Here is a 57,155-nt window from a genome sequence, read left to right as displayed (position 1 = left end):
CGGGGCGGTGGTTGCGCTGGCCTTTCCGGCCGCACTCGCCCAGTCACCAGCCCCCGCACAACAGACGGCTCCGCCGCCAGCGCAGGGTGAGGCAGCTCCGGCCCAGCCTCAGCAGCGCGCGATCCATCCAATGCTGGCGGCGCTGCAGGGCATGCAGGTCGCCGTGCTTCAGAACAGTGAAGGCGGCGTCGCCTCGGTGCAATCCCAGTCTGGAACGCAGGCCATCGTTGTCTTCATGACGCCGGCTGCCGCCGAAGCCGAGCTGCAGAGCGTCGAGGATGAGGACATGCAGGTCGGGATTGTCGATCTTGCCAGTATCCTTGCCGGCTGGGACGGCGCGGTCATCTTCCGCAGCTCGCCGCAGGAAATCCAGAAGGCCGAGATGCTCGACCCGGAAACAGAAGACTTCATGGCGCCGGTCTTTCTTGTCATGAGCGGCGAGATGGAAGCCCAGCTTCAGACGGAAAACGGCCGCATCACGCCGATCCTTACCGGTTATGCCAATGCGGAGCAGCTGGCCGCCAATCTCGGCAACAGCGATGCGGCGAGCGACGAGATCAAGATCGTCCCGATTGAGCTTGCAACCCTGCTTCAGGCGATCAAGGAGTACGGACAGGATGCGGGCTACCGCTTCTTCAGCCATCCAGAGACGGTCGCCGCCATCCAGGCCAGCCGCCAGGCCGCGCCGCAGGACGGTACGCCGGCGCCTCAGCAGTAAACCGAAACTCCAGTGACCAGGTTTAAGGCCGGCGTTCCCCACAGCGCCGGCCTCTCTTGTGTCATGGACCCGCAATTGCCCCGACGCCATGATTGCAGCGTTCCGTCAGCGGTGAGACAGTCTGCCTGCTGCGGGTTTTCGGCGTTTGGCGCTGCTCGGGCCCGCCCCTCGAACTGAAAGGACCGGACATGGCCAGATTCAAGATGGTTGAAACCAATGGCATCAAGCTTCGCGTAGCGCTTGAAGGCCCTGAGGATGGACCCCTCGTCCTCTTCGTCCACGGCTTTCCTGAAAGCTGGTATTCTTGGCGTCATCAGCTGAGAGCGCTGGCCGGGGCAGGCTACCGGGCCGCTGCGGTAGACGTGCGCGGCTATGGCGGATCGGACAAGCCGCACGCCGTCGAGGCCTATGACATGGAGACGATCACCGCAGACATAGCCGGTGTCGCCGCAGCGCTTCAGCCCGGCGCGCCATGTGTCGTTGTGGGTCATGACTGGGGCGCACCCATCGCCTGGAACTCAGCGCTTGTTCACCCGGATCAGTTCAGGGCCGTGGCGGGGCTTTCGGTGCCGTATATGCCGCCGGGCGACAAGCCGGCCATCCAGAGTTTTCGCGACTTTTTCACCGCGCGCGGCATGTTCTTCTATCAGGTCTATTTCCAGGATCAGGGACCGCCGGAAGAGGAACTTGAAGCGGACCCCGCCGCGAGCATCCGTCGCTTCTACTATGCTATTTCAGGGGATGCGCCGGAAGGAACGTGGCCGAAGCACAAGAAGCATGGCGACACGCTGCTTCACCGCCTGCCTGAACCGGATATGCCGCTGCCCTGGCTGAGCGAGGAAGACGTTGCCTATTACGCCTCCGAGTTCCGGGCATCCGGTTTTCGTGGGCCGCTCAACCGCTACCGTAATCATGAGCGCGATCACGCCTTCCTGACGTCGCTTGAGGATCACAGGATCCATCAGCCGAGCCTGTTTATCGGCGGCACGCGAGACCTTGTCCTCGCCATGTTCCGCGGCGATCCGGTAGAGGCCATGAAGCCATGGCTGCCCGGCCTCAAATCAGCGCATTTGCTGGAGGGCTGCGGTCACTGGACCCAGCAGGAGCGTCCAGATGAAGTGAACACGATCCTGCTGGGCTGGCTGAACTCACTCTGAGTCGGTTTCAGACGTGGTGTCCGCGGCCTCTTCAGCCTCGGTCTCCATTTCAGTTTCAGTGGCGGCGTTCGTTGCGCTGGCCTGGTTGAACAGGGACATCGCCGCTGCCGTCATGGCGCTGACGCCTGTCTCGATGGTCGGCGGCGCATCCGGCGCAAAGAACGGTGAGTGCAGGGAGGGCAGGGCATCTCCGCCCTCCTGTGCGGCCTGATAGGTCTCCGGCGCCACGGCGCCGAGCCAGAAGATGAGGCCTGGCACATCCTCTTCAGTACGACCGAACTGGGAGAAGTCTTCGCCGCCCATGACGGCTTTCACTTCGGTGACATTATCCTGGCCGATTGCGGAGCTGACCGCGGCCATCGCCATCTCTGTCAGTTCCGGATCGTTATAGGTCGAGGGCGTATAATCGGAATCGATGGAGATTTCCGGTTCCGGTGCGCCAAACGCCTCAGCCTGCGCCTTGGCGATGCGCTGGATGCCGTCGAGCAGAAGCTGGCGGGTCGCATCGTCATAGGACCGGACCGTCAGCAGGAGTTCGGCGGCGTCTGAAATGATGTTGTGCTTGGCGCCGGCCGTGAAGGAGCCAACCGTCACGACGGCAGGGGTTTGCGGGTCGACATTGCGTGAGACAAGCGTCTGCAACGCCATCACGATGGCGGAACCGACGACGATCGGGTCCTTGGTCGTATGCGGATAGGCGCCGTGGCCGCCCACGCCCTTCACCAGAATATCCACGCTGTCGACATTGGCGAGCGCATAGCCTGAAGAATAGGCAATCGTTCCGGCGGGCGCGCTGGCGTTCACATGAAGGGCGAGATTGTAGTCCGGCAGCGGAAACTGCGAATAAAGGCCACCCTCGATCATGGCCTTGGCGCCAAGACCGATCTCCTCGGCAGGCTGGGCCAGCATGATGAGCGTGCCGGACCAGTCATCCTTGTTCGCCATGAGCTCCCGCGCGGTGCCAACCCAGCTGGTCATGTGGATGTCGTGGCCGCAGGCATGCATGACCGGGCTCTCAACCCCCGTCCAGGTGGTGCTTGTGACCTGCGAAGCATAGTCTAGACCGGTCTGCTCCGGTACGGGCAGGGCGTCCATGTCGGCGCGGATCAGCACGGTCGGACCCTCGCCATTCTCGTAGACGCCGACGACGCCATAGCCGCCGACGCCGTCGCGCACTGTGCCTTCGTCGCGTTTCGACTTCTCGCGGATCCAATCGTCGCCAAGGCCGGTCGTGACCTTGAAGCCAAGCTCCTCAAGCTCTTCAGCAAGAATGGAAGAGGAGGTGGATTCCTTGAAGGAGAGTTCCGGATGCGCGTGAAGCCAGGTGTAGAGGTCGACCAGCTCTGTGCCCGGCGCAGGCACCGACGATTGTTGCGAGAGGGCCGGGGTTACCGGCATCAGGGCGATTGCGGCGGCGCAGGCTGCAAGGCGGCTGGAAAACTTCATGGGGCAAATCTCTCCGGTTGAACGTGCGAGGTATGTCTTACCCTAACACGTTAAGTCGGCCCCGCCAGAGAGACTTCGCCCGGATTCTTTATCAGGATGCGTCCGGATCGCCGCCAAACCGCTTCGTCCATTCAGCGACCTGTTCGTCCTCGATCTTGCGGAAGAGGACATCCGGCGGGCTGATTTCATGGCCTTGCGGCAGCGCGTTGAGCAGGGCGGGAATGTCGCCAAGTGCATCAGCGGCGAGGGTACGCCTGTCTTCCGGTACGCCGAGCGCATCGAGGATCATCGCGGCCGCTTCGGGGATGATGGGCTGGGCAATGATGCCGAAAAGGGCGGCGAGATTGAGGCCCGCGCGCACGCCAATCGCTGCGGCGTCCACATCGCTCTTATACTTCACCCAGGGTTCTGCCTTGGTCAGGTATTCGTTGCCGGCCGCCCAGATGGCGCGCGTTTCGGCCGCCGCTTTGCGGAAATCCATATTCTCATAATGCTCGACCAGCGCCGGAAGGCGTGTCTCAAGCTCGGCGATCATCCAGCTTTCGGCGTCGCCCGGCGTGCCGCCTTCCGGGACCCTGCCGTCGAATTTGGACGCGCAGTATTTGGTGATCCGGTTGACGAAATTGCCCAGCACATTGGCAAGATCGGAATTGATGGCGGACTGGAAGCCTTCCCATGTGAATGCCGCGTCTGAGCCTTCCGGCGCATTCGCCGTCAGATACCAGCGCCAATAGTCGGCCGGCAGCAGGTCCAGCGCCTGGTCCATGAAGACGCCGCGCTTGTTGGAAGTGGAGAACTTGCCGCCATACCAGGTGACCCAGTTGAAGGCCTTCAGCCGGTCGACCAGCTTCCACGGCTCCTGCGACCCGAGAATCGTGACCGGGAAACCAACCGTGTGGAAGGCGACATTGTCCTTGCCCATGAACTGGACATAGTCGACGCCATCGGCGCCTTCGTCCGTGCGCCACCATGACCGCCAGGCATTCGGCTCGCCATTGGCTTCGGCCCATTCCTGCGTCGCCCCGATATACTCAATCGGCGCGTCGAACCAGACATAGAAGACCTTGGTCTCAAATCCTTCCCGGATGGAGCCATTCGGATTGGTCACCGGCACGCCCCAGGAAAGGTCGCGCGTGATCGCGCGGTCGCGAAGGCCTTCGTCCAGCCATTTCAGGGCAATGGACCGGGCAAGCGGCGGCCAGTCGGTAGCCTGCTCGATCCAGTCGCGAATCCGGTCCTGCATCTGCGACTGGAGCAGGAAGAGGTGGCGCGTCTCACGGATCTCGACATTCTTCGAGCCGGAGACGGCCGAATAGGGATCGATCAGGTCGACGGGGTCCAGCAGACGCCCGCAATTGTCGCACTGATCGCCGCGTGCCTTTTCGAACTCGCAATGCGGACAGGTGCCTTCGACATAGCGGTCGGGCAGGAAACGCCCGTCATCGATGGAATAGACCTGACGCATCGACCTTTCCTCGATCAGCCCATTGGCTTCGAGGACGTGGGCAAAATGCTGGGTGAGGGCGGCGTTCTGGGGGCTGCAGGAGCGGCCGAAATGATCATAGGAGAGCAGGAAGTCCTCGCCCGCCTTTTTCTGGATTGCGTGCTGCTCATCGACATATTGGCGCACGGGCACGTCTGCGGCCTGCGCGGCAAGTTCGGCAGGTGTGCCATGCTCGTCGGTGGCGCAGATATAGAGGACATCATGGCCGCGCAGGCGCTGGAACCGGGCATAGACATCGGCCGGCAGCATGGAGCCTGCGAGATTGCCGAGATGCTTGACGCCGTTGATATAGGGCAGGGCCGAGGTGACCAGAATGCGGCGCGGGGCTGACTTCGTCATGATACCTTCCGTCGAAGTGATTTGGGCGCGTCGTGCACGCGCCGGGTCTTGCGGCAACTCATAGGCGCGGCAGCATTAAATTGAAACGGCAGAGCAGCCAAACACTGCCGTTTCTTGGCGAGCGGGCTGGTTCGCCGCGCCAGGGCCAGGCGGGGCGCTGCGATGAGATTGCAAAGGAATCTTGCCCCTCGCCGCGGCACCGCGTAAAGGGCGGAGCAGGCGCCGGTATAGCTCAGCTGGTAGAGCACCTGATTTGTAATCAGGGGGTCGGGGGTTCAAGTCCCTCTGCCGGCACCACCGTCACCATTGGGAATTGTGGCGGAGGGTGCTTTTTCATTCTCACACGCCATTCTCACATCTGTTCTTTCGTTTCACCGGCCTTGCGGAGGCGCGGCGCTGGGCTGGGCACAAAACGCGGCCTGATGCATTCCTTCATCTGCAGTGCGTGTTGCGAAACCGTCATATGGGGCAACTAGAGAGCGCACACATTGCGGGTCTGGAAGAGGGAGCCCTTAAAATGAAGCGCACCGGAATTTTTGTCAGCCTCCTCGTGCTTGCAGCCTGCGGCGCGAAAGTGCCCGAGATCGACACGCCGACCCCGGTCCTGCCGGATGCCGAGGCGCCCACAGTTTTCACGCGCGCTTTTGGTCTTACCGAATCCCCCGATGGCAATATCCGCGTCTTTGCGAAGGAAGCGCGCGACAAGACGCACCTCTATGAAATGCGCAAACACGCCGACGGCACCTGGTCAGAGCCTGCCCAGCTGGAGTTTCCCGCCCGCATCAAGCTGACCACACCCTCCTTCAGCTTTGCAGATGGCATGCTCTATTATTCCTCTGATCAGGACATACTGGAGCGCGGCCAGCGCGACGCCAATATCTGGCGCGTTGCGCCGACGGAAGACGGCTGGGGTGAGCCCGAACCTCTGCCGGCCTCGATCAATACGGGGGCAGACCAGCTTAATCCGGCCATGGATGAACAGGGCCGTCTCTATTTCACCGATAATGGCTATGACAGCGAGGGCGGTCACGATATCTTTGAGGCTGCGCGCGAGGGTGAGGACGGGGCCTGGGAAATCTCCCCCATGCCGGAGGGCTTCAACAGCTTCCGCGCCGAGGCACATCTTGCTGTCACGCCGGACGGCAATCGTCTCTTTTTCTACAGCCACCGTCAGCCCAAGCTCGGCAGTGTCGATATCTGGACGGCTGAGCGCGGCGCCGATGGCACCTGGCAGGCGCCGCAAAATCTTGGCGAGCCGGTGAACACATCAGGTATCGATTTTGGCGCTGGACTGTCCGGGGACGGATCGATCCTCTTCTTCTCGCGCGACGGCGAACTGATGATGATCTCGCTCGATGCGGCTCTGGCGGGTGTCGGAACCTTGGGCGGCGAGGACGCCGGCCAGAGCGCATCCGATTGATTCCTGTCAGCGCAATTGCCGCGTAATGGGGATCCAAAGGTGTGAAAAAAGGACGAGGGCCGTGATGGCGGCTTCGTTTTCCACGTGTTCCAGAATGGATTGCGCGCAGCTGATCAGATTGTGCTGCTGATTTCCAGTCCGCATGAGGACGGTTTATCTTTATTAAAATCTGTTAACTGCTGAATACTTCATTCAATAAAGTGTATAATTAACAGATCACGATTATTTTCTTTGATTTAAACAATGACACAAATGTGACAGTAAATGTGAAGCTTTTATGATGTCGCAATACTGTCGTTGAGCTATGTCATAGCGCCCCCTGAGTGAGGGAATCGGCGCGGCCGCTCCCGCTCCATGTGATGGATCTCAGTAACCCTGAAGGGGGCTTCTTATGAATAAGGCGACCACATTGCGTCTTGCGTTTACGACAAGTGTGCTGGCACTTGCCGTGGCAGCGTGTTCCGACACCGATATTTCTTCACCGGGCGCACCCGTTCCGCCGCCTCCGCCGCCGCCAACCGCTCCGCCGCCGCCTCCGCCCCCAGCCGCGTCGACGATCCAGCTCGTCCCGACCGCCGGTTGTCCGGCAAGCACCACGCAGATCACACTGGAAGCGATCGCGTCTGAAGGCTTCTCGAGCGTAGATGTCTGCGCCATCGGCGACGCCGCCGGCACAGAGACCACGATTACATCTGACGTTACCATCCCTGCGGGTGTGACTGTCGCCATTCGCGGCGCGGTCTTCATCGGTGAAGATGGTGGCACCCCTGCAACGCTGACCCTGAATGAGGGCGCACGCCTCTTCGGTGCCGCTGCGACGGGTACGGGCGATGGCTCGGACGACTATGTCGTCATCACGCGTGGCTCCGACATCGTCGTTAATGGCACCGAGACGGCGCCGGTCCGTATGACCGCCCGCGCGGCCCTCAATGACGAGGAAGTTGGCTCCAGCCTGATCGAGGAAGGCACCAACGCCCAGTGGGGCGGCCTGATCATCAACGGTTTCGCTCCGATCAACGCCTGTATTGAAGCAACGGCCGCCGGCGGCTCTGCTGACTGTGAAAAGTCTGGCGAGGGCAGCTCCGGTCTCTTCGGCGGCGCTGACGCAGCCGACGACTCCGGGTCCATCGATTACCTGACCGTTGAATATGCCGGCGCACGCCTCACCAATGAAGACGAGCTGAACGGCATCGCCTTCCAGGGTGTCGGCAGCGGGACCAGCGTTTCCCACGTTCAGGTCCATAACAATCTCGATGACGGCATCGAATGGTTCGGCGGTACGGTTAGCGCTCGCTATGTGGTCATCACCGGCGCGGGCGACGACTCGCTCGACTGGACTGATGGCTGGCAGGGCAACCTGCAATACGCCGTCGTCTATTCCGACGTTCCGTCCTCTGGCGACCCGCGCGGCATCGAAGCCGACAACCGCGATGGCGACAATGACAAGACGCCGTTCTCCGCGCCGAATGTTGCAAACTTCACCCTTATCGGATCGCAAGGCAATCAGGGAGGTATCGTGCTTCGCCGCGGCACCCGTGGCACGGTCGTCAACGGCATCGTTTCCGGCGGTTACACGCCGGGTCTCGATATCGACAGCGACCAGACCTACACCAACCTCGCCGACGGCACGCTGAAAGTGGCATCGCTCTTCATCGACGCAGCAAAGACGCTGGCCGACGATGCGGACGACACAGCCAACAACCTTTCCACCTATGCGGCCAACAACAATATCGTTGGCGGTGAGAACTCGCTACGCGAGCGTTTCTTCCCGGGCACGCAGGAGCTGGCTGTGCCTGTCTCCAACGACCTGGATGCAAACCCGTTCTTCGACGACGTCTCCTATATCGGCGCATTCTCGGGCACCGAAACGCGGGCCAGCAACTGGGCGAGCTTCGCGCAGACCGGTACGCTCTTCGCTCCGATTGGCTGCCCGACCGGTACGACGGAGAATGGCACGCTGGACGGCAAGCGTCTCTGCCAGATCCCGGGCGGTAACCTCACCTCGAACCTCACCCTGTCGAACGGCGATGAGCTTATTTATGAGCTGAACGGCGTCGTCGGTGTCGGTGTCGACCTCGGTCCTGATCCGGCCGCGCCTGTGCCGGGCGGTATCTCCGCGACCCTTACCATCGAGCCGGGCGTCACTGTCGTCGGTGCGGATGAGGACGCCTATCTCATCGTTCGCCGCGGCTCGCGCCTTGTAACCAACGGCACGGCGACGGCGCCGGTCGTCTTCACGGCAAAGAGCGCTATTTCGGACCCAAGCTCGATCACCAACGCCACCAAGGGTATCTGGGGCGGTCTCGTGATCAATGGCCGCGCGCCGATCAATGCCTGTATCGAGGCGAGCGCAACGGGCGGCACCGTTGATTGTGAAAAGTCTGGCGAAGGTGCGTCCGGCCTCTTCGGCGGCGCAACCGCTGACGATGACAGCGGCCGCCTGCGCTACACCCGCGTCCAGTATGCCGGTGTGCGCCTGACCAATGATGACGAGCTGAACGGCATCGCCTTCCAGGGTGTCGGCAGCGGCACCGAGGTCAGCTATGTCCAGGTTGCGAACAACCTCGACGACGGCATCGAATGGTTCGGTGGCACGGTTTCGGCCGACCACGTCGTGATCACCGGTGTCGGCGACGACTCGATTGACTGGACCGATGGCTGGACCGGCTCGCTGCAATACGCAATCGTCTATCCGGGCGTCTCGCCGAACATGTCAGGCGATCCGCGCGGCATCGAAGCCGACAACCGCGACGGCGACAATGACAAGACGCCATTCTCGGCGCCGAACCTCTCCAACTTCACCCTGATCAATTCGGGTGACAGCGCGACCCAGCAGGGCATCCTGCTTCGCCGCGGCACGAGAGGCCTCATTGCCAATGGTATCGTCGTTGACTGGTCCACCGGTCTCGACGTGGACAGCACGCAGACCTTCACCAACTATAATGATGGCACCCTGCAGATTAAGTCGCTGTTCCTCGACAACACGACCAACTTCGACACGGACACCGATGGCGTGCCGTCCTTCACGGCATCTGACAACATCGTCACCGGCACCAACTCGATGGGCGGCTTCACCTTTGTTCCGAACGCGACAGGTGTCGTGCCGGGCGGTACCGAGCTTGCCGTGACGCCGTTCTCGGTCGCCGGGAACGGGGAGCTTGAAGCGACCTCGCACATCGGTGCGGTGGCTGACGGATCCGATAACTGGTTCCGCGGCTGGACCGTCGACATCACCGGTGCAGAGACCTCCAACTAGGTCTGATCCAACGATCGGGGCAGGGCGGTCTCCTGAAAAGGGCTGCCCTGCCTCATCACATTCTGTCGCTCATTCGAGAGGCCTGAGGGGCCTCTCCGCCCGAGGGGGAAGTCATGAAAAAACCCGCAAATTACCTGCGCTATGTGTTGCTTGCCGGTGCATCCGCAGCGTGTCTCGCCTCCACATCGGTGGCGCAGGACACCACAGGCCAGGATACGACCGCAAACGAGGACTCCGGAGAAGAGCTTCGCCAGGAGAGCGTGGTCGTTCGTGGCCAGTTCATTCCCGATGAAAAACGCTCGACCTCAGAGGTCTCGAGCCTCATCGATGCCGGCGATTTCCAGGTCACCGGCGACAGCGATGCGGCTGCCGCTCTGGCCCGTGTGGCCGGTATCTCGACCGCGCAGGACCGCTTTGTCTATGTCCGCGGCCTCAATGAGCGCTATTCGAGCGCCACGCTGAACGGCTCGCCGCTGCCGAGCCCCGAGCCGCTGCGCCGCGTTGCGCCGCTCGACCTTTTCCCAACCTCGGTGCTGGAAAGCATCCTTGTCCAGAAGACCTTTTCGCCGCAGCTGCCGGGTGAGTTTGGCGGCGGTCTTGTCGATATCCGCACCAAGGCCCTGCCGGACGAGGCTTTCTTCGAAATCTCGGCTTCGGTCTCGGGTGATACGGAAACAACTTTCCAGGACGGGCTTCTCTATGATGGCGGTGATCTGGATTTCCTCGGCATCTCCGACAGCCAGCGTGACATCCCGGACATTCCGGAAGACGGGGTCGATGCCAATTTCGCCCGCGCGCTGACGAACAATTCAAGCCTTCTCATCATCCAGGAAGGCACCGTGCCGGTTGATGTCGGCTTCAGCATGTCGGGCGGCAACCGCTATGATCTGAACCAGGACATCTCCATGGGTCTGATCGCGGCGGCCTCCTATTCCAATGACTGGCGCACCCGCAAGGGGACGCGGGGGTTTGCCGACAGCGCCGGCGACGGCCTCAGCGAGCGGTTCAGCTATGACCTCTACTCGACCGAGAACTCGGTCGATGTGAACGGCTTCGTGTCGCTTGGCTTCGATCTCTATGACAATCACGAGATCAAGGGCACAGCCCTCATCGTCCGCTCTACCGACAAGGAAGCCCGCACCGTTCAGGGGATCGACTTCGACGACAATTTCGAGCGCAATGACAGCATTGAGTGGTTTGAGCGCCAGCTCTGGACCACGCAGCTGACGGGGTCGCACTATTTCCCGAACCTGATGGACCTCAATATTGACTGGCGCGCCTCCTATTCCGAAGCGCTTCGCGATGCGCCTTACCAGTTCAATATCCTCTATCAGGACTCCGGCAGCGGCCTGCAGACCCTGTCCAATGCGGCCGACACCACGTTCGGCTTCAGCCGGATCGATGACGACTCGACCGATCTCGGTATCGATGCGGAGCTTCCGCTGACCTTTGGCGGCAGCGACTGTACCTTCTTCTGCGAAACCGACCTTCGCGCCGGTTATGCCTATACCGAGAATGACCGCAGCGCGACCTCACGTCTCTTCGCGATTGAGGGTCTGCCGACCTCCAGCACGCGGATCGACTATCTGTTCAACGATCTCGCCGGACAGGGCGTGCTGGATGCAAGCTCCATTGGCGGCACAACTTTCCCGGAACGCTATCTGGCGACGCTGGAAATCGATGCCGGCTATGTTGGCCTCGATACCCAGATCACGCCCTATATCCGCGGTGCCATCGGCGCCCGTTATGAGCGCGCCATAGAGGTTGTCGATACCCGCGTGCTCGGCGCCGATCTGGCTGACAATTATGTCGAGGCCTGTATCGACCGCCAGGCTGACCAGAGCTGCGAGCCGACCGAGGATATCCTGCCGGCCGCGACGATCACCTGGAACCCGTTCGAGGACCTGCAGGTCCGCGCTGGCTACTCCGAGACCGTCACGCGGCCCCAGTTCCGCGAACTCGCGCCGACGGAATTCCTCAACACCGAAACCGATGTGAACTTCATCGGTAACCCGTTCCTGATCAATGCCGAGATCAAGAACTATGACATTCGCGGCGAATACTATTTCGGCCGCGACCAGTTCATCACCTTCGGTGTCTTCTACAAGGATATGGACCGTCCGATCGAGGAGATTAACCAACGTCAGGGCGACACGCCGAAGACGACCTTCGTCAACGTGCCGAGCGCCGAGCTTTACGGTGCAGAGATCGAGTATGAGCAGGTCCTGCCGCTCTATGACAAGTTCGGCTGGGGCTTCTTCCGTGACCGCGACCTCACGGTAAAGGCCAACTACACCTGGTCCGACTCCGAGGTGTCTGCAGGCCGTAACCCCAATGCGGTCGGTCTCAGCAGCAGCGAGTTCTGTATCCAGTTCCGCGATGAATGCGTCATCACCAATGAGCAGCCGCTGGACCCCGAGCCCTTCTTCCTGCCGGGCGCCGGCCTGATCGAGGATGGCCGCCAGCTTCAGGGTCAGTCCGAGCATCTGGCGAACTTCCAGCTCATCTATGAAGACGTCGACGCCATGCGCGAGATCAGCCTTCTGGTGAACTATGCCAGTGAGCGTATCCGTTCGGGTGAGGCGCTCGCGCTGAACATCCCGGCGATCATGGAAGAGCCGCCGACCACGCTGGACTTCGTCTGGAACCAGGGCTTCATGGCCTATGGCGGCGAGTATGAATTCTCCTTCAAGGTTGAGAACCTGCTTGGGGATGAATACGAAGCCTATCAGACGGCTGGCGGTGACCGCGTGGATGTCGATGTCTACGAGATCGGCACCTCCATCGGCTTCGGTCTGAAGCGCCGTTTCTAGGGCAGGGGGCGCGAGGGGCGTCCCGGGCTGTTCCGGCCTGCAAGTTGAGTTATACCGGATCGGGGGCAGGGTCATCCTGCCCCCGGACCTCTTGAGGGATCATATGAGTTTCGAGGGACGATTTTCACTTCCCGCAGGCGCCGGACGCCTCATCGAAGGCGTGCGTCTGGCTTTGCAGTTCGTGCTCATTGTCCTGCTGGCCGTAATCGCCGCACGAATTGGCTGGCTGATCATCGCGCCGAATGACGCGGTGTCCACGCTGACGCCTCGCCCGCTGCCAAGTCCGATCCAGCAGACGACACGGGCAGATGTGCGGGGCGATCTCAGCCTTCTCATGACAACCAACCCGTTCGAAGCCTCCGGCCGCCCGGCGGACGCCGTACCCGATGCGCCAGAAACCACGCTGAATTTGCGTCTGGTGGCAATCTTCATGTCTACAGACCCAAGCGCGGATTCCGCCAGCATCGTTACGCCGGACAATCAGACCGTGCGTGTGCAGCCGGGGGAGGAGTTCCTGCCCGGTGTAAGTCTCGTCCGCGTGCTGAGCGACCGGGTCATCATTTCGCGCGACGGGAATGAAGAGACCCTGATGCGCGGCGGACGGGAGGCGGGGCTTTCGGTAATTTCTGACGCCGGGGAGGTGGCCGACGCGCCTTCAACGGTCGAGGCGCCTGGCTCGGCCATGTTTTCGCCGGGCGTCAGCGCCCGCACGCTTCTGGCGAGCATGACGCCCTCCGCCGAAATGCGCGACGGTGTTGTTGAGGCTTTCGTCCTCAGTCCGCGCAGCAATCCGCAGCTCATGCGCGATGCGGGGCTGGAGCCGGGCGACAGGCTGGTGCGCGTCAATAATCAGCGGGTGGCAGACTTTGATGCCGCCGCGCTTGCTGCAGAATTGGGTTCGTCTGAAACCGTCAGCGTGACAGTGTTGCGCGGCGGGCAGGTGCGGACCTTCGATATCCGTTTCGAGGAGGGATGAGGCGATGAGGAAACTCCTCACGACACTGGGCCTGATGGCCCTTGCCGCAACAGCGGGCACAGCCAATGCGCAGGCTGACCGCCATGTGCTGAGCCTCGATGATGTCGAGATCACGGCGCTGATCGACGATGTATCGACGATCACCGGTTATACCTTCATCCTGCATCCCGACGTTGGCCGGACCCGGGTCACGGTCCTGTCGCGCACGCCCATGACCACAAATGAAGTGTTCGAGGTTTTTCTCTCGACGCTGCGGGTCAATGGGTTCGCCGCCATCCCGGCGGGGCGGGGTGTCTACCGGATCGTGCCGGAAGCCCTTGCTGTGGGCGAAGCCGGCGGCGCGGCGAGCGGGCCGAATGCCTTTGTTACCCAGGTCTTCACGCTGGACAGTTTCGGCGCGGTGGAAGCAGCGCAGATGCTGAAGCCGATCATCGACGCGCAGGGACAGGTTGTCGCCAATGCCCGCTCCAATTCGGTGGTGGTCGTGGATTACGCGTCCAACATGCCGCGCGTACGCGAAGTCATCCAGTCGCTCGATACCGCTGACCGCAGCGAGGTTCAGACCGTCTCCCTCTCCAGCGTACCGGCCCGTGAAATGGAAGGAATCCTCACAGACCTTCTCGGCACGCAGGACGGCAACCCGCGCCAGAATTTCGAGGTGACGGCCGCCCAGACCAGCAATTCGGTCATCATTCGTGGCGACGCGCCAACCGTTGCGCGCGCCGTTCAGGTCGCCAGCGAACTCGATGCGGCCGAACCGACGCGCGACAATATCCGGGTGCTGGAACTCAACAATGCGAGCGCCGAAGAAATCGTGCCGGTGCTGGAAAAGATCGCCGCCACCATGGCCGATCAGCGAAGCCCCGCCGAGAATGCCGCGCCACCTGCGACCATCGCCGCCCATGTCGAATCCAACTCGCTGATCATAAGCGCGACGCCGGACACACTTCTGGCCATGGAACGTGTGGTCGACGCCCTCGACCAGCGCCGCGCGCAGGTCCTCGTAGAGGCGATCATCGTGGAAATGTCGGACGATACGGCGCGCGAGCTGGGCGTGCAATTCCTGCTCTCCGGGACCGGCGACTCAACGACACCTTTTGCCTCGACCAATTTTTCGCGCTCGGCGCCAAACCTTCTCGCGCTCGCCGGCGCCATCATCGACCCTGACCTTGGCGGTGACGGGGACGGCGAAGGGGGAAGCAACCAGTTCACGAATGCCGCGGTCAATTCGCTCCTGGGAACGAACGGCACACTGTTCGGCGTAGGCGGCCAGGATGGCGACACGCTGTTCGGCGCCATCATCAACGCCGTCGAACAGGACACCAATTCTCGCGTGCTTTCGAAGCCCTTCAACATGACGCTCGACAATGGCACCTCAGAGCTTCTGGTCGGCCAGGACGTGCCCCTGACCTCAGGTGAGGTTCTGGGCAGTGACAATACCAACCCGTTCCGAACGGTTCAGCGAGAGCAGGTCGGTGTGAAGCTGGAAGTGACCCCGCGTATCTCGTCGGACGACACGATCCGGCTCGACATCTATCAGGAAGTCTCCAGCGTCGATGACTTTATCGGTGGCGGCGCCTCGCCAGACATCATCCTGAATACGCGCGAGTTCCGCACCAGCCTTCTGGCCGACAATGGCGAGATCATCGTGCTGGGCGGCCTCATCGAGCAGACCGACGCCATCGTGAATTCCAAGGTGCCGTTCCTGGGCGACATCCCCGTGGCCGGAAACCTCTTCAAGTCCGAAGGCCGGTCGAATACGCGCACAAATCTGATGATCTTCATCAAGCCGACCATTGTGCGCGACCGCGGCTCTGCCAATGCGGTGACGGCACGTAACTACAACTATATCCGCGCGCAGGAGCTCCTGCGCGGTGAACAGGCGGGTGTGAGCATCGATACTTTCCTCGATGAGGTGCTCGGACCAGTGGCAGATCCGGAATAAGGCGGCAGGCGAGCTCCGCCCGCCGACTGTAGAAGATGAGCGATACGTCGACAGAAACCCGCACACTCACCTACGCCTTTGCGCGCGACAAGGGCCTCGTTGTCATGGGCGAGGTGGATGGCGCGATCAGCCTTGGCGTGCGTGCAGGCGCCGACCCGATGGCCATTGTCGAGGCACGCCGTGCCCTCGGCCGCACGCTTCGGTTCACGCCGCTTGATGCCAGCCGCTTCGAACGTGAGCTCTCGGAAGCCTATGCCCGCAGCGCCATCGAGAATGAGGAAGCTGACGCCGCCATGGACAGCCATGGCGACCTGCACGCCCTGATCGACGACATTCCGCAAACCGCCGACCTGCTCGATGGCGACGACGACGCGCCGGTCGTGCGCCTGATCAACGGCCTCATCTACGAAGCCGTCAAGCGCCGCGCCTCGGACATCCATATTGAGCCGCATGAGGACAATCTCTCGGTGCGCTACCGGATCGACGGCGTCCTGCAGGAAGTCCTCACCCCTTCGCGCAAGCTCGCCGCGCCGCTGACCAGCCGGGTGAAAGTCATGGCCCGGCTCGACATTGCCGAAAAACGCATTCCCCAGGATGGCCGCATCTCGCTCTCCATTGGCGGTCGCTCCATCGATGTGCGCGTCTCGACGCTGCCCTCGCGCTATGGCGAGCGCGTCACAATGCGCCTGCTCGATACGCGCAATGCACTGCTCGGGCTTGATGAGCTTGGCATGGACCCGGAGACGCTGGCGCGGTTCCGTTCGGTGCTGGCCCAGCCGAATGGCATCACCCTGGTCACAGGTCCCACGGGGTCTGGCAAGACGACCACGCTCTATTCCGCGCTCTCGGTACTCAATAATGGCCAGCGCAATGTCATGACGCTCGAAGACCCGATCGAATATGGCCTTGAAGGCATCAGCCAGACGCAGATGCATCACCGCGTCGGGCTCACCTTTGCTGCCACCTTGCGGGCCATCCTGCGCCATGATCCGGATGTCGTCATGGTCGGGGAGATCCGTGACCTTGAGACCGCCAAGGTCGCCTTCGAATTCTCGTCAACCGGGCGCCCGGCGCTTTCGACCGTCCATACCAATTCCTCGGTCGGGGCGATCCAGCGTCTGCGTGACATGGGGATTGAGCCTTATGTGATCGCCGCCACCATGCGCGCCGTCCTCGCCCAGCGCCTGGTGCGCAAGCTCTGCGACAGCTGCAAGGCCCCGCATGAAGCGACAGCGGAGGAAAAGGCGATGTTCGGTATTCCGGCTGAAGAGGCGCACGACTTCTACCGCCCGGTCGGGTGCATGGCGTGCGCCCAGACCGGCTATGAAGGCCGCCTCGGCGTCTATGAGCTCCTCCTGGTCGATCAGGAGATGCGCCGGCTGATCCGCGAAGACGTCTCGGAGGATGAGCTGGAAACACATGCCTTTGCACAACACGACACGCTCTTCCGCAACGCGAAGCGCTATGTCGTGGCCGGTCAGACCAGTGTCGAGGAAGTGTTGCGCGTCTGCCGCAAGGACGAGGACGCCTGATCATGGCCGTCTTCGACTATCAGGCGATTGGAACGGACGGGAAGAAGACACGCGGCGTCATCACAGCTGACTCGCCGCGCGCCGCCCGCAAGGAGCTGCGCCTGCGCCAGCTCTCTCCGCTGAGCATCGCAGAAAGCCGTCAGTCGAAAACCGGGACCTCTGTCACAGGTCATGACCAGAAACTCCCCGGTAGCGATCTTGTCGTCGCGACGCGCCAGCTTGCGCTTCTGGTCAAGGCCGGCACGCCTGTTGAGGAGGCCATCGGCTCTGTCGCCGCCGAAGCGGAAAAACCGGCCACGCGAAAGGTCTTTCTCGGCGTGCGGTCTTCCATCACGGACGGCTATTCCGTGCCGGAGGCTCTGAACACAGCACCGAAAGCCTTTCCGCCTTTCTATCGCGCGGTGGTCTCTTCCGGTCAGTCTTCGGGCCGTCTGGACGAGGTGCTGGAACGGCTTGCCGTCCACCTCGAAAAGTCGCGCAAGATGCGCAACAAGATCATGTCGGCGCTGATCTACCCGATCGTCCTTTCCGTGATCGCCCTGATCGTGGTCACGCTTCTGATGGTCTTCGTCGTGCCGTCCATCGTCGAACAGTTCGACACGCTGGGTCAGGACCTGCCATGGCTGACGGACGCGGTCATTTCCATCTCTGCCTTCCTGCGCCAATGGGGGCTTGTGGTGCTTGTCCTCATTGTGGCGGGCATCTGGGGGCTGCGCCGGCTTTTCCGGCAGCCGAAAATCGCTGAAGCGCGTGACCGCTTCATCCTCTCGCTTCCGGTCATCGGCCGTCTGGCGCGCGGTGTCTCTGCGGCCGCTTTCGCGCGCACTTTTGCCACCCTGTCGGCGTCCGGCTCTCCCGTGCCCGATTGTCTGGGCGCGGCGCGCGGCGCGATGTCGAATGCCGTTTTCCGCAAGGCGACACTGTCTGTGCGCCGGCGTGTGGAGGAGGGCACCAGCCTTGCCCGCGCCATGCGCGCCGAAATGGTCTTCCCGCCCATGCTGCTGCATATGGTGGCCAGCGGCGAACGCGGCGGGGACCTTGCCGGGATGATGGAGCGGGCGGCGGACTATCTTGAGGATGAGTTCGACAATGCCTCCACCGTGGCGCTCGGCCTGCTGGAGCCGATCATGATCGTGTTTCTCGCCGGTATCGTGGCGCTGATCGTGCTCTCCATCATGCTGCCCATCCTGCAGATCAACCAGCTGGCCATCGGCTAGCCCCTCAACGGAGACGTCCAGATGATAGAAGACGCAAGAAAGAAACAGGCGAAGCGCTCGAAAGAGGCGGGCTTCACGCTGACAGAGATCATGGTCGTGGTGTTCATCATCGGCCTTCTCTCATCTGTCGTCCTGTTCAACGTGCTCGGCGCGCGCACCGATGCGCAGGTCAAGACCGCGCGCACCAATGTTACCGCGCTCAGCAATGCACTCGAACAGTACAGCCTCGACATGTACGACTATCCGACCCAGCAGCAGGGCCTCGACGCGCTGGTGAATGAGCCAGACGATGCCAGCGGGGCAGGCACATACAGGCGCGGCGGCTACATCAATTCGGTTCCGCTCGACCCATGGGGCCGGCCCTTCATCTACAAACGCCCCGGCGAAAAGTCCGGCCGCGCCTATGACCTCTATTCGCTTGGCGCGGACGGTCAGGAAGGCGGCGAGGATGAGAACGCCGATATCGGGAACTGGAACTAGGGTTTGACGGCGGGGCAGGGCCATATGTTGAGGCGCGATGCAGGCCTGACACTGGTGGAGATCCTTGTCGTGATCTTCGTCATGGGTCTGGTCAGCGCTGTCGCCGTGATGACGCTGCCGGCCCGCGAGACACCGTATGAGCGGGCCGTCCGGGAGGTCCAGTCGGCGCTGAGAGACGCCCAGGACCGCGCCGTGCTGACCGGCGAGGTGATCGGCGTCCAGCCGACAGAGCATGGCCTCGACCTCCTCAGCTGGACGGGTGAGGAGTGGCTGCCGCTGCGCGCAGACAGGCTAAGCCTGCCAGACGGTGTGAGGCTTGAAGTGGTGGGCGCGGAAGACGACCGCCGCGATCACGACGAGATCCCCCAGCGTATCGTCTTCAATCCGCTTGGCGCCACCCAGCCCGTCCACCTCGCCGTGACCTGGCGAACCTACGCCCAGCGTCTCACCCTCATGCCGGATGGGGAGGTGGTCCATGGCGCATCCAGCTAGATCCCCGGCCGCCGGGGAGCGCGGCTTCAGCCTTGTCGAAACCGTAGCTGCGCTCGGCATCCTGTCGCTGGCGGCGGTTCCGCTCATGCAGGTTGCGACCGGCGCGGTCCAGAATACCGCCCGCCTTGAATCCCGGCTGCTGGCACGCACGACGGCTGAAAACGTGCTGGCCCGCGCCATGTCGGACCCGGACCCCGTGGAGATCGGTGTCAGCGCCGGCACCGAGACCCAGATGGGCCGCGATTATGCCTGGGAGCTGAATGTGCTCCCGACAGGCCGCGACGCGCTGGTCCGGATGGAAGTCTATGTGCATGAGGCCGGGGGCCAGCAGGTGCTTGCGCGCCTCATGACGTTGAAGACGCTGCCTTCGCAGCCTCTGGTGGACGAATGAGACAGGGCCCCGAAAGCTGCGAGGCTGGCTTCACGCTGGTCGAGACGCTCGTCGCGCTGCTCATCCTGTCGATGATGGCTGTCGCGGGCGGCAGCCTGCTTCTGCGTGCCACGGATGCGGGAAAACAGGTGCGCGACCGCGAGGCCGTCCTCCGCGAGCTCGATATCGCCCAGGCCTTCATCCGCGACGATCTTGAGGCCGCGACGCTGCGTGCCGCCGAAACGGCAGATGGGCGGGGCGGCCTGCAGATCATGACCGGCGGTGAAACCAGCCAGACCGATGCGCTGATCAGCTTTGTCCGCAATGGCTGGATCAATCCGGAAGCCGCCGCAGAGCGCTCCGGCCTGCAAGCTGTCCGCTATGTGCTGAGCGAGGAGGGCGAGCTTATCCGTGAGGCGAGCCTGCGTCCGGATCCGACCCGCTCGACAGAGGTCACGCGCCGCGTCCTCCTCTCGGGTATAGAGTCGGTGGATCTCACTTTCTGGCAGGGCAATCAGAGCTCGACCTATTGGGAAGCTGCCCCCGGTGGAGCCAGGGCCGCGCTGCCGCGGCGGATCGAGATGCAGATCCGCTTGGACGAGCGCCGTACACTGACGATTTCAAGCCTCGTGGGAGGTCCTGGATCATGACGCGCCCGGCAAAATCTTCAGAACAAGGCGTCGCGCTCGTCACGGTACTGATGATCGTTGCTGCCATGTCCACCGTGGCTGTGACGCTTTCCTCGACCGTCCTGTCCACAACCAGCCGGGCCCGCGCCATCGACGCGGCGAGTCAGGCCGACTGGCTGGCGCTGTCATCGGAGGAATTTGGCCGCGTCCTGATCGGTGAGATGGTCGCGCAGACCGAAGGCCAGCTCTTTGCGGGCATGCCGGGCCTGGATGACCCTGTTCGGTTCACCGTGGAAGGCGGCCTCATCACCCTCAGCGGACGCGATGGTGGCAATTGCTTCAACGTCAACCAGCTCGGCGGCCGCGCGGCTACAGCAGAAACCCAAGGCGCACCGGTGCAGCAGGCAACGCCGCAGGAAGACTATGAAAAGCTGCTCGAGCTTGCCGATATAGATGCAGGCAACCGGACAGGACTTGTGGCGAGCCTCGCGGACTGGATCGACGCCGATCAGACACCCGGTCTCAATGGCGCCGAGGATGCGTTCTATGCGTCGCCGGGTCTCAATTACCGCACATCCGGCCAGCCCATGGCAGACATCAGCGAATTGCGCGCGGTGCGCTATTACACCCCGTCCGTATACGATGCGTTGAAGCCGCTCCTCTGCGCCATGCCAGAGGCTGCGCCCATCCCGCTCAATATCAATACGCTGGAAGAGGCGCAGGCCCCCCTCCTGTCGCTGGCCTTTTCCGGCGCGCTCAGCGTCAACGACGCACGGGACCTCATCTTCCAGCGCCCACTCGGTGGCTGGCAGAGCTTGGAGAGCTTCCTTGCCGAGCCTGCCGTCAAGGAGATCGCGCCGGAGCTTCGGCGCGAGAAGATGCTGTCGACACAATCTGCCTACATTGCCATGCAGGCGGCAATCGATTTCAGGGGCATCCGCCGCCTTGTCGATATTGTGTATGAGCTTGATGGCACGCGTCCGGCAAAGACAGTATGGCGGGAACGGAAAGGATAGGATTTGGCCGACCTCTTCATTCTCCTGCCCGAAGCCATGGATGGCGCGCCGCTTTATGGCTGGCGCCAATACGGCCGCTGGGCGACGGGTGAGGCGCCGCCTGCCGGTCTGACAGACCCTGCAGCCGTGGCCTTCGTTCCGGGCACATCGGTCACGCGGCATGAGGTCCATATCGCCGCGCGCAAGCCCTCCGAAGCAAGGCAGGCGGCCCTTTTTGCCATTGAGGACGATGTCGCAGAGCCCGTGGACCGGCTTCATATCGCGCTTGGCACGCCCGGAGAAAATGACCAGCGGGCCGTTCTGGTTACGTCAGCGGCCGATATGGCGGCCTGGACAGCCTGGCTTGCAGCAAACGGCTATCCCAGCGCGGACCTTGTCGCGGCCCATAGCCTCATGCCGGAAAACGCCGATCTTTATGAGGCTCCAGGCGAATATCTTGTCCGCAAGGAGGGCCGGGTCTTTGCAGTCGATGAGCAGACGCCGGAGGATCTTCTTCAGCTTCTTGCGCCGCAGCCGCCCGGCGCGGTCTATGGTGCCCAGCTGGCACGCAAGCTCGGCACGGTCCCGGCAGGGGAGGGGGCGCGCGATCGCGCTGCCTATCTTCAAATGCTGGCGGAGGGCTATGAGGCGGCCACGCCGGGCAGCCTTCTCTCGCTTCGCCAGGGCATCTACGCCATCCGCAGTCCGTTCAGCCTTGGCTGGGCACGGCGCTGGGGGCTCGTCGGCGCTCTGGCGGCAAGCGTGCTGGTCCTGTGGCTTGCCAGCGTGGCGCTGGAGACATCGGCCTATCGCAGCCAGACCGATGCGCTGCGCACCGAAACAGCACGCATCGTCAATTCCGCCGTCCCGGCCGCGAATGGGAATGTTCAGGAGGCTCTTGCCACCCTGCGCCAGACCCAGCGCACAGGCGCGGCCTCCGTTCGCGCCACCATGGCGTCCGCTGCCCTGTATGAGGCGCTGGGCGAGAGCGACAATGCCGAGATCCGGTCCATGCGCTATGATGCGGCCAGCGGCCAGCTCACCGCGCTGGTCGTCATCGCCAATTATGCCGAGGCCGATGCCATAGCCGGGCGTCTGGAAGAGGCGGGCCTGAATGTCCGGCTCGGGCAGGCCCGCCAGACGGGGGAGCGTGTACTGGGCGAATTCGTGATTGAGGGGGCGGCGACATGAAGGACTGGTGGAGCGGCCTCAGCCTTCGCGAACAGGCGCTGATCGGCGCGGCCGGCGCGCTGCTGGTTCTCGTCATCTTCTGGTATGGCATTGCCTCGCCTCTCTTCAACGCCCGCGCCGAGGCACGTATGGCACGCCAGACCGCCGCTGATGAGCTTGCTCAGGTCGAACGCCTGCTCGCGGTCCAGAGGGCGCGTATGCCGCTCTCCTCCAGTACAACCTCCGCTGGCCGGGCGCCTTATGCGGGCGATGCCTTCAAGACCGAAGTCACCCGCGCGGCGCAGACCGCCGGTCTTGCGATCTCGCGCCTGCAGGGCGGTGAAGCGGGGCGCTTCTCGCTTGTCTTCGAGCAGGCCGATATCCGCCAGCTCTATTACTGGATGAATGAGATAGAGACTCGCCTTGGCGGGCGTATTGAGCGGATGAGTATCGACCAGGCCTCGAATGATCGCGTGCGGGCCACCATCGATGTCGCGGCGGGAGGAAGCTAGGAGCCCATGCGTATTTTACTTATCCTTGCGGCCCTTGTTGCGCTTGTCTGGGCCGGGCTCTCGCAGATCCCGCTCGGATTTGCTCTGCGTCAGGTTCCGCTGAATGCGATGGGCGTGAACTGGACCCAGTCAGAAGGCACAGTCTGGAACGGGCGGATCATGGGCGTCTATCTCAACGGCCAGCCCGTCGGCGACATCGATGTGGCGCTGCAGCCTGTCTCGCTTCTGCTCGCCCGCCCGAAGGTCGATCTGCAGTGGGGCGGCGCGGGTGGCCGCGGCGCGGGGTCTGTTGCGATGCATGGCGACATCCTTGAAGCCAGCGACCTTCGGATGGAGCAGAACATTTCTGCCCTTGAAAGTCTTTCGCCGGAGGTGCGCGCGATTGGCGGCACCTTACGGCTCAGCCAGGGCGCGGTCCGCATTGAGGGGCGGGACTGCACATCGGCCACAGGACGGCTGAGTTCGGATACGCTTTCCATCGCAGCAACCCGGTTCGACCGCGAATTCTCGGAGCTGACAGGCTCGCTCGATTGTGTGGACGGGGCCTTCAGCATTGCCATGAACGGATCAGGCCCGTCGGGCGATACCGTCGCGGTCGATGCCGATGTAAGCCTCTATGGCCGTTCGCAGATCGAAATCGTCGCCAATACAAATGATGATGAAATAGAGACGCTGCTCGCAAATGCCGGCTTTGCCCGCCAGAATGGCGTCTGGACATATACACGTGAGACCGGCGCCATGGGGCAGGGGGCACAATGACCATCAAGAGAACATGTCTGACACTCGCTGCCGCGCTCGCCTTCCTTGGAGGCTGTCAGAGCGTTGAGGGCGAGAGCGAATCGCCCGCGCGCCCCGAACCAGCCCGTCAGGTCTCGGCGGCTGAGGCGGCCCTTGCCGCGAAGGGCCTCGCCCCCGCGGTCAGCGTCATTCCCCAGTCCGGCATCGGCGCGCAGACGCTTGCCAGCGATGAATGCGGTCTCTTCCTGTGGAGCAAGACCGATCCTGACCGGCTCATCTTCTTCCAGCGCGCAGCCAGCGGACAGGCCCGGCTCAAGATTGCCGATGAGACCGTGGACGCCGTTCAGGCCTCGAATGGCGGCAGAATCTTCGGGCAGTTCATGACAGAGCAGCTCTTCCTCGCGCCGGGCGGCGAACAGGTCGAGGTGCGTTTCGAGCCGGGAGAAGAGCTTCAGGGCGGCCAGCGCATTGAGGATGGCCGCATGACCATCACCGCCGAAGAGGGCTGGCGCACCGTCATCCCCGTGCTCGGGGTACGTGCCTGCAAGCCCTGATCATTCAGGGTTCAGCATCATCACATTTTGGGGAAGGAAAGTGGCTCCGCGAGTAGGACTCGAACCTACGACCGGGCGATTAACAGTCGCCTGCTCTACCAACTGAGCTATCGCGGATCACTTGCGAGACGGCTCCAATACCAGAGCGAACGCGCGTGTCAAACACCCCGCTGCAGCGTCTGACAAAAAAAGGGCGGGAGACTGAAAATCTCCCGCCGAGGCGTTGGGTGATGGTGGGTGTCTCCAAAGAAGACGAGTGTAGGTATGAGTCGGAATGGTTAATGCGTCGTAAAGAGATTAACGAAAAAGCCCCTGGGATTCACAATAGTCCCGTGAGACGGGCGTCCGCGTCTGCAGGCCGCTCTGTCAGGCATCCTTGTAGACGGGTTTTCGCTTCTCGATGAAGGCCTGCATGCCTTCCTTCACGTCTTCTGTGCCGGCGCAGAGCACCTGATTCCGGTTCTCGATGGCCATGGCCGCCTCCAGACTTGCCGCATCCACCGCCATGTTGAGCCCTTCCTTGGTGAGGCGCAGGCCCATGGGGGAGGTTGCGAGCATTTCCTCGACAAACACCTCACCAGCCGAATCAAGTTCGGCATCCGGTACGATCTGGTTGACCAGCCCCACGGCGAGGGCGCGATCTGCATGAATGAAGCGCCCGGTCATCATCAGTTCCGATGCGATGGTGACCCCGACGAGACGCGGCAGGAAATAGCTGACGCCCATATCGCAGGCCGACAGGCCGAGCTTGATGAAAGCGGCATTCATTTTCATGCTTTCACCGCCGATGCGGATGTCGGACGCGAGCGCGAAGGCGAACCCGCCGCCGCAGGCAGCGCCCTGTATCAGCGAGATGATTGGCTGCGGGCAGCGGCGCATCTTGATGTAGACGTCCGCCAGATAGCCCTGAAACCCGAAGCCGCCGCCAAACGGTGGCTCCTCGCCTTCAGCGCGTGCCTTGATGTCTAGGCCGGCACAGAACGCGCGGCCGGCGCCCTTCATGACCACGATCCGGCAGTCACGGTTATGGAAAAGCCCGCCGAAATAGTCCGACAGCTCGCCAACCATCTCGGTATTGATGGCATTCAGCATGTCGGGCCGGTTGAGCGTCAGATAGTGAACGCCGCCGCGGACCTCGACGCTGATCGTCTTGTAGTCGTACATGGAAATTCCTCCCTTTGGTCAGCGCCGCCTAGCGTGAGCCTTGCCCGTCATCGACTTTGATACAGGTGCCCGTGACGGCATCCGAAGATGGGCCGACCAGGAACAGAAGGGCCGAATCAAGCTGCGCGGGATTGCCGATCCGCTTGCGCGGGAAGTGCTGGGCAATATCGCCCATCCGCTCCAGCATGCCGTCCATCATCTCGGACTCGAACGCGCCCGGCGCGATGGCGTTGACGTTGATATGGTTGCGGCTCCACTCGACAGATAGCGTCTCCGTGATCCGCACGACAGCGGCCTTGGAGACCGAATAGAGCGCCGCGCCATTGCCCGCATAGTGAAACGCCGCAGCCGAGGCGATATTGACGATCCGGCCCGGCTTGTCTGCGGCCATGAGGCGGCGGGCCACCTCACAGCTCAGCACCCAGGGTGCCCGAACATTGATGTCGAGCACGCGGTCGATGAGGTCGATATCCATCTTGTGGGCACGCTGGGCATCTGGAATGCCGGCATTGTTCACAAGGATCGTGACGGTGCCGAGCGCGTCTTCCGCTTTCTTGACTGCGGCGATCATCTGGTCGGCATCGGTCGCGTCCATTTCGACGGGCAGGGCTTCACCCCCCGCATCCTTGATCTCCTTGGCCAGGGCTTCCAGCCGGTCCAGCCGCCGGGCCGCAATCGCGACCTTTGCGCCCTGACTGGCCAGAACCTTGGCGAATCGCAGGCCGAGGCCCGATGAAGCGCCGGTGACAAGAGCGACCTGACCGGTGAGATCGGTCGATTTGTTCGGAAGAGGATAGTCCATTACTTGCCCTTTCCGCTGGTCGGGATGTCCTTGAAGGCGACATCCTTGTCGACACGGATATCGCCCGGCAGGCCAAGCACGCGCTCACCGATAATGTTGCGCAGGATCTCATCCGAGCCGCCCTCGATCCGTGTCGCAGGCGAGCGCATCAGCATGGCCTGGAAGCGGCCATTCTGCGGGCTGTCCTCATCCCAGACGACCCCGGCTTCGCCCTGCAGGTCCAGCGCGTACATGGCGAGCTCCTGCATCGTGGCGCCAGCGACCAGCTTGCCGATGGAGTTCTCGGGTCCGGGCGTTTCGCCTTTCGACAGGGCAGAGATCGCCCGCATGCCGGTATATTTGAGGCCGCTCTGCTTGACCGCGAACTGGGCGAGCTTGGAACGCACGCCGGAATCCGCCGTCGCAGCCTCTCCGTCGATCTCCATGTCCATGCAGAACTTGAACAGCTCCGGAAACCCCGTCGACATGCCGGACCCGATGGACAGGCGCTCATTCATCAGCGTCGTCAGCGAGACTTTCCAGCCCTGACCGACATCGCCAAGGCGCTGGTCGTCCGGGATGCGCACATCATCGAAATAGACCTCATTGAAGCCGGAGGCGCCATTTGCCTGCTTGATCGGCACGACTTTCACCCCGGGGCTGTCCATGCGCAGGAAGAACATGGTGAGGCCTTTGTGCTTTGGCACATCGGGGTCGGTGCGGGTAATCAGCAGGCCCCAGTCGGAATTCTGCGCGCCGCTGGTCCAGATCTTCTGGCCATTGATGATCCAGTCGCCTGAGCCATCATCGGCCTTCACCGCCCTGGTGCGAAGACCTGCAAGGTCCGACCCGCTGGCAGGCTCTGAGAAGAGCTGGCACCAGACTTCCTCACCGCTTGCGAGCGGGGGCAGAAGCCGTTCTTTCCACTCTTCACTGGCCCACTCCATGACAGTCGGCCCGCACATACCGTGACCGATTGTGAACAGGCCGGAGAGAACGGCATAAGGGCCTTCCTCCTGGCTCCAGATCACACGCTCCATGGCAGAGCGCGCGCCGCCGCCATATTCCTTCGGCCAGTGCAGGCAGGCCCAGCCGGCCTCGGCCTTCTTTTTCTGCCACGCCTTGGATGCCTTGATCGGGTCTTCGCTTTCCAGACCGTTGGAACCGAAGCTTGCGCGCTTCAGCTCAGGCTCAAGGTGCTTCGGTGCATTCGCATCAAGCCAGCTGCGGACCTCTTTGCGAAATTCAGCTTCTTGCGGTGTATCGTTGAAATCCATGATCTTTTTCCTTCCCTTCTAGGCGGCCGCTTCGACATTTCCGGCGCTCATCCGTTCGATGAGCAGGCTCTCCCAGGTGGAGAGCGAGCCGATGGTCAGGGCCAGTGCATTGGAGCGGCGGTAGTAAAGGTGGCAGTCGAAGGCCCAGGTGAAGCCCATGCCGCCATGGACCTGGATATTGTTCTTGGCGCAGTGCTGGAACGCATTGGTCGCCGAGACGCGGGCCGTCGCGGCCGCTATCGGCAGCTCGGCCGCGCTCGATGACAGGGCCCAGGCACCATAATAGCAATTGGACCGCGCCAGCGTCGCCGACACATACATGTCCGCCAGGATGTGCTTGACCGCCTGGAAGGAGCCGATCTGACGGCCGAATGCCATACGCTCCAGCGCATAGTCGCGCCCCATTTCCAGCGCGCGGTCTGCCCCGCCCAGCTGTTCGAAGCCGATCAGGATCGCCGCGCGGTCCATGACCTGCGTCGCGATATGCCAGCCATCGCCAGCCTCGCCGATCCGTGTTGCTGGCGTGCCGTCGAAAGAAAGCCTGGCCTGGCTGCGTGTTGGATCGATCGAGTCGAGGTCTTCGCGGCTGACGCCCTTGCCGGAGAGGTCGACAAGACAGAGTGAAAGGCCGCCCGCTTCCTTTGCAAGCACGATGGCAAAGTCTGCGATGGCCCCATCGGTGACCGGCGCCTTGCTGCCCGACAGCGTGCTGCCATCGAAGCTCAGGCTGACCTTTTCGGGCTTCATGCGGCCGCTGCCCTCATTGATCGCCCAGCAGCCAATGGCTTCGCCGGCCGAAATCTTCGGGAGCCATGCCTGCTTCTGCTCTTCTGACCCGGCCTGCATCAGGCATTCAGCACCAAGATAGACGGTCGAGGCGACCGGCACCGGCGCGAGCACACGGCCAAGTTCCTCTGCGACCACGCAAAGCTCCAGATGGCCAAGGCCCACGCCGCCATATTCTTCCGGGATGGCCGCGCCCAGGACACCCAGCTCTGCGAGGCCGGCATAGAGTTTCTGGTCGTAATGCTGGCCGCCTTCGAGGACCGCCCGAACGGCCGCTGGCGGACAGTTCTCTTTCAGGAACCGCCTGACCTGCTCACGCAACTGTTTCTGTTCGTCAGAAAAATCGAGATTCATCTTCTCTTCCGCCCTTGTCCTTAGGTCTGCACGTCATGCGCTTGTTGTGGTTATGCAGGCGAATGAGAGCTATCCGGCCGGGTCAGTCAATCATGCCGCCACGTTACCGCGCCCGCCATGCAAATCGCTCTGGAAAGCTGGCGAATGACACTCACCTTGTGTGAGAGGAAAAACCGGGCTGCTCAGCGTGGAGGCCCGTGGGGAGGACAAGAAATGGCGAGCGACAATCACAGGAAGGATCTGGTTTCGGCCAGAATCCGCGAGCGGCTGGAAGCCGAAGGCCGGCGCTATTTTGCCAATGACAATATCGCCGACATGCTTCAGCCGGGCGAGCTTGAGGGCCTTCATGAAGAGGCCGAAGCGGCAGTTGAGGATTTGCTCGACAGTCTCGTCATCGACTGGCGCAATGATCACAATTCGCGCGAAACCGCCCGCCGCGTCGCAAAGATGTATCTCGATGAGGTGTTTGCAGGCCGCTACAACGCCCAGCCTGCCACCACAGAATTTCCCAATGCCGAAGCGCTCAACGAGCTGATGATCGTCGGCCCGATCACCGTGCGCAGCGCGTGCAGCCATCACCTCTGCCCGATCATCGGCCGTGTCTGGCTGGGCGTCCTGCCGAAAACGACGTCCAGCCTGATCGGCCTGTCGAAATATTCGCGGCTGACGAACTGGATCATGTCGCGCCCGCAGATACAGGAAGAGGCGATCGTGCAGCTTGCCGATCTTCTTGAAGACATGATTGAGCCTGACGGTATTGCGGTTGTGATGGAAGCCGATCACTTCTGCATGCACTGGCGCGGGGTGAAGGATGACAACACCCAGATGATCAACAGCGTCATGCGCGGGGAATTCCTCGAAAATGCGTCCCTCCGCCGTGAATTCCTCACGCTGATCCGCCTCCGGAACGGCTAGGGCGCCTTAACAATCGCGCAGATCGTGTGCACCAGATGGTCCAGTACATCCGTCGTGGACCAAATCGAGTGGGCGCGCGTGTCATCGGCAAGGCGCGTTTCACGCGCAGCAAGAACAGCGCCGAGATAGGATTCGATAAAGACGATCCGCTCGGTTTGCTGGCGCGGCGGCAGGTGACTCATATGGCCGCGCAGAAGTTTGATGCACGCCTGGAAGCCGGTATTCCACCGGCCGGCAAGCGCCTCCATGAACTGGTCCCTGTGCGCCATCGCGAACAGGACCACGAACCGGTTATAGTATTCTTCCTCACCCGGCCCGGCCAGGCCGATTGAGGGGTAGACCAGTGTCCCGACAACATCCTCCAGCGCCGGCTCGCCGCCATCTGCCGCGAATCGCGCCAGCTCGCCCTGCCGCCGCGCATCGATGAGCTGCGCCCCATCGACGACCAGAGCGCGGATGAGTTCGGCTTTCGATCCGAAATGATAGCCAACGGCACCATGATTCTTCTGTCCGGCTGCGCTTGCGATCTCGCGTACCGTCACGCCGTCCACGCCGCGCTCTGCGAACAGTTTCATCGCCGCCCGCTTCAGGGCGCCGACCGCGTCGGATTCAGCTTTTTCGTTCAGGCGGACCATGGGGAAGGCTTGTCTTCGCGTCTCTTGATCGTCAAGCATATTATCCAAATGATTTAATGGAGAGGAAATGTGGAGACAGGCGTAGACCTGACCCGGCTCGCATCCTGGATGGATGAGCAATCACTGGGAAACGGCCCAATCGAGAACGCCGTGCGTCTTGCGGGCGGCACACAGAACATTCTGCTGAAATTCGACAGGGCAGGGCGCACCTATGTTCTACGGCGCCCGCCGCCCTCGCTTCGCGCCAATTCAAATGAGACCATGCGGCGCGAAGCCCGGGTGCTGGCGGCAATTGCCGGCTCTGACGTCCCCCATCCGGGCCTGATCGCCGCTTGCGGTGACGAAACGGTTCTGGGCGCGGCTTTCTATCTTATGGAGCCGGTCGACGGCTATGCGCCCTCTCAGGGCATGCCTGAACCCTTTGTCAGCTCGCCGGAGCTTCGCCATCAGATGGGGCTCTCGCTCGTGGATGGCATCGCCGCTTTGGGCGCGCTGGACTATAAGGCTGTCGGCCTGGAAGGGTTCGGCAAACCCGACAATTATCTTGAGCGTCAGGTCAGCCGCTGGAAGTCCCAGCTGGAAAGCTATGGCGACATGCCCGAATGGGATGGCCGCAAGGACCTGCCGGGAATCAACCGGATCGGTGACTGGCTTGAGGCAAACCGGCCCGGCAATTTCCGGCCCGGAATCATCCATGGCGACTATCACCTCGGCAATGTGATGTACCGGTTCGACCGGCCGGAACTGGCGGCCATTGTCGACTGGGAACTGACAACCATCGGCGATCCGCTGCTCGATCTTGGCTGGCTGATGGCAACCTGGCCGGATGAAGCCGACACGTCGGATGACGGCACCGTCGCCGTCCAGCCCTGGGAAGGCTTTCCGGCGGCAAGCGAACTCGTTGCCCATTACGGCAAACAGTCCGACCGCGACCTCTCAACCATCGACTGGTACGGCGTTCTCGCCTGCTACAAGCTCGGTATCATCCTCGAGGGCACCTATGCGCGCGCCTGCGCCGGCAAGGCGCCGAAGGATATCGGCGACAATCTTCACAGCAGAACAATCTGGCTGCTCGAGCGCGCGCTGCGCTGGATCGGCTGAAAACACGTCAAAGGGATAAGGAAACAAGCTCATGCAATTTGAATATAGCCAGAAGACCAAGGACCTGATCGCCCGCGTCGAAGCCTTTTTCGACAAATACGTCTATCCCACCGAAGAGGAGTACCATGCCTGGGATGAGGATCCGGCCAATCTCTGGGTCCGCTGGCCCGGCATCGACAGGATCAAGGAGCACGCAAAGGCCGAGGGCCTCTGGAACCTGTTCCTGCCGGAGGAATATGGCGACTACAGCCCTGGCCTCACCAATCTGGAATATGCCCCGCTGGCAGAGATCATGGGCCGCGTGCCGCATTCGTCCGAATTCTTCAACTGCTCGGCGCCCGATACCGGCAATATGGAAGTGCTGGCGAAATATGGCTCGCCCGAACAGAAAGAGCGCTGGCTGAAGCCGCTTCTCGCCGGCGATATCCGTTCTGCCTATGTCATGACAGAGCCGCAGGTCGCCTCCTCCGACGCCACCAATCTCGAAATGACCATCCTTCCAGACGGCGACGACTATGTCATCAATGGCCGAAAATGGTGGATTTCGGGGGCAATGAACCCGAACTGCAAGATCTGGATCGTCATGGGCAAGACGCTGCTCGACAATCCACGCCACCAGCAGCATTCACAGATACTGGTTGAACCGGATACGCCCGGTATCTCCATTGTCCGCCATCTGACAGTGTTTGGCTCGAAGAACTCGCCCGGCGGTGAGTGTGAGCTTCTCTTCGACAATGTCCGCGTGCCCAAGGAAAACATGATCCTCGGCGAAGGGCGGGGCTTCGAGATTGCGCAGGGCCGCCTCGGGCCGGGCCGCATCCATCACTGCATGCGCTCCATCGGGCAGGCCCAGCGGGCGCTTGAGATCATGTCCCGCCGCGCCGAAAACCGCGTTGCCTTCGGCAAGAAGCTCTCCGACCAGAGCTCGATCCGTCAGGACATTGCCAAAAGCTTCTGTGAGATCGAAATGGCGCGCCTGCTGACCCTGAAAGCGGCCGATGCGATGGACCGGTACGGCAACAAGCAGGCGAAAGACCTGATCGGCGCCATCAAGGTGATTGCGCCGCAAATGGCCCAGACGGTCTGCGACCGCGCGATTCAGGTGCATGGCGGAATGGGTGTCAGCAATGACACGCCGATTGCGCGTTTCTTCACCCTGAACCGCTTCCTGCGCATCGCGGACGGGCCCGATGAGGTTCACATGTCCCAGCTCGGCAAGCTCAAGATCCGCGAATACAACGCACCGAATGTAAACTGAGCAGCGGAGGCAGACCATGAAAGCACTCGTCTATCGCGGCCCAAAGGACATCGCGTTTGAAAGCATGGCCGATCCGGGCATCGAGGAAGAGCGCGATGCCATCATCAAGGTCGACAAATGCGCGATCTGTGGCAGCGACCTGCACATCTATCACGGCGAAACCTTTTCGAAGGATACCGGCTATTGCGTCGGTCATGAGGCGGTCGGCGAAGTGGTTGAGACAGGCCGCTCCGTCCATCAGCTGAAAGTGGGCGACAAGGTCATGATATCGGCCGCTGTCGGGTGCGGGGAATGCCGCTCCTGCCTTGCCGGCAATGTCGTCAATTGTGAGACCAATTCCGGCCGCTGTTATGGACTGTCGGCCGCCTTGCAGGGCTGCCAGGCAGAGTTTGTGCGCGTGCCGGCGGCAGACTTCAACGCGGCGAAGGTCCCGGAAGGGGTTACGGCGGATCAGGCGCTCATGATGACCGATGCGCTCGCCACCGCCTGGTTCGGCGCGCGCAATGCCGACATCGGACATGGCGCCACTGTCGCGGTCGTCGGGCTTGGCCCGATTGGCCTGATGGCGGCCGAAAGCGCGCTTGCCATGGGCGCGGCCCGCGTCTTCGGCATCGACCTTGTCGAGGAGCGCCGCGCCATGGGACGCGCCATCGGTCTCGAAACACCTGACCCGGCGACGGCGCGCGACTATGTGAAGGAAGCGACCAAGGGCCAGATGTGCGACAGCGTCATTGAGGCCGTCGGTCATTCCGCCACAATCCGCGCGGCCCTCGGCTTTGCCGGGCGCCGGGGCACGGTTTCCGTCATCGGTGTCTCTCAGGACAGGTCCATGGACTTCCCGATGGCCAATGCGTTCGCCATGGGGCTCACCTTCCGCATCGGGACGTGTTCTGTGCCGCAGGAATGGCCGGATCTCACCCCGCTGATCCAGTCCGGACGGATCAGGCCGGAGCGCTATATCAGTCACACGCTGCCCCTATCGGACGGCGCGCATGCCTATGACATCTTCGACCGGCGCGTCGATGGGGCCATGAAGATGGTCTTCGAGGTCTGAATGATCTTGGGGGAGTGGGAAGTATCTGGAGGCCCCGCCCGGAATCGAACCGGGGTACACGGATTTGCAATCCGCTGCGTCACCACTCCGCCACAGGGCCGTGCCAAGAGAGGAGCGTCAGATAGCAGCGGTTCCAGCTGCTTGCAACGGAGGAATGCGGCGTTTCGCACATGGCGCGCCGTTGCACACTCTCGTGCGCTAAGATATGGCGACACGAATACCTCAGAATGGATTGCCTGAAAGGTAAGCGCCCATGGATTTCGCAAAGATGCGCCGGATTATGGTGGATTCCCAGATCCGCCCGAATGATGTGACCGACCCGGAAATCGTATCGGCCTTCCTGCATACGCCGCGCGAAGCGTTCGTGCCCAAGAGCGAGCAATCCATCGCCTATGCCGAATACGAGATCGAGACCAGCGAAGGGCGCGCGCTCTGGACGCCCCGCGACATCGGCAAGATGATCAAGTCGCTGGAGCCGGAGCCTTCCGACATCGCGCTCGTCATCGGGGCAGGGGCCGGCTATGAGACCGCCATTCTCTCGCGTCTCTGTGAAACCGTCATCGCCCTGGAAGAGAGCGATGAGCTGGTTGATGAGCTTACCGCCCGCTTCGGCACGCTCGGCCTCGACCGCGCGGTCGCTGTTCAGGGCGACCTTCGCGAAGGCCTAGCCGACCAGGCGCCGTTCGACATCATCCTCGTCTGCGGCCTGATCGAAGAGGCGCCGGAGACCTGGTTCACCCAGCTGGCAGAAGGTGGCCGTCTTGGCGCCGCTGTCCCGCATGGCCGTGACCTTGGCCGTGCCCGTGTCTGGACCAAGGCTGGTGAGACCGTCTCCTATCGCGAAGTCTTCGATTGCTGCCCGCCCCGTCTCCCCGGTTTCGAAAAGCCCAAAAGCTTCGTTTTCTAATCACTGGGTTTAGTGGGCCGCCATTGCGGCCCCGTCATCCATCCCCGACCTTCTGACCCTCATGGGAAAGAAAGGACCGGTCATGGTGAAACCATCAGCCTACCTCTTCGCGGGCATACTCTTTGCTGGTCTGCTTGTGGCGGCCTGCCTCGCGCCGCCCAAGGCAACGAAGTCCTTTGCCGGCACGAAGACCTATATCGTCCACGGATACATGGCGGGTCCGGACGACCACTGGTTCGAGTGGCTCGAGACCCGGATAGAAGCCGGTGGCGGCGAGGCCGTCCGCCTGACCTTGCCACAATCGGATGATCCCGACCCCGCTGAATGGGAAAAGGCCCTGGCAGACGAGATCGGCACGCCCGACCGTAAAACCTATATCGTCGCCCACAGCCTCGGCTCGATTACGGTGCTTCGCTACCTCTCCGGCCTGGATGACGACAGCGAGCTTGGCGGCTTGCTGCTGGTGTCGGGCTTCCCCGGCAGGCTGCCAGCCATTCCGGCCCTCGACGCCTATATGGACGCGCCTTTCGATGCCGGCCGGATCAGGCAGATCGCCAGCAGGCGGGCTGTCATCTCTGCGAAGGATGATCCAATCGTCCCTCATCGCCAGAGCCAGGCGCTCGCCGAAGACATCGACGCAGATTTCCTGCCTGCCGAAACAGGCGGTCACTTCCTGGCGAGGGATGGGTTCGACCAGTTTCCACTGGTACTTCAGACGTTGAGAGATATGATCAGGAACGCGGATAACGAGCATACACCATTCGCAAAGTGAACAGTGTTCACTTTCTTCCTGAAGCCGTGTAAGGTCATGCCTGCCGAGGGAGGGCAGGGCGATGCGTCGAACGAGATATGCCTCAACACTGCTGGCAGTGGGGGTGGTGCTGATAGCACTGCCGGCGCAAGGTGAAACGCTGCAGGATGCGCTGTCGGCGGCCTGGCTGAACAATCCCGCCCTCGAGGCCGAGCGCGATTCGGCGGCCATTGCCGGCGAGCGGATCGAGCAGGCCCGCGCCCAGCGCAAACCCACGGTCAGCCTGTTCGGCAGCTATGTCTACGAATCGGTCGATTCCAACCGCCCCTTCGCCTTCAATCTGGGTGACCGGCCTGTTGCCTCCGCCCAGATCGAGGCGCGCCTTCCCGTCTATACAGGCGGGCGCATCACCGCAGGCGTCCAGCAGGCCGAAGCCGGAGCGCTTGCGGCGGGCGCCCAGCTCAACTCGGCCGGCCAGTCCATCCTGCTCGACACGCTCATCGCCTATGTCGACATCCTGCGGGCGCGTGAGGTCATCTCCATCCGTGAGAACAGTATCCGCCTGCTTGAGGGCCAGTTCACCGCCGCCTCCGACCGGTTCGAGGTGGGCGACACCACCCGTACAGACGTTTCGCTGGCCCGCGCCCGCCTCGAAGGGGGGCGCGCCGCGCTCGCCTCGGCAGAGGCAGACCTTGAAGCCGCGCTCGCCCAGTATGCGCTGCTCACCGGACTGGAAGCGGCCGACCTGCTCGCGCCGCTCCCGCCCGTCCCGGAGCTGCCCGAGAGTTTTGAGGCCGCGCTCGCCGTCGCCCTTGATGCCAATCCGGACATTACAGCGGCCCGGTTTGCCGAACAGGCCGCCCGCCGGTCGGTCGAGGTCGCCCGCGGCGCGCTGAAGCCTGAAGTCTCTCTCATCGCGCAGGCCGGCGTTGAGGAATACCACACCGAAGGCTTTACCGATTCCAGCATGCTCGCTGGCGCCCAGGCCAGTTTCCCGCTCTTCACGGGCGGTCTCAACACCTCGCTCGTGCGCGAAGCCCAGCTCTCGCGCCAGCAGGCCGCCAGCCGTATCGCCCTCAGTGAGCGTGTGGTGCGCACCAGCGTCGCGCGCGCCTGGTATGGTTTCCTGGCCGCCGACCGCGCCGTCGAGGCTTCCGGCCGCCAGGTCGAGGCCGCAGAGCTGGCCTATGAAGGCGCGCAGGAAGAGCTCAGCGTCGGTGTGCGCACCACGCTCGATGTGCTGGACCAGGAGCAGGAGCTCCTCGAAGCGCGCCTCTCGCAGGTGACGGCGGAGCGCGACCGCTATGTCGCCGCCCACACCCTGCTCGCCGCAATGGGCCAGTTGACGCCGGCGCGTCTCGGCCTCAGCCTTGGTTAATACAAGGCCCACGGGTGTATCGCGCCGCGAATCCGGCATAACATCATATTAACTGGCGCGGTGTAGCCGGATTGAGGCATACATTCTTTTCTGCGGGAGCTGAAAATGGCGGACAAAGCGCAATCCGAACCAACAATGGAGGAAATCCTTGCCTCCATCCGCAAGATCATCGCCGATGATGGCGAGACCTCGCGTCCCGCCGCCCGCTCGGAAAGCCAGAGTTCCGGTTCGGTAGACGTGAATGTCGCCGGTGACGATGATTTTGACGATCTTTCCCTCGACGATGTGATGTCGGAGACCGAGGAAGATGACGCCTTCGATAACACGTCAGAGCGGTATCTTTCGGGTGAACAGAGCCATACCGAACAGCGCCATGATGCCGGCGAATCGGACTTCGACCTGATGGAAGACGCCGACACCTCCGGCAACATGCTGGCCGATGTCGATGATGACATGTTCGACGATCTTGGCGACCGTGGCAGCGAAGCAGATCAATCCGGAGAGTTCGCGCCGCAGACACCGCAGTCCTACGATAATCAGCCCCACGCCTTCGACGACAGTGACGATGATCTGGAAGATTTCGACTTCGGCCTGGCCGAGGAAGACGACACGCCGGTTGCCGAATCGCCTGCCGTGCGCCGCGCCGCCGATTCGCCGGGGGCGACCTGGACACCGGAAGAGCTCGCAGCTCCGCAGACCGAAGCGGACCCGGACATGGACCAGCCGTCCTATATGGACAGCGAGCCCGAGCCTGACTTCATGACGGAGCAGGATGCAGGCAATGACCCGTTCGCCGGCGTCGCGCCGCAGCCTGAGCCCGAAACGAGCTGGGAACCGGCCGCGCAGGAGACCAGCTTCGCTCCGGATATCGATCAGGCCCCGCCGGTCGATGTGGAGCCTGAAACCGAACCCGCTATCGCCGACATGGCAGCCCCAGAGCCGGAGCCTCAGATGACCGAGTCCTACACGTCTTCCGCTTCTCAGGGCGGCGAGGCCCTGACCGATGAGCGTATCGCCGGCGCCGCCGCCACCGCGCTTGGCAAGCTGATGGTCAAACGCTCCAGCAGCGAGGAAGAAGCCAACCCCAACACGCTCGATGGTCTCATGCGCGAGCTTCTACGCCCGATGATCAAGGAATGGCTCGATGCCAACCTCCCGGCCATCGTTGAGCGCAAGGTCGAGGAAGAAGTACAGCGTATCGCCCGCATGGCGCGCTAGACCCTCGTTCACACCCTGATATAGAGACGAGGCGCGCCCGAAACGGCGCGCCTTTTCTTTTGTAGTTTCTGACCGACAATGATGGACCGACCAAATGCTTGACCAACGCTTCGATCCGCAGAGCGCCGAAGGGCGCATCTATGAGCGCTGGGAAGAGGCGGGATGCTTCCGCCCCTCCGGCGATACGAGTGCGCAGGCCTATTCGGTCGTCATCCCGCCGCCAAACGTCACCGGCGTCCTGCATATGGGCCACGCCCTCAACAACACGCTTCAGGATATCCTTGTCCGGTTTGAGCGTATGCGCGGCAAGAATGTCCGCTGGCAGCCGGGCACGGACCATGCCGGTATCGCCACGCAGATGGTGGTTGAGCGCCAGCTTGCCCAGGACGGAAACGAGAGCCGCGCCAGCCTGGGCCGCGAGGCCTTCATCGACCGCGTCTGGCAGTGGAAGGAACAGTCCGGCGGACAGATCATCCAGCAGCTGAAACGCCTCGGCGCCTCCTGCGACTGGGAGAATGAGCGCTTCACCATGGGCGACCGGGACAACCCCGACGACCAGATGCAGGAAGCGGTCCGCAAGGTCTTTGTCGACCTCTACAATGAAGGTCTCATCTACCGCGACAAGCGGCTGGTGAACTGGGATCCGCACTTCCAGACGGCCATCTCCGACCTCGAAGTCGAGAGCCGGGATGTGAAAGGCCATATGTGGCATTTCAAATACCCGCTCGCGGGCGGGGAGACCTACACCTATGTCGAAAAGGACGAGGACGGGAATGTCACGCTGGAGGAAGAGCGCGACTATATCTCCATCGCCACGACACGGCCGGAAACCATGCTCGGCGACGGCGCCGTGGCCGTGCACCCGGACGATGAGCGTTACGCCCCGATTGTCGGCAAGCTGTGCGAGATCCCGGTCGGCCCGAAAGAGCATCGCCGTCTGATCCCGATCATTACCGACGATTACCCGGATCCTGACTTTGGCTCTGGCGCGGTGAAGATCACCGGCGCGCATGACGAAAACGATTATGGCGTCGCCCAGCGCAACAATATCCCGATGTACCGGCTGATGGATATGGAAGCTCGGATGCGCACTGAGGGTCCGAGCTACGAAGAGAGCGCGATGGAAGCTCAACAAATCGCGTCGGGAAAACAGGCGACTGCTGCCGACGTGGACGCGCTCAATCTGGTGCCGAACAAGTATCGTGGGCTCGACCGCTATGAGGCGCGCAAGCAGGTGGTCGCTGACATCGATGCCGATGGCCTGATGATCGAGGTTGAGGACAAGCTGATCACCCAGCCCTTCGGGGACCGCTCCGGCGTGGTGATTGAGCCGATGCTCACCGACCAATGGTTCGTGAAGGCCGAAGAGCTGGCGAAACCGGCGATCGAGGCGGTGCGGTCCGGCAAGACCAAATTCGTGCCTGAGAACTGGACCAAGACCTATTATAACTGGATGGACAACATCCAGCCCTGGTGCATCTCCCGCCAGCTCTGGTGGGGGCACCAAGTGCCAGTTTGGTATGGGCCGCAGAAGTCCGTGCTAGAAGAAACTCATAAAATTGAAGGCGCCATGTCGGGCGGCGTTTCAAAGCTGATGAGTAATATCCGGGGGCCAAAAATATTCTGCGCTTTATCTAGAGCTGAAGCTCTGGCTCAGGCGAAAGAGTACTATGGGGATGATGTTCAGGTCTCTTTCGACGATCGAGATATTCCTGCAATGGAATACGGAAGACTGGGCGGTGATCAAGAACTATATGTTAAGCTGTTTCAAGATCCTGACGTCCTCGACACATGGTTCTCCTCCGCCCTCTGGCCGTTCTCGACGCAAGGCTGGCCAGAGAACACCGAAGCCCTGAAACAATATTATCCGACCAGCGTGCTGGTCACAGCGCATGACATCATCTTCTTCTGGGTCGCCCGGATGATGATGATGGGCCTTCACTTCATGGACGGCGAAGTGCCCTTTCATGACGTCTACATCCACGCCCTCGTGCTGGATGAGAAGGGCCAGAAGATGTCCAAGTCCAAGGGCAATGCCATGGACCCGCTGGAACTGGTCGATCAGTATGGCGCCGATGCCCTGCGCTTCACCTTCGCCCGTCAGGCCGCGCAGGGGCGTAATATCCGCCTCTCCCCGCAGGCCGTTGAAGGCTATCGCAACTTCACCACCAAGCTCTGGAATGCCGCCCGCTTTGCGGAAATGAACAGTTGCGAGTTCGGCCATGACCTCAAACCCGGCGACCTCAAGCTCCCGCTCAATCGCTGGATCGCGGCCGAACTTGGCAAGGCAGCTGCCGCTGTCACGCGTGCGCTCGAAGCCTACAAGTTCAATGAAGCGGCCGAGGCGCTCTACCAGTTCATCTGGAACGTGCTCTGCGACTGGTATATCGAGCTGATCAAGCCGGTCATGAATGGTGAGGATGAAGCGGCAAAAGCCGAAACCCGCAAGGCCTGCGGCTGGGTCATCGACCAGACGCTGAAGCTGCTTCACCCCTTCACGCCTTTCGTGACTGAAGCGCTTTGGGCACAGACAGAACAGGAGGGCCGCAAGCGTCCGGACTTCCTCATGGTGCAGGACTGGCCCGCCTTTGCCGACGCCTGGTCCGACGATGAAGCCGAAGCAGAGCTTCAATGGGTGCTGGATACGGTTTCCGAAATCCGCTCGACTCGGTCTGTCCTCAATGTGCCGGCCGGCGCGCAAGTGCCTGCCTCGCTGATCGGCGCGTCTGACAAGGTGAAAGGCTGGGCAAAGGAAAACGAGACGCCGATCAGGCAGCTCGCCCGCCTCTCCAGCTTTGATATCGCGGCCGAGAAGCCGTCCGGCGCAGTTACAATTGCGTCCGGCGAAGAGACCATCGCGCTCGAAGTGCAGGAATTCATCACCCTGTCGGATGAGGTCGCCCGTCTCGACAAGGAGATGGCAAAGCTCGGCAAGGACATTGAGGGGACTGAAAAGAAACTCTCGAATGAGAACTTCGTCGCCAAGGCCCCGCCGGAGATCGTCGAGGAGAACCGCGAACGGATCACCGAATGGACGGCCACCCTTGCCAAGCTGCGCTCGGCACGTGAACAATTGGCTGCGCTCAGCTGACACGGGAAGGTAAGATCATGAAGCCCCTCTATGCCGGACTATTCGCTATCGTGGCGCTCGCTGCCTGCGCGCCCGAAGCCCCTGAACAGTCGGAGCTTGGCGCCGCGACGAATGAAGGCGCAGAGTCAGCTATTGAGACCACCGACGCTGGAGACGAGACGGAGGCCGACATGGCGACAGCCCAAGCGCCTGACTGGCGTATCGTCATTCATGGCGGGGCAGGGGTCATCCTGCGCGAAGACCTCTCCGATGAGCAGGAGGCCGCTTACAGGGCGGCTCTTGAAACCTCGCTTCAGGCCGGGGCCGATATCCTTTCTGATGGCGGCTCCTCGCTCGACGCGGTGCAGGCCGCCGTCCTCACCATGGAAGACGATCCGCTCTTCAATGCAGGCTATGGCGCGGTCATGACGGCAGAAGGCATCCACGAACTCGACGCCTCCATCATGGAAGGCAGCAACCGCGATGCCGGCTCGGTCGCCGGTGTGACGCGCGTGAAGAACCCGATCCTTGCGGCCCGCGCCGTGATGGACCAGTCCGAACACGTCATGTTCGCGGGCGAGGGCGCTGACAGCTTCGCTGAATCGGTGGGCCTTGAGCTGGTTGAGAACTCCTACTTCACCACCGAGCGGCGCCGCGAAGCGCTGGAACGTGTGCTGGAGACGCGCGAGCGCACGGATGCAGACCGCCATGGCACGGTGGGCGCTGTCGCCATCGACCAGAACGGCAACCTCGCCGCCGCAACGACGACAGGCGGCATGACGGCAAAGATGCACGGACGTATCGGTGACGCGCCCCTGATCGGCGCGGCGACCTATGCGGAGAACGGGGTGTGCGCGGTCTCAGCGACCGGTCACGGTGAGTACTTTATCCGCGTCGGTGTCGCGAAAACGATCTGTTCGCGTGTTGAGCTTGCGGGCGAAGACATCGAAACCGCCGCCGACAACGCCCTCGGCCAGGTCGCAGACCTTGGCGGCGATGGCGGCGTCATCGTCATGGGCGGTGAGGGCCAGTACGCCTATGTCTTCAACTCCAAAGGCATGTATCGCGGCATGATGGACGCCGATGGCGGTCTGGAAACCGCGATTTTCGGACCTGAGGAATAGTGGTCTCAGATGGCCTCTGACCTGACCGGCATTACGATCCGCGCAGCTGTATTGGGCGACGCCGCAGCCCTGGCGGAGCTCGGCCGGCGCACCTTCATCGGCAAGTTCGGCCATATCTACTCAAAGGCCGACCTCCACGCCTATCTTGATGAAGCGCATACTCAGGCAGTCTATGCCGACATGATTGAGAGCCCGGACTTCCTCGTCCGGGTCGCCGCGCTCCCCGACGAAACGCTGTCGGCCTATCTCGTCTGCTCACCGCTGGAGCTGCCGGCTAAAGAGGCTGCCGAAGGGTCGGTTGAACTGATGCGCGTCTATGTCGATCAGCCGCTGCAGGGCAGGGGGCTTGGCTCGCACTTCATCGAAGAGGCCATCGACTGGGCGAAGATTTCGCAGGCGCCCGAACTCTATCTCAGTGTCTTTTCGGAGAATGACCGGGCGCGCGCGCTTTATGAGCGGTTCGGTTTCGAGAAGGTCGGAGAGTTCGATTTCCCGGTCGGGAATCATCGCGACCTCGAATTCCTGATGCGGCTGAAATTGGAATAATTTTGCCAAACACCGCCCGTGCACCGTCAGAAACACCGTCCATGCACCGTCCATACACCGTATTTTGAGGCCCAAAGGGCAGAATTTTTCGCAGACTTTCCAGCGGAAATTCGCCGCACCCCACTAGCGCCGGGCGACTCTGGCTTCTATTCACATCGGCGAAGATCACTAGCTCGAGGAGCCGCCGAAATGAGCAAGACCTGGGACAAATCCCGCCTGCCGTCGCGCCACGTCACTGAAGGCCCGTCCCGCGCCCCGCACCGCAGCTATTATTACGCTATGGGCCTGTCGACAAAGGATATTCAGAAGCCTTTTGTCGGCGTCGCCTCCTGCTGGAATGAAGCGGCGCCCTGCAATACCACCCTCATGCGCCAGGCTCACGCCGTCTCTGAAGGCGTAAAGGCTGGCGACGGCACCCCGCGTGAGTTCTGCACCATCACCGTCACAGACGGCATCGCCATGGGCCATGAAGGCATGCGCTCCTCGCTCGTTTCGCGCGAAGTCATTGCAGATTCCGTCGAACTCACCATGCGCGGCCACGGCTATGATGCGCTTGTTGGCGTGGCCGGTTGCGACAAGTCTTTGCCGGGCATGATGATGGCCATGCTGCGCCTCAACGTGCCGTCGGTTTTCCTCTATGGCGGCTCCATCCTTCCGGGACGGTTCGAAGGCAAGGATGTGACCGTTCTCGACGTGTTCGAAGCAGTCGGCGCCCATGCAGCCGGCAATAATGATATGACCGAGGAAAAGCTGCACGCGCTGGAAAAGCTTGCCTGTCCGGGTGACGGGGCCTGCGGCGGGCAATTTACCGCAAATACAATGGCTTGCGTGTCAGAGGCCATCGGCCTCGCGCTGCCGCTGTCCTCGGCCCTGCCAGCGCCATATACAAACCGCGATGAGTATGCGGTCGCCTCGGGCGAGGCTGTCATGCGTCTTGTTGAGACCAATCTGCGCCCGCGGGATATCTGCACGCGTGAAGCCTTTGAGAACGCCGCCGTCGTCGTCGCGGCCACTGGCGGCTCCACCAATGCGGCGCTTCACCTGCCCGCCATGGCGAATGAGTGCGGGGTCGACTTCCAGCTGAAGGACGTCGCCCGGATCTTCGAAAAAACGCCTTACATCGCGTCCCTGAAGCCCGGCGGTGAATATGTCGCCAAGGATTTCGGCGAAGCCGGCGGTGTGCCGATGCTCATGAAAACCCTTCTGGAAGAAGGTCTTATCCATGGCGACTGTATCACCGTCACGGGCAAGACATGGGCGGAGAACCTTGAAGAGGTGACCTGGGACCCGAACCAGAAAGTCATCTCACCGGCCAGCAAGCCGATCACCAGGACGGGCGGCGTCGTCGGCCTCTGGGGCTCACTCGCCCCGGACGGGGGTATTGTGAAGGTCGCAGGCCTTCAGTCGCTCCAGTTCCGCGGCCCTGCCCGCGTCTTTGATGGCGAGGATGCCTGCTTCAAGGCAGTCGAGAACAAGGACTACAATGAAGGCGATGTCCTGATCATCCGCTATGAAGGGCCCAAAGGCGGCCCCGGCATGCGCGAGATGCTGTCGACCACGGCAGCCATTTATGGGCAGGGCATGGGCGACAAGGTGGCGCTTATCACCGATGGGCGTTTCTCCGGTGCGACGCGCGGATTCTGTATCGGCCATGTCGGCCCGGAAGCCCAGGAAGGCGGCCCCATCGGCCTGATCAAGGATGGCGACATGATTTCGATCGATGCCGAAAAGGGTACGATCGACCTTGAGGTCAGCGAGGCAGAGCTTGCCGAGCGCAAGAAGACCTGGTCGCCGCGCGAAACGCGCTATGCCTCCGGTGCGCTTGCCAAATTCTCCAAACTGGTCGGCCCGGCCCATGAGGGGGCGGTCACGCATGAAGGCTTCAAGGCAGAGCGCCACGTCTACGCCGATCTCTAGATCGCCGTAAAAGCTGCAGATTGCGGCCATGGAATGGTCATCTCGTTCACTGAGGCTTCAGGCTGGTCCTGATAGCCTCAGAAGGATGCTCAAGATGACACATTTCCTGCCCGCGGCCGCAATCGCTTTTGGCCTGATCGCTTCGACACCTGCCGCCTTTGCATCTGAAAGCTGTGCCGAACAGGCGGCAGCTATCCGCAAGGCGCAGACTGCCGCCCTGGACCTCAAGGCGGATCGGGCCGCGCTGTTGGAGAAGGTCGAAACCGCCGGTGAGACCTGGGAGGACGCGCAGACTGTGCGCAATTTCAGTTCAGATCATGCGGCCCGCGCCGATACCGCGAAGGCGGACTATGACGAGCTGAAAGCGCAACTACGTGCGCTCGATACAGAGCTGCAAACAAAGGCTGAGCGTACAAATGCCCGTGTTTCAGCCTACAACACCAATTGCGCCAATGAAGGCTAGCGCCAGCTAGTCTGCCAGGGTCGCAATCACCGGCACGTGGTCGGACGGTTTGTCCATTTCGCGTGCCTTTTTGTAGATTTCGACACCTTCCAGACGGTCCGCCACCTGCGGCGAGAGCAGGAGATGATCGATTCTGATGCCGTGGCCCTTCTTCCAGGCGCTGCCCTGATAGTCCCAGAAGCTGTATTCATGTGCGCGGCCATCGGCGGCTTCATAGGCCTCTGTCAGGCCGAGCCATTTGAGCTCGCGGAATGCGGCGCGCGTGGTCTGAAGGGCAAGGGCGTCATCACGCCAGACAGCGATATCCCAGCAATCCTCGTCGCGCGGGATGACGTTATAGTCGCCGGCCAGAAGGAAGGGTTCCTCCAGCTTGAGCTGCTGCGCCGCATGCGCTTTCAGATGCTTCATCCAGCCGAGTTTGTAGTCGTATTTGGGGCCGGGCGCCGGATTGCCATTCGGCAGGTAGAGACCGCCAACACGGACGGGCCGGTCCGCGAGGACAAGTGCTTCGACATAACGGGCCTGATCGTCATCCTCATTGCCGGGAAGGCCGGTGACGATGTCCTCAAGTGGATAGCGCGACAGCAGGGCGACGCCATTATAGCTCTTCTGCCCGTGCACAGCGCAATTATAGCCGAGTTCCTCGATCTCCATATACGGGAAACTGTCGGTTTCACACTTGATCTCCTGAAGGCAGACGACATCCGCATCGATGGCCTTCAGCACATCAAGCACCGTCGCCATACGGGCCTTGATCGAGTTGACATTCCAGGTCGCGATTTTCATGGCGCCCTTATAGGCGCGATTCAGCCTCCGCACCATGCGCGCATGCTCAACTGGCGTGCATCGATCACAGTGGAGGGGAGTTTTAGGGGGTTACCTGCGGTGCCCGTCGACCCTATGCCATAAGGACAAGATTAAGGGGTCTTCATGTTCCGCTGTTTCGTCCTTTCTCTCGCTCTCGCCTTTGCCCTGGCTTCTTGCGGCCCGACACCGCGCAAGAAGGAGCCGGGCCTGGCTGAGCTTTATGAAGCCGCACCGCGCGGGCCCTTGCCCGGCGGTGTGCGTCCGACGGCCTATGAGATGGACCTGACCATAGATCCGCGCAAAGAGAGGTTTGGCGGAACGGTCACGATAGACCTGGAATTTGACAAGCCTGCGGACGGAGTCTGGCTTCATGGTCAGGGACTGGAAATCCGGGATGTCCGCGTGACCAGCGAGCTTCTGGAGGACGAGTCTGCGACGTGGCGGGATGTGCTGAATTCCGGCGTGGCATGGATCAATTTTCCCCGTCGCGTCAGCTCGGGAAGTGCTGAAGTTTCAATCCGCTATACCGCCCCCTTTGACGCGAATCTGGCCGGTCTCTTCAAGGTGGAGGAGCAGGGCAACGCCTATGCGCTGGCCAAGTCCGAAAGCATCCAGGCGCGCCGGTTCATGCCAGGCTTTGACGAACCGCGCTTCAAGGCGCCGTTCGATATAACGCTGACCGTTCCAGAAGACGCCATGGCCATTTCGAACACGCCTGTCGAGCGCGTCGAAACGCTTGAGGAAGAGGGGCTTACCCGTGTCGTCTTCGAGACCACACGGCCACTGCCGACCTATCTCCTGTCGCTTGGCGTCGGACCATTCGATGAAGTCGAAGGGCCGGCGCTGTCGCCGAATGAGGTGCGTGCCACGCCTGTGCCGCTGACCGGCTATACGCGGCAAGGCAAGGGGAGCGAGATTTCCTACGCCCTCATGATGACAGAGCCAATGGTGAGCTTTTTCGAACGCCAACTTGGCGTGCCTTACCCCTATGAGAAGCTTGATATCATCGCGGCGCCACAGTGGCCGAGCGGTGCAACGGAGCTGGCCGCTGCCATCACCTATCGTGAGAGCCGTATTCTCTATGGGGCCAATAGCGGCCCCGCGGCGCGCCGGTCCCTTCTCAATATTCACAGCCACGAGCTTGCACATATGTGGTTCGGCGACCTCGTCACACCGCCCTGGTGGGACGATCTCTGGCTGAAGGAGGGTTTCGCAAGCTGGGCCACCGGGATCGTCCTGGCTGATATGGAGCCCGAGGGCGGATATGAGCTTGATGCGGTGGCCGACAGTATCAGCGCCATGGCGCTGGATAGTCTTGCCAGTGCACGGGCGGTGCGTGAGCCGATCACGATGAATGAGGACATCCGCAACGCCTATGACTCCATCACCTATGACAAGGGTCTTGCCGTCATTGCGATGGTCGATTCCTATTTCGGCGCGGAGACGTTCCGCCCCGCACTGGGCCGTTACATCGAACGGTTTGAGGATTCCGTTGCCGACAGCCCGCAATTCTTTGAGGTGATTGCCGAGGAGACCGGCGAGCCGGACCTCACCACCGCTTTTCGCAGCTTTGTCGAACAGTCCGGGCTGCCGGTGATCGATGCCGGGCTGCAATGCCGTGAAGGGCGCACGCCCGAGGTCACTCTTTCCCAGAGCCGCTATCAGCCGCTTGGCAGCCCGATTGAGGAAAGCCGCCGCTGGACGGTTCCCTTCTGCATGATCGCGGCCAGCGGGGAGCGCCGCGAGCGGGTCTGCACCATGATGAGCGAGCCGGAATTGACGCTGCCGCTTGAGGCACTGGACTCCTGTCCGGACTGGGTGATGCCGAATGCGGGCGGGGCCGGTTATTGGCGTTTCACCATGCCGGAGGCGCAATGGGCGTTGCTGGCCGTCAATTTTGCCTCGCTTGAACCGGGTGAGGCCATGGTCGCCATAGACAGTGCCCGGGCCAGCTTTGAGGCAGGCCAGCTTTCCCTGCCTCTGCTGATGGCCATTACAAATGCCGGAACGCGGCATGAGGAACGCCAGGTGATTGAGGAGGCAGTACGCACCTATGCAGGGCTCTATCAGGCGGTCGCAGACGAAGAGGCCGCGCGGGCGGGATTCGAAAGTGAGGTTTCGCGTGTGTTCCGCCCACGGCTTGCAGCGGCTGCAGGGTCAGGTCGTGATCGTGATCGCATCATCACCTCAAGGCTTGAAGGTTTTCTGGCGCGTACCGGGAATGACCAGACGCTGAGAGAGGACTTTGCGCGTGCCGCAAATGCTTATGTCGGTCGTCCCGTAGAAGGCGACGTGCGCCCTCTGACCAGCGATGATTTCGCCACAGCACTGGCCATCGGCTTTCAGGAAGGCGGCGAGCCTTTCCTCAATGCCATGCTTGCGTCGCTTTCAGACATTGATGACCCGACCTATGAGCAGGCTGTCGCCTATGCCATCGGTCAGAACCGGGATCCGGAGCTGCTACCCATCATCCTCGATCTTACCATGTCCGGCAAGCTCGGCACCCGGGAAACCTATACGATCATGGCGGGCCAGATGCGACAGAAGCCGACGCAGGCTGCAGCCTGGCGCTGGCTCCAGTCCAACTATCCTGAATTCGTGACCCGCATTCCCGGTCAGCGCCCGCGCTCGACGCCGCGTCTGGCATCAGATCTCTGCTCGCCTGCGGCAATTGATGAGCTTGAAGCCCTTTTTGAGACGCATGGGGACCTTGCGCCCGGCTATGAGCGGGCGCTGGCCGAAGCGCGCGAGAGTATCGAGCTTTGTATCGCCCTTGAAAAAGAACGCGGCGCCGAAATCCGCACCTATTTTGCGGGCTTTGCCCCATCCGAAACGGCGCCCGACTCAAGCAATTGAGCGATCTCTGCCTCGCTGCGTCCCAGCGCAGCAAGCACCTCGCGGCTGTGCTGGCCAAACTTCGGAGACGGCCCCTTGGGCCCGTCATCGGCGCCCGGAAAGCGCACTGGCGAGGCGGGTGACTGAAAGGTCGACCCGTCGTCTGCCGAAGAGGGCAGGTCGACAATGCCGCCTGCGGCTTTCACCTGCGGGTCCTTTGCTGCCTCTGCCAGCGTCTGGACCGGCGCCCAGGCGATGGAGTGTTCGTCGAGTCGTTTTGCCGCTTCCTCCTTGGTCATCCGGCCAAAGCCTTCATCCAGAATATCAACGCAGTCGACGCTGTTCTTTCTGCGGGCCTTTGGCGAGGCAAACCGCTCATCCTCTATCAGGTCCTCGCGTCCGATAACGCGGCAGATCGGCGCCCAGTCGGAATTGCCCTGGCGTGCCACGATGCACAGCCAGTGGTCGTCGCTGGTGCGGAAGAAATTCATTATCGGCACGGTCTGCTCATGCCGCTGCTTGGTTGAGCCGAGCCGGCCGAAAAAGAGCTGGATCGCGAAATCGGAGCCCAGTGTGAAGAGCGCGGTGCGCAGAAGAGACGCTTCGACCAGGCGGCCCTTACCCGTCTTGCCCGCCTCGACCAGGGCTGCGCAGATACCTGCGGCGGCGGCAATACTTGTCGTGTGATCCCCAAAGGCCGTGCGGCAGGGGAAGGGCTCGCCGCCTTTAGGAATGGTCGAATGCGCCACGCCGGAGCGTGCCCAGAAGCTGGCGACGTCGAAGCCGGGCTTGTCCGCATCCGGCCCCTCGAGGCCATAGCCGGTGAGGCTGCAATAGACGAGTTTCGGATTGACCGATTTCAAACCCTCATAGTCGAGGCCAGAGCGCGCGAGGCCGCCAGGGCGGACATTGGTCAGGAAGACATCCGCGCTTTCGGCCAGTTCGCGCAGGATCTTGCGGCCCTCCTCGGTCGTCGTGTCGAGCGCAATGGATTTCTTGCCGCGATTGTCGAAGTCGAAGACCGGATTGTCCTGAATGTCGGTGCCGATGGTGGCGAAGAACTTACGGATCGGGTCACCGCCGGGCGGCTCGACCTTGATAACTTCGGCGCCCCAGTCGCTCAGGATGCTACCGGCGCCAGGGGCGGCCATATAGGTGGCGTATTCAATGACGCGAATTCCTTCGAGCATGTTTTCTCCCAGGTTTTTCTCGGGTCTGCTGCCCGACCCATTGGTAAACCGGACATTAACCGGCACAATAGAAGTGTCAGCAAATTGATTCCTCGGCTGAGGGAAGGCTTTACCTATGGGCATTTCTAGCATGCGACCGCAACTGTCCGAACAGGACATTGAGCGGCTCATGAAAGGGGAGACGCCGGATGAGCGGGCCGGGATTGCGCACAAGCTTTGCCGGCGCATCGCGACTGACCCGCTGAATGAGACCGAGCGGCACCACGCCGAGGAGATCATTGCGATCCTCGCTGAAGATGCCGCCGAACTGGTCCGCAAGACGCTTTCTGTCGCGCTGCGCAATTCACCGCGCCTGCCACGCGATGTCGCCCTGAAGCTCGCCCGGGACGTTGAGACTGTGGCGCTGCCGGTGCTGCAATACTCGCCTTCGCTGACGGATCAGGACCTGATTGAGCTGGTGCGCGCCGTCGCCGGCGCCAAACAGATCGCCATCGCGTCACGTGAACGGATCGATGGGGAGCTCTGTGAAGCCATTGCGGGCGAAGGGGTTGCCGAGGCGGTCGCCGCCCTGGCGAGAAACCGGGGCGCGAGCTGGACCAACAAGGCGTATGATCGCTCCATCGACCGGTTCGGGGATGATGAAGGCGTCAAGACCGCACTGATCGCGCGCGAGCATATCCCGGTCCACATTGCCGAAAAGCTGGTCTCGCTGGTTTCGGGGCAGGCCTTCGACATGCTGGTCAACCGGCATGAGCTGCCGGCGCAGCTTGCAATTGATCTGGCTGCTGGTGCGCGCGAGCGCGCGACTGTCGATCTGGTGGAGCAGGCCGACCGCAGCCAGGACATGGGGTATTTCGTTCATCAGCTGGACCTCAATGGCCGGCTGACGAACTCACTCATCATGCGCGCGCTCTGTCTCGGGCAGATGAAGTTTGTCGAGCACGCCATGGCAGAGCTTGCAGGCGTCACGCATGGCAAGGCGTGGCTTATGATCCACGATGCGGGGCCTCGGGGGCTGGCGGCGATCTTTGACAGGGCAGGCCTGCCGCGCAAGCTACTCCCGGCATTCAAGGCGGCGGTGAACGTCTTCCACGAGACCGAAGTCGATGGCGGCCCGAACGACAAGGCGCGGTTCCGCATGCGCATGATTGAGCGCGTGCTGACCCAGTTCCAGGCTATCCCGAAGGGCGACCTGGACTATCTTCTGGAAAAGCTGGACTTCTATTCAGAGCAGGCCAAGGCCATGGATGCCGCGCCTTCTGAAGAGGCCGCAAGGCGCGCGATCTAGGCGTCGACCTTCGGCGCGCGGCCGAGCTCAATGCCGACACCGGCCAGCTTTTCGCCGTCACGGTAGCGGGCGTGCTCTGCAATCACGGCCATGCCGCAGGCGCTTGCCGCTTCGATGCGGTTCAGAAGATCAGCCTCAACCCAGACCTTCCGGGCGTCCACGCGTACCGAATCCAGCAACAGACGAAGACGCGTATCCAGCGGCGTGCACCAGGAGCGCGTGGCGTTCACGCCAACGCGGAAGCCGCGCCGGCGCAGCGACTCGATGCTTTTCAGGACGTCGGCTTTCGACTGCGCCAGTGAAGCGTCATCAACCTCAATGCAGATCTCCTGTGGACAGATCCGGCTGCGCGCCGCGGCGGCCTCGCAGGCTATTGGGGTGTCTGGATGCATGAGCGCGACGATGGGCGCTTCGATGATGATCGGGCGCGCGGTTGCGCAAGGCTGGTCATAGGCCAGCCGCGCCACGGCCTCTACCTGGTGCGCGAGCCAGAGCGCCGGGCTGATCCGGCTGACAAGCTGGCCGCCAGCGCCGAAAGAAACGCGGTCATCGAAGGCGAACTGGGTTTCAGCCACAAGGTTCACAATGTCCCCAGTGGTCAGGTGAATGACGGGCGAGAGCCTCAGTTCATCTGCGCCTGGAACGATGGAGGGTTGACGCGACGACCGTGTCCGAACCTGTTGCATAGAGCACCCCTGTCTGTGATTGTTTGAACGATAACAATGACAGACGCTCGTTGAGATCACGCGGATCGGAACGGGTGGATTTCCTGCAAATTTGCCGGATTTGATGGAGGACCCGTTATGACTGCCGCCGCGCCCAGACTATCTGCCACCGTCCTCCTCCTGCGCGACGCGCCCGACCTTCAGGTCCTGATGGTGAAGCGTCACTACCAGATCGACTTCGCGGCGGGCGCGCTCGTCTTTCCGGGCGGCAAGACGAATGAAGAAGATGCCTCGGATGCCTGGGATGGGCTCAGCGACGGCAATTATGAAGGCAAGGCCCGGACAGCACGCGTCGCGGCCCTGCGGGAGGCCTTTGAGGAGTCCGGGATCATACTGGCACGGCACGCCGGTGAGCGCGGCGAGGGCGCGCCGCTGGTGGGTGTCGATGTGGCGGACAGGATTGCGCCGCTGCGTGAAGCGGTGGACCGCCGGGAGAAGAGTTTTGTCGAGCTGATCGAGGAAAACAATCTCGTCCTCGCGCTCGATACGCTGGTCCATTTCGGCCACTGGATCACACCGGACATGATGCCGAAGCGTTTCGACACCCATTTCTACCTCGCGCCGACCCCGCCGCAGCAGCTGGCAACACATGATGGCCGCGAGACGACCGATGCGGTGTGGTTGTCACCCCAGCTGGCGCTCGACATGGAAGCGGCCGGCGAAGCGACCATCATCTTTCCAACCAAGATGAACCTCGGCAAGCTGGCTGAGGCCGAGAGCGTGCCAACGGCCATCAGCCGCTTCAGGGAGGGCAAGGTGGTGACGGTGCTGCCAGTGGTCGGCAAGGATGAGAACGGCAATCCATGTCTGCACATCCCGGCAGAGGCCGGCTATGTGCAGACGATTGAGCCGCTCGAAAAGATCGAGAATGTCGCCAAACGCTGATCAGCGCCGATAGGCAAACGGTCTCTCGTTTTCATCCAGGTTGAGATAACGGTCGCGCAGCTTGGTCTGGCGGCTATCAAGCGGCTGTTCTTCCCCATCGATGAACACCCGGACCGGCGCGCTCATGACTTCGAGCGGATCGCCGTCCCAGATGACAACATCTCCAATGCTGCCTGTGGTCAGGCGTCCCGCGCCATCGACACCGAAGATGTCGGCTGGAACGGATGTAATGGCCTGCAGCGCATCGGTGTGGTCGACCCCGCTGCCCACCGCATTGCCGGCACTCTGCAGGATAAGGCGCGCCTGATGGCTGTTGTCATCGAAATAGGCGAAGGCTGTCTGCACGCCTGCCTCGATAAGGCGGGCGGCGTTTTCCTGCGTTGCGCCAAGCTGCTCAAAGCTGCCGGGAAGGTTGTTATAGGGGTCGATGATGACGGGAATATCCGCCTCGGCCAGAGCCTCTGCGGCCAGCCAGCCTTCCTGAGCGCCGACGATGACGATTTGAAGATTTGTCATTGTTTTCTTGAGATCGATGATCTCGCGAATGTCGCTCTCACGGCTGACAGCGATCATGATGAGCTGATTGCCTTGTGCGGCGCGCGCAAAGGCTTCCGCATCCATCCGCCCGAGCGCGTCACCTTCGCTGTGAGCAAGATAGCGGGCCGGATAGGCGCGTGCATCACCAAAGGCTGCCCGCAGCGTCGCCCAGGCCGCAGGACGCGAACCGCCTGCGAGACCTGCACCGCCTTCGCCAAGGTTTATGAACGTGAAAGCGCGCTTCTGGGTCACTGAACCCGGCTCCCCGGTCGTGGAGGCGATGAAGCCCTGACCGCCAAACAGGGAGGACCCAAGGCTTGGAGCGACAGCAATACGTGTGACCCCCTCAATTCGGGTCACGTCGATTGCGGTGGCGGCCGGATTGAAGCCGTCACTCATGTCCAGAGCTGCGCTGAAGCCGGACTGTGGAGCCGAGGTGTCATTCGTTGTGTCCTCGGCGTCGACTTCAACGATGCCTGTCTGGGAGAAGGCCGAGAAAATCCCGGGCGTCACCCAGGCACCTTCAGCATCTATGGTTTCCAGTCCGCTGGGCAGGGTGTCGCCATCCTCCCACGCGACAACAGAGCCGTCGCGGATGACGAGAGTCGCGTTTTCGCGGACGGTTTCGCCGTCAAACAGGTTTGCGTTCTGGATCACGAGGTTCTGCGCCGCGGCAGAAAGCGCGAGCAGGGAGGTCGAGGCGGCGAGTGCGGTTAGCTTGCGGATCATTTCACGTCTCCTTCACCCGGCTGGCCAAGTTCGAAATCGGTTACCGGCGTGTAGTCCGGGCGCTCAAGGTCGAACATGAGGGCGCCATCGATATAGACGCGTTCTGCATTCGAGTAGGTGGAGAACGGGTTGCCCGTCCAGAGCACCACATCGGCATCCTTGCCGGTTTCGAGCGAGCCGGTCTGGTCAAAGATGCCCAGCGATTTTGCCGGATTGGCCGAGAGCCACGTCCAGGCTTCGGCATCGGAGATATCGATTCCGGCGCGCCGGCCGTCAGCCAGCGCCTTGGCGGCTTCCTGGTTCAGCCGCTGGATGCCGATATCGCTGTCGGAATGAACAATCGCGCAGGCGCCCGCCTTATGGACCATCGGGATATTCTCCCGGATGCCGTCATAGGCTTCCATCTTGAAGCCCCACCAGTCGGCCCACATCGACGAGCAGATGCCTTCCTCGGCGAGCTTGTCGGCAATCTTGTAGCTCTCCACGGCATGGTGGAAGGAGGTGACCTTGTAGCCGAACTCCTTGGACATATCGATGACCTGAGCCATCTCGTCGGCGCGGTAGCAATGCATGTGAACGAGGATGTCGCCGTCGAGAACGCCGCGCAGTGTGTCCAGTTCGAGGTTGCGGGTCGGCATGTCGCCGCCTTCCTCTTCCCAGCTATCCCATTTCTGGTCATAGGCCTGCGCCTCGATCCACGACCCGCGATAGCCAGCGACGTTCCCCATCCGCGAATAGGGGGCGCCGCCCGGAAACCGTCCGCCGCCATAGCCGTAGACCCGCTTGGGGTTTTCGCCACATGCCATCTTCAGCGTGTATGGGGCCTCCGGAAACTTCATCCCCTGCACCGTGCGCGAGAGCACGTTTTTCAGTGTGACGCCGCGCCCGCCAAAGAGGTTGGCGGAGCCGGGCAGGATCTGCAGCGAGGTGACGCCGCCAGCCAAGGCCCGGGTAAAGCCCGGATCCTGCGGCCAGATCCCGTGTTCTGCCCAGACCTCAGCCGTGACGGGGGCCGAAATCTCATTACCGTCCTGCAGCCCGCTCACGCTTGGAGAAGGATAGACGCCAAGGTGAGAGTGATTGTCGATGATGCCGGGCGTCACGAACTTGCCGGAGGCATCGACGACTTCGGTATCGTCACCGGCTTCAAGGTCCTCGCCCATATTGGCGATATTCCCGTCCTGAAGCAGGACATCGTAATTCTCGTAGACATTGCCAAGTCCGTCATAGACCGTCGCATCCCGAAGAAGCACGGCATCCGAGGGATAGGCCTTATAGGTGGACGGATAAGGATCTCGGTCGAAGGCGGCTTCTTCCGCCTCGCCGGACCCGGCCTTCTTGTCCTTTGTGTCGGTCTCATTAGTGCCGCACGCGGAAAGCAGCGCGGCGACGGACAGCGTTGCTGCCAGACGAATGGCAAACTTCATGTCAGCCCCTCAGCCAGATTTGATTTTGTCCATAGTGGCCGGTTTGGCCGCGTATGCAATGGGGCAGGGCAAGGGAAATCAGGGAAATTCAGGAAACTGCTGACCTTCGATCAGACGGGGATCATTGCTGCGCCGATCTGTCGATCGGGCGCGTGCAGCCGGGAGATGAGAGGTCGAGAACGAACCCTGCCGGCGTACCCGCTGGTCCGGGCTTCCTGCGCTCCAGCTTCTTCATGGCCCGCGCGAGAACGACCTTGCCAAACGTCGCCACTCCCGGCTCACCGGGACGTCCAGGCCGCGCGCCAATAGACCGGCGCAGCCGGGCATTGGCATAAAGCGCATTTGCCCGGAAGAGGGCCGGCCAGGTCATGAATTCGCAGGAGAGCGAGACATTGACCATGTCGCCATTCTGGACCCTGTGAGGAGCATTCTGCGGCCAGGAGAGGCCGCTGCCAGGCGAAAGTTCGACCTTCTGTGCGGCCTCCTCAAACGATGGGTCGAAGAAGAGGCTCTCATCGCCTTCGCCAAGCGCGATGGCTTCCAGCCGCTCTGTGGGCGCAAAGCGATCCGTTGCCGGATAGAGGTGGAGGGTCTTGGTGCCCCTGATCTGCAACAGGGCCACCAGTGGAATATCGAGATGATAGTGAACATGGATCCCGGGCGAAGAAATGAGCACACTCATGTCCCGCTTGATGGCGCGATGGCCCATCCGCGCCTGGAGACTGTCAAAGATATCGTCTGCCACGCCCGCATAGTCGCGAACGAGATCATTGGTGGCGCGCAAATTCAGCCATATACGCCCGCCGCGCACCGCCTGCATGATTTCGGCCCCCGTGAGTCCGTTTGCGGTGCCCCGGACGGGCAGGTCTTCGCCCTCACCATAAGCTCCAAATGTCCAGATGCCGAGACGCTCGCGGGGATAGGCATCGAGCAGCGCCTCAAGGGCGCTATCGCTGAAAAGCGGCAAGGTCTGGAATGTGTGTTCAGCGCAGAAGAGGTCGGTCCCGTCGGCCGCGCCGCGCATGATGTGCCAGTCGATACTCATGGATGAAACAGTCCAGCCCGCAGAGATGTCCTAGCCCTGTCCCATGACAGACAGGGGTGAAGATTCCCTTCCCGCCGCCGCAAGAACTGCGCCAGACCGGGCAGTGTTCTAGATGTCGAGGTCTGCGGCGAACTGGGCGTTGTCCTGAATGAACTTGAACCGGTGCTCGGCTTTACGGCCCATCAGCGTGTCGATGAGTTCGGCTGGTTTAAGCTCGGTCAGCTCATCCATGGAATCGGGAAGCGTGATCCGCGCCAGGGTCCGTGACTTGGGATCCATCGTCGTTTCCTTGAGCTGCGGCGCATTCATCTCGCCGAGACCCTTGAAGCGGCCGACTTCCACCTTTTCGCTGCCCTTGAATTCCTTCTCGATCAGCTCGGCCTTCTGCGCGTCATCCATGGCATAGACGGACTTGCCCTTATGGCTGAGCCGGTAAAGCGGGGGCATGGCCATATAGAGCCGCCCGCTTTCGATCAGGCCGGGCGTCATCTGATAGAAGAAGGTGATGAGCAGCGATGCGATGTGGGCGCCGTCGACGTCAGCGTCGGTCATGATGATGACGCGCTCATACCGAAGGTCATCGAGGTTGAAGCGCGTCTTCAGACCCGTGCCCAGCGCGAGCATAAGATCCGACAGTTCCTGGTTCTTTTCCAGCTTGTCGGTGGAGGCAGAGGCAACGTTCAGGATCTTGCCACGCAGGGGCAGGATCGCCTGCGTTTTCCGGT

General features: G+C 62.0%; 48 protein-coding genes and 3 tRNA genes (2 of these 51 cut by a window edge). 35 read left to right on the top strand and 16 right to left on the bottom strand.

Translation table 11 applies throughout. The features are described 5' to 3' along the window. Positions 1-718, top strand: the 3' portion of a protein-coding gene (locus ABNU55_RS08485) for a hypothetical protein (RefSeq protein ID WP_290750572.1). 23 nt of this gene lie to the left of the window's left edge; the window shows 718 of its 741 coding nt (coding positions 24-741); the start codon falls outside the window, past its left edge; the stop codon is at positions 716-718. A gap of 188 nt (positions 719-906) precedes the next feature. After that, on the top strand, positions 907-1,875 hold the full coding sequence (locus ABNU55_RS08480; RefSeq protein ID WP_290750575.1) for an alpha/beta hydrolase: 969 nt from the start codon (positions 907-909) through the stop codon (positions 1,873-1,875). On the opposite strand, the gene ABNU55_RS08475 is transcribed toward ABNU55_RS08480, so the two are convergent. Together ABNU55_RS08475 and metG are read right to left on the bottom strand one after the other, a co-directional pair. Then, entirely contained in the window at positions 1,867-3,321 is a 1,455-nt protein-coding gene (locus ABNU55_RS08475) for an amidohydrolase (protein ID WP_290750578.1), read from the bottom strand. The genes ABNU55_RS08480 and ABNU55_RS08475 overlap by 9 nt on opposite strands. Positions 3,322-3,412: 91 nt before the next feature. Next, entirely contained in the window at positions 3,413-5,164 is a 1,752-nt protein-coding gene (gene metG / locus ABNU55_RS08470) for a methionine--tRNA ligase (RefSeq protein WP_290750581.1), read from the bottom strand. Between the two features lie 221 nt (positions 5,165-5,385). On the opposite strand from metG, the gene ABNU55_RS08465 reads away from it, so the two are divergent. The 17 genes from ABNU55_RS08465 (at position 5,386) to ABNU55_RS08385 (ending at position 24,263) form a co-directional block, all read left to right on the top strand. Further along, positions 5,386-5,461, top strand: a tRNA-Thr gene (locus ABNU55_RS08465). 220 nt (positions 5,462-5,681) lie between these two features. Next, on the top strand, positions 5,682-6,584 hold the full coding sequence (locus tag ABNU55_RS08460; RefSeq protein WP_290750584.1) for a hypothetical protein: 903 nt from the start codon (positions 5,682-5,684) through the stop codon (positions 6,582-6,584). A gap of 391 nt (positions 6,585-6,975) precedes the next feature. Then, positions 6,976-9,840, top strand: a complete 2,865-nt coding sequence (locus tag ABNU55_RS08455) for a hypothetical protein (protein ID WP_290750587.1) — start codon at positions 6,976-6,978, stop codon at positions 9,838-9,840. A 113-nt stretch (positions 9,841-9,953) separates the two neighbouring features. Beyond that, positions 9,954-12,653 carry a TonB-dependent receptor gene (locus ABNU55_RS08450; RefSeq protein ID WP_290750589.1) on the top strand — a complete coding sequence of 900 codons (2,700 nt, stop codon included), beginning with the start codon at positions 9,954-9,956 and terminating at the stop codon, positions 12,651-12,653. Between the two features lie 103 nt (positions 12,654-12,756). Further along, positions 12,757-13,629, top strand: a complete 873-nt coding sequence (locus ABNU55_RS08445; protein ID WP_290750592.1) for a type II secretion system protein N — start codon at positions 12,757-12,759, stop codon at positions 13,627-13,629. A 4-nt stretch (positions 13,630-13,633) separates the two neighbouring features. After that, on the top strand, positions 13,634-15,574 hold the full coding sequence (gene gspD / locus ABNU55_RS08440) for a type II secretion system secretin GspD (protein ID WP_290750594.1): 1,941 nt from the start codon (positions 13,634-13,636) through the stop codon (positions 15,572-15,574). Positions 15,575-15,609: 35 nt separating this feature from the next. Continuing rightward, a complete protein-coding gene (gene gspE, locus ABNU55_RS08435; RefSeq protein WP_290750597.1) occupies positions 15,610-17,106 on the top strand; it encodes a type II secretion system ATPase GspE in 1,497 nt (498 codons plus the stop codon). 2 nt (positions 17,107-17,108) lie between these two features. Then, complete coding sequence (gene gspF / locus ABNU55_RS08430; RefSeq protein ID WP_290750600.1) at positions 17,109-18,323, top strand: type II secretion system inner membrane protein GspF; 1,215 nt, start codon at positions 17,109-17,111, stop codon at positions 18,321-18,323. Between the two features lie 21 nt (positions 18,324-18,344). Further along, on the top strand, positions 18,345-18,803 hold the full coding sequence (gene gspG, locus ABNU55_RS08425) for a type II secretion system major pseudopilin GspG (RefSeq protein WP_290750603.1): 459 nt from the start codon (positions 18,345-18,347) through the stop codon (positions 18,801-18,803). 24 nt (positions 18,804-18,827) lie between these two features. Further along, entirely contained in the window at positions 18,828-19,295 is a 468-nt protein-coding gene (locus tag ABNU55_RS08420; RefSeq protein WP_290750606.1) for a GspH/FimT family pseudopilin, read from the top strand. After that, a complete protein-coding gene (gspI, locus tag ABNU55_RS08415) occupies positions 19,279-19,686 on the top strand; it encodes a type II secretion system minor pseudopilin GspI (RefSeq protein WP_290750609.1) in 408 nt (135 codons plus the stop codon). Before ABNU55_RS08420 ends, gspI begins: the two co-directional genes overlap by 17 nt. Beyond that, positions 19,683-20,315: a type II secretion system minor pseudopilin GspJ gene (gspJ, locus tag ABNU55_RS08410; protein ID WP_290750612.1), complete on the top strand. Its 633-nt coding sequence runs from the start codon at positions 19,683-19,685 to the stop codon at positions 20,313-20,315. Before gspI ends, gspJ begins: the two co-directional genes overlap by 4 nt. Next, a complete protein-coding gene (gene gspK, locus ABNU55_RS08405; protein ID WP_290750615.1) occupies positions 20,312-21,310 on the top strand; it encodes a type II secretion system minor pseudopilin GspK in 999 nt (332 codons plus the stop codon). Before gspJ ends, gspK begins: the two co-directional genes overlap by 4 nt. Before the next feature lie 3 nt (positions 21,311-21,313). Continuing rightward, complete coding sequence (gspL, locus tag ABNU55_RS08400) at positions 21,314-22,480, top strand: type II secretion system protein GspL (RefSeq protein WP_290750617.1); 1,167 nt, start codon at positions 21,314-21,316, stop codon at positions 22,478-22,480. Next, positions 22,477-22,971, top strand: coding sequence for a type II secretion system protein GspM (gspM, locus tag ABNU55_RS08395; RefSeq protein WP_290750620.1), 495 nt, complete (start codon positions 22,477-22,479; stop codon positions 22,969-22,971). The genes gspL and gspM overlap by 4 nt, the downstream gene beginning before the upstream one ends. Positions 22,972-22,977: 6 nt before the next feature. After that, entirely contained in the window at positions 22,978-23,730 is a 753-nt protein-coding gene (gene gspN / locus ABNU55_RS08390; RefSeq protein WP_290750622.1) for a type II secretion system protein N, read from the top strand. Further along, entirely contained in the window at positions 23,727-24,263 is a 537-nt protein-coding gene (locus ABNU55_RS08385) for a hypothetical protein (RefSeq protein ID WP_290750625.1), read from the top strand. Before gspN ends, ABNU55_RS08385 begins: the two co-directional genes overlap by 4 nt. Positions 24,264-24,304: 41 nt before the next feature. Here ABNU55_RS08385 and ABNU55_RS08380 read toward each other — a convergent pair. The 5 genes from ABNU55_RS08380 to ABNU55_RS08360 form a co-directional block, all read right to left on the bottom strand. Beyond that, positions 24,305-24,380 (bottom strand) — tRNA-Asn (locus tag ABNU55_RS08380). Between the two features lie 249 nt (positions 24,381-24,629). Continuing rightward, positions 24,630-25,427: an enoyl-CoA hydratase-related protein gene (locus tag ABNU55_RS08375; protein WP_290750627.1), complete on the bottom strand. Its 798-nt coding sequence runs from the start codon at positions 25,425-25,427 to the stop codon at positions 24,630-24,632. Between the two features lie 28 nt (positions 25,428-25,455). Then, a complete protein-coding gene (locus ABNU55_RS08370) occupies positions 25,456-26,229 on the bottom strand; it encodes an SDR family NAD(P)-dependent oxidoreductase (protein ID WP_290750630.1) in 774 nt (257 codons plus the stop codon). Further along, positions 26,229-27,485, bottom strand: coding sequence for an acyl-CoA dehydrogenase family protein (locus tag ABNU55_RS08365; protein ID WP_290750633.1), 1,257 nt, complete (start codon positions 27,483-27,485; stop codon positions 26,229-26,231). The genes ABNU55_RS08370 and ABNU55_RS08365 overlap by 1 nt, the downstream gene beginning before the upstream one ends. A gap of 18 nt (positions 27,486-27,503) precedes the next feature. Continuing rightward, entirely contained in the window at positions 27,504-28,625 is a 1,122-nt protein-coding gene (locus ABNU55_RS08360; RefSeq protein WP_290750636.1) for an acyl-CoA dehydrogenase family protein, read from the bottom strand. A 213-nt stretch (positions 28,626-28,838) separates the two neighbouring features. On the opposite strand from ABNU55_RS08360, the gene folE reads away from it, so the two are divergent. Continuing rightward, complete coding sequence (gene folE, locus ABNU55_RS08355) at positions 28,839-29,540, top strand: GTP cyclohydrolase I (RefSeq protein WP_290750639.1); 702 nt, start codon at positions 28,839-28,841, stop codon at positions 29,538-29,540. Here folE and ABNU55_RS08350 read toward each other — a convergent pair. Continuing rightward, a complete protein-coding gene (locus ABNU55_RS08350) occupies positions 29,537-30,214 on the bottom strand; it encodes a TetR/AcrR family transcriptional regulator (RefSeq protein ID WP_290750641.1) in 678 nt (225 codons plus the stop codon). The genes folE and ABNU55_RS08350 overlap by 4 nt on opposite strands. Positions 30,215-30,283: 69 nt before the next feature. Here ABNU55_RS08350 and ABNU55_RS08345 point away from each other — a divergent pair, with 69 nt between their 5' ends. The 3 genes from ABNU55_RS08345 to ABNU55_RS08335 are packed head-to-tail and all read left to right on the top strand — an operon-like array spanning position 30,284 to position 33,588. Next, complete coding sequence (locus tag ABNU55_RS08345; protein WP_348764302.1) at positions 30,284-31,276, top strand: phosphotransferase family protein; 993 nt, start codon at positions 30,284-30,286, stop codon at positions 31,274-31,276. A 31-nt stretch (positions 31,277-31,307) separates the two neighbouring features. After that, entirely contained in the window at positions 31,308-32,534 is a 1,227-nt protein-coding gene (locus tag ABNU55_RS08340) for an acyl-CoA dehydrogenase family protein (RefSeq protein WP_290750645.1), read from the top strand. Between the two features lie 16 nt (positions 32,535-32,550). Further along, a complete protein-coding gene (locus ABNU55_RS08335; RefSeq protein WP_290750647.1) occupies positions 32,551-33,588 on the top strand; it encodes an alcohol dehydrogenase family protein in 1,038 nt (345 codons plus the stop codon). A 26-nt stretch (positions 33,589-33,614) separates the two neighbouring features. On the opposite strand, the gene ABNU55_RS08330 is transcribed toward ABNU55_RS08335, so the two are convergent. After that, positions 33,615-33,688 (bottom strand) — tRNA-Cys (locus ABNU55_RS08330). A 153-nt stretch (positions 33,689-33,841) separates the two neighbouring features. Here ABNU55_RS08330 and ABNU55_RS08325 point away from each other — a divergent pair. The 9 genes from ABNU55_RS08325 to ABNU55_RS08285 all read left to right on the top strand — a co-directional run bounded on the left by ABNU55_RS08325 (position 33,842) and on the right by ABNU55_RS08285 (position 44,962). Next, positions 33,842-34,495 carry a protein-L-isoaspartate O-methyltransferase gene (locus tag ABNU55_RS08325; RefSeq protein WP_290750666.1) on the top strand — a complete coding sequence of 218 codons (654 nt, stop codon included), beginning with the start codon at positions 33,842-33,844 and terminating at the stop codon, positions 34,493-34,495. 82 nt (positions 34,496-34,577) lie between these two features. Beyond that, on the top strand, positions 34,578-35,267 hold the full coding sequence (locus tag ABNU55_RS08320; protein WP_290750668.1) for an alpha/beta hydrolase: 690 nt from the start codon (positions 34,578-34,580) through the stop codon (positions 35,265-35,267). A 61-nt stretch (positions 35,268-35,328) separates the two neighbouring features. Continuing rightward, positions 35,329-36,624: a TolC family outer membrane protein gene (locus tag ABNU55_RS08315; RefSeq protein WP_290750671.1), complete on the top strand. Its 1,296-nt coding sequence runs from the start codon at positions 35,329-35,331 to the stop codon at positions 36,622-36,624. A gap of 105 nt (positions 36,625-36,729) precedes the next feature. Beyond that, the gene (locus ABNU55_RS08310) at positions 36,730-37,842 is read left to right on the top strand and encodes a DUF2497 domain-containing protein (RefSeq protein ID WP_290750674.1); all 1,113 of its coding nucleotides are present in this window, start codon (positions 36,730-36,732) and stop codon (positions 37,840-37,842) included. A gap of 94 nt (positions 37,843-37,936) precedes the next feature. Beyond that, the gene (locus tag ABNU55_RS08305) at positions 37,937-40,933 is read left to right on the top strand and encodes a valine--tRNA ligase (RefSeq protein WP_290750677.1); all 2,997 of its coding nucleotides are present in this window, start codon (positions 37,937-37,939) and stop codon (positions 40,931-40,933) included. A gap of 17 nt (positions 40,934-40,950) precedes the next feature. Beyond that, positions 40,951-42,036, top strand: a complete 1,086-nt coding sequence (locus ABNU55_RS08300) for an isoaspartyl peptidase/L-asparaginase (RefSeq protein ID WP_290750679.1) — start codon at positions 40,951-40,953, stop codon at positions 42,034-42,036. Between the two features lie 9 nt (positions 42,037-42,045). Then, positions 42,046-42,582: a GNAT family N-acetyltransferase gene (locus ABNU55_RS08295; RefSeq protein ID WP_290750682.1), complete on the top strand. Its 537-nt coding sequence runs from the start codon at positions 42,046-42,048 to the stop codon at positions 42,580-42,582. A 189-nt stretch (positions 42,583-42,771) separates the two neighbouring features. Next, positions 42,772-44,499 (top strand): dihydroxy-acid dehydratase, encoded by a 1,728-nt coding sequence (gene ilvD / locus ABNU55_RS08290; protein ID WP_290750685.1) that lies wholly within the window; start codon positions 42,772-42,774, stop codon positions 44,497-44,499. 94 nt (positions 44,500-44,593) lie between these two features. After that, positions 44,594-44,962: a hypothetical protein gene (locus ABNU55_RS08285; protein ID WP_290750689.1), complete on the top strand. Its 369-nt coding sequence runs from the start codon at positions 44,594-44,596 to the stop codon at positions 44,960-44,962. A 6-nt stretch (positions 44,963-44,968) separates the two neighbouring features. Here ABNU55_RS08285 and xth read toward each other — a convergent pair whose 3' ends face one another. Further along, entirely contained in the window at positions 44,969-45,784 is an 816-nt protein-coding gene (xth, locus tag ABNU55_RS08280; protein ID WP_290750692.1) for an exodeoxyribonuclease III, read from the bottom strand. 108 nt (positions 45,785-45,892) lie between these two features. Here xth and ABNU55_RS08275 point away from each other — a divergent pair, with 108 nt between their 5' ends. After that, the gene (locus ABNU55_RS08275; protein WP_290750695.1) at positions 45,893-48,625 is read left to right on the top strand and encodes a M1 family metallopeptidase; all 2,733 of its coding nucleotides are present in this window, start codon (positions 45,893-45,895) and stop codon (positions 48,623-48,625) included. On the opposite strand, the gene ABNU55_RS08270 is transcribed toward ABNU55_RS08275, so the two are convergent. Continuing rightward, entirely contained in the window at positions 48,574-49,794 is a 1,221-nt protein-coding gene (locus tag ABNU55_RS08270; protein WP_290750699.1) for a CaiB/BaiF CoA-transferase family protein, read from the bottom strand. The two genes, ABNU55_RS08275 and ABNU55_RS08270, sit on opposite strands and share 52 nt — an antisense overlap. 130 nt (positions 49,795-49,924) lie before the next feature. Between ABNU55_RS08270 and ABNU55_RS08265 the strand changes: the two genes are divergently transcribed. Next, complete coding sequence (locus tag ABNU55_RS08265) at positions 49,925-51,082, top strand: DUF2336 domain-containing protein (protein ID WP_290750702.1); 1,158 nt, start codon at positions 49,925-49,927, stop codon at positions 51,080-51,082. Here the strand turns inward: ABNU55_RS08265 and ABNU55_RS08260 are convergent. Then, on the bottom strand, positions 51,079-51,768 hold the full coding sequence (locus ABNU55_RS08260; protein ID WP_290750705.1) for a hypothetical protein: 690 nt from the start codon (positions 51,766-51,768) through the stop codon (positions 51,079-51,081). The genes ABNU55_RS08265 and ABNU55_RS08260 overlap by 4 nt on opposite strands. Before the next feature lie 117 nt (positions 51,769-51,885). Between ABNU55_RS08260 and ABNU55_RS08255 the strand changes: the two genes are divergently transcribed. Next, positions 51,886-52,692: an NUDIX hydrolase gene (locus ABNU55_RS08255; protein ID WP_348764299.1), complete on the top strand. Its 807-nt coding sequence runs from the start codon at positions 51,886-51,888 to the stop codon at positions 52,690-52,692. Here ABNU55_RS08255 and ABNU55_RS08250 read toward each other — a convergent pair whose 3' ends face one another. The 4 genes from ABNU55_RS08250 to parE all read right to left on the bottom strand — a co-directional run. Then, the gene (locus ABNU55_RS08250; RefSeq protein ID WP_290748938.1) at positions 52,693-53,958 is read right to left on the bottom strand and encodes an amidohydrolase family protein; all 1,266 of its coding nucleotides are present in this window, start codon (positions 53,956-53,958) and stop codon (positions 52,693-52,695) included. Then, positions 53,955-55,385 (bottom strand): amidohydrolase, encoded by a 1,431-nt coding sequence (locus tag ABNU55_RS08245; RefSeq protein ID WP_290748940.1) that lies wholly within the window; start codon positions 55,383-55,385, stop codon positions 53,955-53,957. The genes ABNU55_RS08250 and ABNU55_RS08245 overlap by 4 nt, the downstream gene beginning before the upstream one ends. Before the next feature lie 121 nt (positions 55,386-55,506). Continuing rightward, a complete protein-coding gene (locus tag ABNU55_RS08240; RefSeq protein ID WP_290748942.1) occupies positions 55,507-56,430 on the bottom strand; it encodes a hypothetical protein in 924 nt (307 codons plus the stop codon). 108 nt (positions 56,431-56,538) lie between these two features. Next, positions 56,539-57,155 carry the end of a DNA topoisomerase IV subunit B gene (parE, locus tag ABNU55_RS08235; RefSeq protein WP_290748945.1) on the bottom strand. 1,381 nt of this gene lie beyond the right edge of the window, so 617 of the gene's 1,998 nt are visible here — the last part of the coding sequence; its start codon lies beyond the right edge, outside the window; it ends in the stop codon at positions 56,539-56,541.

Source organism: uncultured Henriciella sp., assembly GCF_964005855.1.
Classification (GTDB): Bacteria; Pseudomonadota; Alphaproteobacteria; order Caulobacterales; family Hyphomonadaceae; genus Henriciella.
Note: the sequence above shows the minus strand (reverse complement) of the source record. Positions and strands in the feature narration are given on the sequence as shown.

Excerpts from the sequence above, each read along its gene's own strand:
- ABNU55_RS08480 (WP_290750575.1), top strand. The coding sequence starts at position 907 with ATGGCCAGATTCAAGATGGTTGAAACCAATGGCATCAAGCTTCGCGTA.
- ABNU55_RS08475 (WP_290750578.1), bottom strand. The coding sequence starts at position 3,321 with ATGAAGTTTTCCAGCCGCCTTGCAGCCTGCGCCGCCGCAATCGCCCTG.
- metG (WP_290750581.1), bottom strand. The coding sequence starts at position 5,164 with ATGACGAAGTCAGCCCCGCGCCGCATTCTGGTCACCTCGGCCCTGCCC.
- ABNU55_RS08460 (WP_290750584.1), top strand. The coding sequence starts at position 5,682 with ATGAAGCGCACCGGAATTTTTGTCAGCCTCCTCGTGCTTGCAGCCTGC.
- ABNU55_RS08455 (WP_290750587.1), top strand. The coding sequence starts at position 6,976 with ATGAATAAGGCGACCACATTGCGTCTTGCGTTTACGACAAGTGTGCTG.
- ABNU55_RS08450 (WP_290750589.1), top strand. The coding sequence starts at position 9,954 with ATGAAAAAACCCGCAAATTACCTGCGCTATGTGTTGCTTGCCGGTGCA.
- ABNU55_RS08445 (WP_290750592.1), top strand. The coding sequence starts at position 12,757 with ATGAGTTTCGAGGGACGATTTTCACTTCCCGCAGGCGCCGGACGCCTC.
- gspD (WP_290750594.1), top strand. The coding sequence starts at position 13,634 with ATGAGGAAACTCCTCACGACACTGGGCCTGATGGCCCTTGCCGCAACA.
- gspE (WP_290750597.1), top strand. The coding sequence starts at position 15,610 with ATGAGCGATACGTCGACAGAAACCCGCACACTCACCTACGCCTTTGCG.
- gspF (WP_290750600.1), top strand. The coding sequence starts at position 17,109 with ATGGCCGTCTTCGACTATCAGGCGATTGGAACGGACGGGAAGAAGACA.
- gspG (WP_290750603.1), top strand. The coding sequence starts at position 18,345 with ATGATAGAAGACGCAAGAAAGAAACAGGCGAAGCGCTCGAAAGAGGCG.
- ABNU55_RS08420 (WP_290750606.1), top strand. The coding sequence starts at position 18,828 with ATGTTGAGGCGCGATGCAGGCCTGACACTGGTGGAGATCCTTGTCGTG.
- gspI (WP_290750609.1), top strand. The coding sequence starts at position 19,279 with ATGGCGCATCCAGCTAGATCCCCGGCCGCCGGGGAGCGCGGCTTCAGC.
- gspJ (WP_290750612.1), top strand. The coding sequence starts at position 19,683 with ATGAGACAGGGCCCCGAAAGCTGCGAGGCTGGCTTCACGCTGGTCGAG.
- gspK (WP_290750615.1), top strand. The coding sequence starts at position 20,312 with ATGACGCGCCCGGCAAAATCTTCAGAACAAGGCGTCGCGCTCGTCACG.
- gspM (WP_290750620.1), top strand. The coding sequence starts at position 22,477 with ATGAAGGACTGGTGGAGCGGCCTCAGCCTTCGCGAACAGGCGCTGATC.
- gspN (WP_290750622.1), top strand. The coding sequence starts at position 22,978 with ATGCGTATTTTACTTATCCTTGCGGCCCTTGTTGCGCTTGTCTGGGCC.
- ABNU55_RS08385 (WP_290750625.1), top strand. The coding sequence starts at position 23,727 with ATGACCATCAAGAGAACATGTCTGACACTCGCTGCCGCGCTCGCCTTC.
- ABNU55_RS08375 (WP_290750627.1), bottom strand. The coding sequence starts at position 25,427 with ATGTACGACTACAAGACGATCAGCGTCGAGGTCCGCGGCGGCGTTCAC.
- ABNU55_RS08370 (WP_290750630.1), bottom strand. The coding sequence starts at position 26,229 with ATGGACTATCCTCTTCCGAACAAATCGACCGATCTCACCGGTCAGGTC.
- ABNU55_RS08365 (WP_290750633.1), bottom strand. The coding sequence starts at position 27,485 with ATGGATTTCAACGATACACCGCAAGAAGCTGAATTTCGCAAAGAGGTC.
- ABNU55_RS08360 (WP_290750636.1), bottom strand. The coding sequence starts at position 28,625 with ATGAATCTCGATTTTTCTGACGAACAGAAACAGTTGCGTGAGCAGGTC.
- folE (WP_290750639.1), top strand. The coding sequence starts at position 28,839 with ATGGCGAGCGACAATCACAGGAAGGATCTGGTTTCGGCCAGAATCCGC.
- ABNU55_RS08350 (WP_290750641.1), bottom strand. The coding sequence starts at position 30,214 with ATGCTTGACGATCAAGAGACGCGAAGACAAGCCTTCCCCATGGTCCGC.
- ABNU55_RS08345 (WP_348764302.1), top strand. The coding sequence starts at position 30,284 with ATGGATGAGCAATCACTGGGAAACGGCCCAATCGAGAACGCCGTGCGT.
- ABNU55_RS08340 (WP_290750645.1), top strand. The coding sequence starts at position 31,308 with ATGCAATTTGAATATAGCCAGAAGACCAAGGACCTGATCGCCCGCGTC.
- ABNU55_RS08335 (WP_290750647.1), top strand. The coding sequence starts at position 32,551 with ATGAAAGCACTCGTCTATCGCGGCCCAAAGGACATCGCGTTTGAAAGC.
- ABNU55_RS08325 (WP_290750666.1), top strand. The coding sequence starts at position 33,842 with ATGGATTTCGCAAAGATGCGCCGGATTATGGTGGATTCCCAGATCCGC.
- ABNU55_RS08320 (WP_290750668.1), top strand. The coding sequence starts at position 34,578 with ATGGTGAAACCATCAGCCTACCTCTTCGCGGGCATACTCTTTGCTGGT.
- ABNU55_RS08315 (WP_290750671.1), top strand. The coding sequence starts at position 35,329 with ATGCGTCGAACGAGATATGCCTCAACACTGCTGGCAGTGGGGGTGGTG.
- ABNU55_RS08310 (WP_290750674.1), top strand. The coding sequence starts at position 36,730 with ATGGCGGACAAAGCGCAATCCGAACCAACAATGGAGGAAATCCTTGCC.
- ABNU55_RS08305 (WP_290750677.1), top strand. The coding sequence starts at position 37,937 with ATGCTTGACCAACGCTTCGATCCGCAGAGCGCCGAAGGGCGCATCTAT.
- ABNU55_RS08300 (WP_290750679.1), top strand. The coding sequence starts at position 40,951 with ATGAAGCCCCTCTATGCCGGACTATTCGCTATCGTGGCGCTCGCTGCC.
- ABNU55_RS08295 (WP_290750682.1), top strand. The coding sequence starts at position 42,046 with ATGGCCTCTGACCTGACCGGCATTACGATCCGCGCAGCTGTATTGGGC.
- ilvD (WP_290750685.1), top strand. The coding sequence starts at position 42,772 with ATGAGCAAGACCTGGGACAAATCCCGCCTGCCGTCGCGCCACGTCACT.
- ABNU55_RS08285 (WP_290750689.1), top strand. The coding sequence starts at position 44,594 with ATGACACATTTCCTGCCCGCGGCCGCAATCGCTTTTGGCCTGATCGCT.
- xth (WP_290750692.1), bottom strand. The coding sequence starts at position 45,784 with ATGGTGCGGAGGCTGAATCGCGCCTATAAGGGCGCCATGAAAATCGCG.
- ABNU55_RS08275 (WP_290750695.1), top strand. The coding sequence starts at position 45,893 with ATGTTCCGCTGTTTCGTCCTTTCTCTCGCTCTCGCCTTTGCCCTGGCT.
- ABNU55_RS08270 (WP_290750699.1), bottom strand. The coding sequence starts at position 49,794 with ATGCTCGAAGGAATTCGCGTCATTGAATACGCCACCTATATGGCCGCC.
- ABNU55_RS08265 (WP_290750702.1), top strand. The coding sequence starts at position 49,925 with ATGCGACCGCAACTGTCCGAACAGGACATTGAGCGGCTCATGAAAGGG.
- ABNU55_RS08260 (WP_290750705.1), bottom strand. The coding sequence starts at position 51,768 with ATGCAACAGGTTCGGACACGGTCGTCGCGTCAACCCTCCATCGTTCCA.
- ABNU55_RS08255 (WP_348764299.1), top strand. The coding sequence starts at position 51,886 with ATGACTGCCGCCGCGCCCAGACTATCTGCCACCGTCCTCCTCCTGCGC.
- ABNU55_RS08250 (WP_290748938.1), bottom strand. The coding sequence starts at position 53,958 with ATGATCCGCAAGCTAACCGCACTCGCCGCCTCGACCTCCCTGCTCGCG.
- ABNU55_RS08245 (WP_290748940.1), bottom strand. The coding sequence starts at position 55,385 with ATGAAGTTTGCCATTCGTCTGGCAGCAACGCTGTCCGTCGCCGCGCTG.
- ABNU55_RS08240 (WP_290748942.1), bottom strand. The coding sequence starts at position 56,430 with ATGAGTATCGACTGGCACATCATGCGCGGCGCGGCCGACGGGACCGAC.